The 57671-nt window shown below is 54.3% G+C and carries 51 protein-coding genes and 1 tRNA gene (1 of these 52 cut by a window edge); 16 read left to right on the top strand and 36 right to left on the bottom strand.

Annotation, left to right across the window (positions count from 1 at the left end):
- A partial coding sequence (locus B2952_RS07400) for a Glu/Leu/Phe/Val dehydrogenase dimerization domain-containing protein (protein ID WP_290781553.1) occupies positions 1–381 on the bottom strand: 381 nt, incomplete at its 3' end.
- A 398-nt stretch (positions 382–779) separates the two neighbouring features.
- Here B2952_RS07400 and B2952_RS07405 point away from each other — a divergent pair.
- Positions 780–2324, top strand: coding sequence for an acyl-CoA carboxylase subunit beta (locus B2952_RS07405; protein WP_072810937.1), 1545 nt, complete (start codon positions 780–782; stop codon positions 2322–2324).
- Positions 2325–2350: 26 nt separating this feature from the next.
- On the opposite strand, the gene B2952_RS07410 is transcribed toward B2952_RS07405, so the two are convergent.
- Both B2952_RS07410 and B2952_RS07415 read right to left on the bottom strand, forming a co-directional pair.
- Positions 2351–3136: an inositol monophosphatase family protein gene (locus tag B2952_RS07410; protein WP_173366958.1), complete on the bottom strand. Its 786-nt coding sequence runs from the start codon at positions 3134–3136 to the stop codon at positions 2351–2353.
- Between the two features lie 17 nt (positions 3137–3153).
- Positions 3154–5490, bottom strand: a complete 2337-nt coding sequence (locus B2952_RS07415; protein ID WP_290734574.1) for a hypothetical protein — start codon at positions 5488–5490, stop codon at positions 3154–3156.
- Between the two features lie 139 nt (positions 5491–5629).
- On the opposite strand from B2952_RS07415, the gene B2952_RS07420 reads away from it, so the two are divergent.
- On the top strand, positions 5630–5860 hold the full coding sequence (locus tag B2952_RS07420; RefSeq protein ID WP_290734572.1) for a hypothetical protein: 231 nt from the start codon (positions 5630–5632) through the stop codon (positions 5858–5860).
- 21 nt (positions 5861–5881) lie between these two features.
- On the opposite strand, the gene B2952_RS07425 is transcribed toward B2952_RS07420, so the two are convergent.
- The 12 genes from B2952_RS07425 to B2952_RS07480 all read right to left on the bottom strand — a co-directional run bounded on the left by B2952_RS07425 (position 5882) and on the right by B2952_RS07480 (position 19734).
- Entirely contained in the window at positions 5882–6526 is a 645-nt protein-coding gene (locus B2952_RS07425; RefSeq protein WP_290734570.1) for a hypothetical protein, read from the bottom strand.
- Positions 6527–6545: 19 nt separating this feature from the next.
- Positions 6546–7214 (bottom strand): hypothetical protein, encoded by a 669-nt coding sequence (locus B2952_RS07430; RefSeq protein ID WP_290730229.1) that lies wholly within the window; start codon positions 7212–7214, stop codon positions 6546–6548.
- Between the two features lie 109 nt (positions 7215–7323).
- Positions 7324–8781 (bottom strand): IMP dehydrogenase, encoded by a 1458-nt coding sequence (guaB, locus tag B2952_RS07435; RefSeq protein ID WP_290734568.1) that lies wholly within the window; start codon positions 8779–8781, stop codon positions 7324–7326.
- A 36-nt stretch (positions 8782–8817) separates the two neighbouring features.
- The gene (gene pth, locus B2952_RS07440) at positions 8818–9372 is read right to left on the bottom strand and encodes an aminoacyl-tRNA hydrolase (RefSeq protein WP_290734566.1); all 555 of its coding nucleotides are present in this window, start codon (positions 9370–9372) and stop codon (positions 8818–8820) included.
- 37 nt (positions 9373–9409) lie between these two features.
- On the bottom strand, positions 9410–10981 hold the full coding sequence (locus B2952_RS07445) for a fibro-slime domain-containing protein (RefSeq protein WP_290734564.1): 1572 nt from the start codon (positions 10979–10981) through the stop codon (positions 9410–9412).
- Positions 10982–10993: 12 nt separating this feature from the next.
- A complete protein-coding gene (locus B2952_RS07450) occupies positions 10994–11650 on the bottom strand; it encodes a fibrobacter succinogenes major paralogous domain-containing protein (RefSeq protein ID WP_290734562.1) in 657 nt (218 codons plus the stop codon).
- A 2-nt stretch (positions 11651–11652) separates the two neighbouring features.
- On the bottom strand, positions 11653–13473 hold the full coding sequence (locus B2952_RS07455) for a fibrobacter succinogenes major paralogous domain-containing protein (RefSeq protein WP_290734560.1): 1821 nt from the start codon (positions 13471–13473) through the stop codon (positions 11653–11655).
- Positions 13473–15020, bottom strand: a complete 1548-nt coding sequence (locus B2952_RS07460; RefSeq protein ID WP_290781555.1) for a PEGA domain-containing protein — start codon at positions 15018–15020, stop codon at positions 13473–13475. The genes B2952_RS07455 and B2952_RS07460 overlap by 1 nt, the downstream gene beginning before the upstream one ends.
- A 145-nt stretch (positions 15021–15165) precedes the next feature.
- Positions 15166–15801 (bottom strand): 50S ribosomal protein L25, encoded by a 636-nt coding sequence (locus tag B2952_RS07465; protein ID WP_290730212.1) that lies wholly within the window; start codon positions 15799–15801, stop codon positions 15166–15168.
- Positions 15802–15837: 36 nt separating this feature from the next.
- Positions 15838–15909 (bottom strand) — tRNA-Gln (locus tag B2952_RS07470).
- Positions 15910–15992: 83 nt separating this feature from the next.
- Entirely contained in the window at positions 15993–16877 is an 885-nt protein-coding gene (ispE, locus tag B2952_RS07475) for a 4-(cytidine 5'-diphospho)-2-C-methyl-D-erythritol kinase (RefSeq protein ID WP_290734556.1), read from the bottom strand.
- A 34-nt stretch (positions 16878–16911) separates the two neighbouring features.
- Positions 16912–19734: a DNA translocase FtsK gene (locus B2952_RS07480; protein ID WP_290734554.1), complete on the bottom strand. Its 2823-nt coding sequence runs from the start codon at positions 19732–19734 to the stop codon at positions 16912–16914.
- Positions 19735–19940: 206 nt separating this feature from the next.
- Between B2952_RS07480 and B2952_RS07485 the strand changes: the two genes are divergently transcribed.
- Complete coding sequence (locus tag B2952_RS07485) at positions 19941–23000, top strand: CHASE2 domain-containing protein (RefSeq protein ID WP_290734552.1); 3060 nt, start codon at positions 19941–19943, stop codon at positions 22998–23000.
- A gap of 71 nt (positions 23001–23071) precedes the next feature.
- Here B2952_RS07485 and panC read toward each other — a convergent pair whose 3' ends face one another.
- From panC to folK, 3 genes are read right to left on the bottom strand one after another with little or no spacing between them, the layout of a single operon-like run.
- Complete coding sequence (gene panC, locus B2952_RS07490; RefSeq protein ID WP_173382000.1) at positions 23072–23923, bottom strand: pantoate--beta-alanine ligase; 852 nt, start codon at positions 23921–23923, stop codon at positions 23072–23074.
- 9 nt (positions 23924–23932) lie between these two features.
- Positions 23933–24583 carry a deoxynucleoside kinase gene (locus B2952_RS07495; RefSeq protein ID WP_173364894.1) on the bottom strand — a complete coding sequence of 217 codons (651 nt, stop codon included), beginning with the start codon at positions 24581–24583 and terminating at the stop codon, positions 23933–23935.
- Positions 24583–25092, bottom strand: a complete 510-nt coding sequence (folK, locus tag B2952_RS07500; RefSeq protein WP_173382001.1) for a 2-amino-4-hydroxy-6-hydroxymethyldihydropteridine diphosphokinase — start codon at positions 25090–25092, stop codon at positions 24583–24585. Before folK ends, B2952_RS07495 begins: the two co-directional genes overlap by 1 nt.
- A gap of 224 nt (positions 25093–25316) precedes the next feature.
- Between folK and rho the strand changes: the two genes are divergently transcribed.
- The 3 genes from rho to B2952_RS07515 are packed head-to-tail and all read left to right on the top strand — an operon-like array spanning position 25317 to position 29383.
- Complete coding sequence (gene rho, locus B2952_RS07505) at positions 25317–27173, top strand: transcription termination factor Rho (protein ID WP_349679828.1); 1857 nt, start codon at positions 25317–25319, stop codon at positions 27171–27173.
- A gap of 47 nt (positions 27174–27220) precedes the next feature.
- Positions 27221–28027, top strand: a complete 807-nt coding sequence (proC, locus tag B2952_RS07510) for a pyrroline-5-carboxylate reductase (RefSeq protein WP_173382002.1) — start codon at positions 27221–27223, stop codon at positions 28025–28027.
- An 18-nt stretch (positions 28028–28045) separates the two neighbouring features.
- Entirely contained in the window at positions 28046–29383 is a 1338-nt protein-coding gene (locus B2952_RS07515; RefSeq protein ID WP_290734550.1) for a sigma-54 interaction domain-containing protein, read from the top strand.
- Here B2952_RS07515 and B2952_RS07520 read toward each other — a convergent pair.
- The 14 genes from B2952_RS07520 to B2952_RS07585 form a co-directional block, all read right to left on the bottom strand.
- Positions 29349–30557, bottom strand: a complete 1209-nt coding sequence (locus B2952_RS07520; RefSeq protein ID WP_290734548.1) for a bifunctional diaminohydroxyphosphoribosylaminopyrimidine deaminase/5-amino-6-(5-phosphoribosylamino)uracil reductase — start codon at positions 30555–30557, stop codon at positions 29349–29351. The genes B2952_RS07515 and B2952_RS07520 overlap by 35 nt on opposite strands.
- Positions 30558–30587: 30 nt before the next feature.
- The gene (locus B2952_RS07525; protein ID WP_290727379.1) at positions 30588–31037 is read right to left on the bottom strand and encodes a rhodanese-like domain-containing protein; all 450 of its coding nucleotides are present in this window, start codon (positions 31035–31037) and stop codon (positions 30588–30590) included.
- A gap of 20 nt (positions 31038–31057) precedes the next feature.
- Positions 31058–32341, bottom strand: a complete 1284-nt coding sequence (locus tag B2952_RS07530) for a hypothetical protein (protein WP_290730190.1) — start codon at positions 32339–32341, stop codon at positions 31058–31060.
- Between the two features lie 45 nt (positions 32342–32386).
- Entirely contained in the window at positions 32387–33133 is a 747-nt protein-coding gene (locus B2952_RS07535; protein WP_290734546.1) for a hypothetical protein, read from the bottom strand.
- Entirely contained in the window at positions 33117–34517 is a 1401-nt protein-coding gene (locus tag B2952_RS07540; RefSeq protein WP_290781557.1) for a lamin tail domain-containing protein, read from the bottom strand. The genes B2952_RS07535 and B2952_RS07540 overlap by 17 nt, the downstream gene beginning before the upstream one ends.
- A gap of 73 nt (positions 34518–34590) precedes the next feature.
- Entirely contained in the window at positions 34591–35511 is a 921-nt protein-coding gene (locus B2952_RS07545) for a M23 family metallopeptidase (RefSeq protein WP_173364886.1), read from the bottom strand.
- 107 nt (positions 35512–35618) lie between these two features.
- On the bottom strand, positions 35619–37235 hold the full coding sequence (locus tag B2952_RS07550) for an ABC transporter ATP-binding protein (protein WP_290734540.1): 1617 nt from the start codon (positions 37233–37235) through the stop codon (positions 35619–35621).
- Positions 37232–37501, bottom strand: a complete 270-nt coding sequence (locus B2952_RS07555) for a PqqD family protein (protein WP_290734538.1) — start codon at positions 37499–37501, stop codon at positions 37232–37234. The genes B2952_RS07550 and B2952_RS07555 overlap by 4 nt, the downstream gene beginning before the upstream one ends.
- A gap of 12 nt (positions 37502–37513) precedes the next feature.
- Complete coding sequence (locus B2952_RS07560; RefSeq protein WP_290734536.1) at positions 37514–37972, bottom strand: S24/S26 family peptidase; 459 nt, start codon at positions 37970–37972, stop codon at positions 37514–37516.
- Entirely contained in the window at positions 37969–38886 is a 918-nt protein-coding gene (locus B2952_RS07565) for a hypothetical protein (protein ID WP_290734534.1), read from the bottom strand. The genes B2952_RS07560 and B2952_RS07565 overlap by 4 nt, the downstream gene beginning before the upstream one ends.
- Entirely contained in the window at positions 38886–40031 is a 1146-nt protein-coding gene (locus B2952_RS07570; protein WP_349679827.1) for a nucleotidyltransferase family protein, read from the bottom strand. The genes B2952_RS07565 and B2952_RS07570 overlap by 1 nt, the downstream gene beginning before the upstream one ends.
- A gap of 4 nt (positions 40032–40035) precedes the next feature.
- Positions 40036–40176, bottom strand: coding sequence for a hypothetical protein (locus B2952_RS07575; RefSeq protein WP_290734532.1), 141 nt, complete (start codon positions 40174–40176; stop codon positions 40036–40038).
- Between the two features lie 138 nt (positions 40177–40314).
- Entirely contained in the window at positions 40315–44103 is a 3789-nt protein-coding gene (locus B2952_RS07580; RefSeq protein WP_290781559.1) for an InlB B-repeat-containing protein, read from the bottom strand.
- Positions 44104–44315: 212 nt separating this feature from the next.
- On the bottom strand, positions 44316–45077 hold the full coding sequence (locus B2952_RS07585) for a Nif3-like dinuclear metal center hexameric protein (RefSeq protein WP_290730159.1): 762 nt from the start codon (positions 45075–45077) through the stop codon (positions 44316–44318).
- A gap of 183 nt (positions 45078–45260) precedes the next feature.
- Between B2952_RS07585 and metK the strand changes: the two genes are divergently transcribed.
- The gene (metK, locus tag B2952_RS07590) at positions 45261–46451 is read left to right on the top strand and encodes a methionine adenosyltransferase (protein WP_290734528.1); all 1191 of its coding nucleotides are present in this window, start codon (positions 45261–45263) and stop codon (positions 46449–46451) included.
- An 87-nt stretch (positions 46452–46538) separates the two neighbouring features.
- Here metK and B2952_RS07595 read toward each other — a convergent pair whose 3' ends face one another.
- Positions 46539–47951: a glycine--tRNA ligase gene (locus B2952_RS07595; protein WP_072978530.1), complete on the bottom strand. Its 1413-nt coding sequence runs from the start codon at positions 47949–47951 to the stop codon at positions 46539–46541.
- A 198-nt stretch (positions 47952–48149) separates the two neighbouring features.
- On the opposite strand from B2952_RS07595, the gene dnaA reads away from it, so the two are divergent.
- Both dnaA and B2952_RS07605 read left to right on the top strand, forming a co-directional pair.
- Positions 48150–49478 (top strand): chromosomal replication initiator protein DnaA, encoded by a 1329-nt coding sequence (gene dnaA, locus B2952_RS07600; protein WP_290734525.1) that lies wholly within the window; start codon positions 48150–48152, stop codon positions 49476–49478.
- Between the two features lie 10 nt (positions 49479–49488).
- A complete protein-coding gene (locus B2952_RS07605; protein ID WP_290730147.1) occupies positions 49489–50556 on the top strand; it encodes a CapA family protein in 1068 nt (355 codons plus the stop codon).
- Positions 50557–50739: 183 nt separating this feature from the next.
- Here B2952_RS07605 and B2952_RS07610 read toward each other — a convergent pair whose 3' ends face one another.
- Both B2952_RS07610 and B2952_RS07615 read right to left on the bottom strand, forming a co-directional pair.
- Complete coding sequence (locus B2952_RS07610; RefSeq protein WP_088658211.1) at positions 50740–51723, bottom strand: diaminopimelate dehydrogenase; 984 nt, start codon at positions 51721–51723, stop codon at positions 50740–50742.
- A gap of 311 nt (positions 51724–52034) precedes the next feature.
- Positions 52035–52541, bottom strand: coding sequence for a hypothetical protein (locus B2952_RS07615; RefSeq protein WP_290734829.1), 507 nt, complete (start codon positions 52539–52541; stop codon positions 52035–52037).
- Between B2952_RS07615 and B2952_RS07620 the strand changes: the two genes are divergently transcribed.
- From B2952_RS07620 to B2952_RS07640, 5 genes are all read left to right on the top strand, one after another.
- Positions 52480–53187 carry an FISUMP domain-containing protein gene (locus tag B2952_RS07620; protein WP_290781564.1) on the top strand — a complete coding sequence of 236 codons (708 nt, stop codon included), beginning with the start codon at positions 52480–52482 and terminating at the stop codon, positions 53185–53187. The two genes, B2952_RS07615 and B2952_RS07620, sit on opposite strands and share 62 nt — an antisense overlap.
- Before the next feature lie 116 nt (positions 53188–53303).
- Positions 53304–54446, top strand: coding sequence for an LEPR-XLL domain-containing protein (locus tag B2952_RS07625; protein WP_290734521.1), 1143 nt, complete (start codon positions 53304–53306; stop codon positions 54444–54446).
- 132 nt (positions 54447–54578) lie between these two features.
- Complete coding sequence (locus B2952_RS07630; protein ID WP_173555229.1) at positions 54579–54839, top strand: DUF4160 domain-containing protein; 261 nt, start codon at positions 54579–54581, stop codon at positions 54837–54839.
- A 3-nt stretch (positions 54840–54842) separates the two neighbouring features.
- Positions 54843–55079 (top strand): DUF2442 domain-containing protein, encoded by a 237-nt coding sequence (locus B2952_RS07635; RefSeq protein WP_290730136.1) that lies wholly within the window; start codon positions 54843–54845, stop codon positions 55077–55079.
- Positions 55080–55178: 99 nt separating this feature from the next.
- Positions 55179–56525 (top strand): ATP-binding protein, encoded by a 1347-nt coding sequence (locus B2952_RS07640; protein ID WP_290734519.1) that lies wholly within the window; start codon positions 55179–55181, stop codon positions 56523–56525.
- On the opposite strand, the gene B2952_RS07645 is transcribed toward B2952_RS07640, so the two are convergent.
- Positions 56522–56959, bottom strand: coding sequence for a dUTP diphosphatase (locus B2952_RS07645; protein WP_290730130.1), 438 nt, complete (start codon positions 56957–56959; stop codon positions 56522–56524). The genes B2952_RS07640 and B2952_RS07645 overlap by 4 nt on opposite strands.
- 236 nt (positions 56960–57195) lie before the next feature.
- On the opposite strand from B2952_RS07645, the gene B2952_RS07650 reads away from it, so the two are divergent.
- Positions 57196–57537, top strand: coding sequence for a P-II family nitrogen regulator (locus B2952_RS07650; RefSeq protein WP_073113603.1), 342 nt, complete (start codon positions 57196–57198; stop codon positions 57535–57537).
- 57 nt (positions 57538–57594) lie between these two features.
- Positions 57595–57671, top strand: partial view of an ammonium transporter gene (locus tag B2952_RS07655; RefSeq protein ID WP_290734517.1) — the 5' end (the start) only. Its footprint extends 1189 nt past the window's final position; only the first 77 of its 1266 coding nucleotides appear in the window; its start codon is at positions 57595–57597; its stop codon lies beyond the right edge, outside the window.

Consider the following 57671-nt stretch of genomic DNA (forward strand, 5'->3'; position numbering starts at 1 on the left):
GCCGCCCATGGGGAGCGTGGTGAGGCTATTCTTGAAGATCTGTTCGAAGCCGAGGAACTTCAGCATGGAAAGCGTCACTTCGTTACGGAGACGGATACCGCCCTTGTACGGGCCGATGGCGGAGTTGAACTGCACGCGGTAGCCACGGTTCACCTGAACGTTACCCTTGTCATCGAGCCAAGGCACGCGGAAGGTAATCACGCGTTCCGGTTCGACGAGACGGTCGATCACGCCGTTGGTTTCCCAGGACTTGTCCTGTTCGAGGACGGGGTCGAGAGATTCGAGGAATTCACGGACAGCCTGATGGAAGAGGGCCTGGTCCGGATCACGGGCGACGACCTTGTCATAGACTTTCTGAAGGTAAGCATTCTTGATTGCCATTTTATATATCTCCGTTGAGAGTTTTGATTGTTAATGTTTTTAACGTCTGTAAAGATAGCAAAGGGGCTTGACAAATAGTGAAAAACGGGCAAAAATCTCCAAAAACTTACATTTTTGTAAGTTAGTTTTTTGTCAGTTTTAAAAAGTTTGATTTTTCATAAAATTTAGCGGCACAGGCAGACAAAAAACTACATTTTTGTAAGTTTAATATATAACGCACGCAAACAAAAACAAAATTTTACAATCAAGATACAAAAAAAGCATCCCCAGATGACGCAAAATGCCGTTTTTTTTGCTTCTTATCGGGTATTTTTAAAAAATATTCCTGTAAGCGAGACATTTTTCTACATTTACCCGCGAAACAAAAAAACGTAAAAATCCTTTTTACAGGAGCTATTATGTGGGATAAGTCTTATCTCGAGAAACTCAACGAATACAAGGAAAAATCCATTGCGGGCGGCGGAGCCGCACGTGTCGAAAAGCAGCACTCGCAGGGCAAGCTTACCGCCCGCGAACGCCTCGAAATTCTCTTTGACAAGGGCACGTTCCGCGAAATCGGCGCCCTCCGCGTTTCTACGAGCCTCGATTTGCCCGAATCCAAGCGCATTTTTGGCGACGGCGTCGTGACCGGCTACGGCAAGGTGAACGGCAGGACCGTCTACGTGGCATCGCAGGACTTTACCGTTAGCGGCGGCTCCCTCGGGTCTGCCCACGCGAAGAAGATTTGCCAGGCGATGGACCTCGCTCTCGAATCCATGTCCCCGTTCGTGTGCATCAACGACGGCGGTGGCGCCCGCATCGAAGAAGGCGTGAATTCCCTCGACGGCTACAGCGGCATCTTTACCCGCAACACGCTCGCCTCGGGCATCATCCCGCAGATTTCCGTAATCCTCGGACCCTGTGCCGGTGGCGCCTGCTACTCCCCCGCCATTACCGACTTTATCTTCATGACCGAAAAGACGAGCCAGATGTTCATCACAGGCCCGGGCGTCGTGAAGGCTGTGACCGCAGAGACGGTCTCCCCCGAAGGCCTCGGCGGTGCAGGCGTGCACTCCACCAAGTCCGGTGTTTCGCACTTTGTATGTAAGGACGACAAGGAAACCCTCGAAGCCGTGCGCAACCTGCTCAGCTACCTGCCGCAGTCGAACCTCGAGAAGCCTCCCGTCGCCGAGAAGTCCAAGGCCGTCGACAAGTCGAAGGAAATCGAGGAAATCGTCCCCGACAACTTCAAGAAGGGCTACGATGTTCGCGAAGTCATCGCGACTTTCGCCGACAAGGAAAGCTTCCTTGAAATCCAGAAGGACTTCGCCCGCAACGTGGTCATCGGTTTCGCCCGTATGGACGGTAACGTCGTGGGCATCGTCGCGAACCAGCCGAACTTCATCGCGGGTTCGCTCGACGTGGATGCTAGCGACAAGGCAAGCCGTTTCGTGCGCTTCTGCGACTGCTTCAACATTCCTATCCTCACGCTGGAAGACGTTCCGGGCTACATGCCGGGCACCAAGCAGGAACACAACGGCATCATCCGTCACGGCGCAAAGCTCCTGTACGCCTACGCCGAAGCGACCGTGCCGAAGGTGACGCTTATCCTCCGCAAGGCATACGGTGGCGCCTATATCGCCATGAACAGCAAGAACCTGGGTGCCGACTACGTGTTCGCACTCCCGATTGCACAGCTCGCCGTGATGGGCGCTGAAGGTGCCGTCGACATCCTTCATAGGAAGGAAATCGCCGCCTCCGCCACCCCGCAGGAAACGCGCAAGCAGCTCATTGCCGAATACGAGGCGAAGTACCTCAACCCGTATATCGCCGCAAAGAACGGCTACATCGACGAAGTGATTTCGCCCGCGAACGTGCGCGACCGCCTGGCCACCGCCTTCGACTACCTCAAGAACAAGAAGAAGGCAAGGCTCTGGAGGAAGCACGGGAACATCCCGCTCTAAACAAAACTATTCTATTCTAATAATTATTATAATATATCAACCAGATTCTGGTGGAGCAGGCCGTTTGTAAAGACGGCCTGTTCTGCATCCACGAATTCGAGCGGTTGCCCGTCGATGCGGGTCGACATTCCGCCGGCTTCCTCGACCATCAGCGCGATGGCTGCGATATCCCACGGGTAGCTCATGGTCATCACAAAGCAATCGATGCGACCGCAGGCTGTAAAGCAACCCTCCACAACCGCAGAGCCAAGGCACTTGACACGTTCGAAGGCTTCCGCCTCGCGTGCGAAGTTGCGGGAATTCTGCTCGTTAATCTTCGAGACATCGCCCACGTTGAAATCGCCATTGCTTACGATGGCATGGACAGAATCCGCCTCGCGGCTCACATGGATCGGGCGTCCATTCATAAAGGCTCCCCCGCCCTTCGATGCAGTATAGAGTTCACCGAGTTTCGGGAGGTTGATTGCCGCCACGAGCGGCTTGCCCTCGAAATGGAGCGCGATGGAGATGCCCCAGAGCGGGATGCCGCGACTGAAATTGACCGTGCCATCGACCGGGTCGATAATCCACAGGTAGCGCGGGTCCTCGCCTTCGATAACGCCAGCCTCTTCGGTACGGATGCAATGCGTCGGGAACACACTTCGAATTCCCTCGACAATCAGCTTTTCGCTTGCGATATCGGCACGCGTCACCACGTCCTTCTTGGACTTGTAATGCACATCGCCCAGGTTTTGTTGGATTTCAAGACAGAGTTCACCGGCGCGCTTCGCAAGCGATTCGGCGACAGACAAAAACTTTTCTATTTCGGACATTTTAAAGAATTAAAAATTTATTCTGGATAAGCGCAGCAGCGGAATCCAATCGTCGTGGACTTGTAGAAAGACGCCGCCAGGCGGAAAGGAACCTTCTCGCCCGTCAAGAACACCACCTTGATTTCTGACGGAACATATTTGAGTCCGTTCGCAAGCGTGTCGAGCCAGGCATCGCCGCCCTTCCTGTATTCGGAATAGAGCGCATAGTCGGTACCGATGGAATTGCCGTTCGAATCCTGGACATCGAAGAACTGCAAAGTATCCTTGAAGTCCTTCATTGTCAGATAGGGTTTCTTCTCGTAAGGCGTCCGAGACGTATCGGCCTGGAACAAGGTATCAACCTTGGTCCCTTCTCGGTACAGGAAAATCGTATCGGTCGAATAGGCCGGGCGCGTAAAGTACGGGAAAGAACGGTTGGTGCAATAGGCGAGCGACTCACGGTCGAGTCCGTTGTAAATCTTGAAGCTAGAGCCCTTCACCACGGCCGATGTATCTTCGGACTTGCCGATGACCCATTCCTGGTATTGCCCGGGCAGGTCGCGGATGCCGTCGGGGTTTACGCAGCGCGGATTGCGCTTGGAAATGTCTGCCGCGGAGATGGAATCGTTCGTCCCGACATTGCAGTAGCCGAAAAGGAAGGAACTCGCATCGACAGAAAGTTCGTTCAATACACCATACGAAAGCGAACCACCCGAGAGGCAGACAAGCTCCCAGTCGCGTTCGTTGCAAAGACTCACCTTGAATCCGCTCGCCGAAACAGCCTCGCAGGCGGCAACCGCCTCGGAGTGCCGCACGTTGACAACGAATTCGCCGGAATCGTTCCGGTGTTCGAACTTTTCCATGCAGAACTTCGACGAATCAGAAACGGAAACAGGAACAAACCCTTCCGGACATTCCAGTTCAGACGCGAGCGCGCCCGGAGAGACATAAACGGTATCGACCAACGCGGCGGAATAATAACCGGACTTGTCCTTGGAACGGATGCGGAAAACAATCGTATCCCCCGGGGAAACCCAGCGGATGGTATCAGTCACAAAAATTCCCGTCGCGGAAGCCACCATGGTATCCCCATCTAGCGCATAGCGCTTGGAGAACCGCCCTGCGGCAAGCGTCGTGTCGTCATAAATCTTCCAGTTCTTGTCCAGGGCGCTATAACGTTCGATGATATAAGTCTGAACCGTATCATAGCACAGCGTAAAAAGACACGTATCCGGAATGAGGACGATGGAATCCGACTTGATTGGGTGCTTGACCTCGTAAGGATCGACGCTCATGCTCCAGAATATGCGGAGCCGGTTGTTGCTGTCGAGGCGCGCCTTTCCGGGGAAAAGGGAATCTTCAAGAATAAAGATGCGAGTCGGCATCACCGGAGCAACAGAATCCGTCGTGATAAAGAGCTGGTTAGTTTCAACCGTAGAAAGTCCTTCCGTCCCGGAGGAATTGCCTGCGGCATCCCAGGCGGACAGGCCAATCGTGTATTCGGACTTGGACTGCAGGCCCCTGATGACCATGCGGAAACGGTTGAGAGAATCGACATCGGCATCAAAGCCCTTGCCGTCGATTATCGAGAGGCGCAGATAATTCTTGTCCTTGTCCGTGTGCGACACGGAATCGAACCAGACAGAATCCGTATTCGCGCGGATTCGCGAATGGCGCCTATAGAACTTGGAACCCGTAGAATCCACTCCGTCAGCCGTGGTGAGAATCACCTTAAGGTTACGCAAGTCCTCGTTCTTGTCGGCCGAATAGATAACCACATTGTAGCCGACAATTTCGCCGGACAGCTCGGCCGGCTTGTAGAAATCCACCTGGTCCGTTGGACGGAACCATTCGAAAAGAGCCCCGTTCGTCCAGACAGAATCAAATATCGTCACGCGAGAGGGCGGCAGGTCATCGCCAAAATGAAGGAAAACGCGCTGGACAGAGCCAGGATCCTTATCATCGGAATACTTGCAGAAAAGAGCCACCTGCAGGCTGTCGTATTTCCCGATGTATTCCTGCACAAGGTCGGTCAAGTCGAGCGTGTCGTAGTAACTCGACGTTCCCTTGGGATATTCGATAAATTGCGTCGCCTTGTCGATCTGTTTGGAGGAAACCGCTTTCGAGGTGTCGTCGACGACAAACGTATCGAGCCAGACGACAAGGCCCGAATAATGTTCACGTTCGATAGGATAATGGTAGCGGATACGGTAGCAGGCCGAAGAGTCCCCTTCGTCGGCACAGCTACGAAGGACGCTCATTTCCATGATTTCGCGGTCAAAAAGGAATTCTGTCCCTTCCTCTTCGTCGGAACAGGCGACCAAGGCAAAAAACAGGGCCGCAAACGCAAAAAATGTCGAGAACAGCAATCTCATTGGCAGAAAAATAGCAATTTAACGCATGCCGAGCCCATTAAACATTGCCAAAATACTTCAAAAGCGGCTTTTTTTTCGGGTTAATCGAACTTTTTCTGCAAATAAATTATAAATTAGTGATCAGTTAAAGAGGAAGACTATGAAGAAGAAAATTTTAATTCCCGTACTCGCCATGACTGCTCTCGCCCTTACCGCCTGTGGCGACAGCGGTTCCACCAAGCCTTGCCAGAAGCCGGTATATTGCTATAGAACAACACTGGACGACAACAGAGAATGCAATCCAGATAAAGCCTATATTGACGCCAAGGTACAAAAGGCAAAAGAAGAAGGCATTTTCAAGGAAGAATTCGAGGACTGCTGGGAAATGTAGCGCCCCAGCGCCGTTTGCTCGCTACTGGACAAACAGCGGGGCTTCCTTAGCGAAATCCTCAACCATGTACCGGAGTGACGTTTCCCAGTCGCTCCGTGTAACGGCGAACATATAGCTGTTCCTCCCCCGTGCATAGCCATAGCCTAAATTCTTTTTCGTTCTTGCATCGTAGAAGGCATAAGTGCATTTCATTGTAAAATAGGAATAGGTCGTGGCCATCATCATTCCATTTGCAGTAGTGACATAACGGACCTCTTGTTCTCGACCAATCCAGGTATTTGTCACAACGAGATAGACGTCGGCATCCGCCTGAATATGATCGAAAGAAGGAACCATGAAATCCTTGTCCGCCAACTCACGCCTCTTGTAGCTTACCTCGTTAGGCTGGATCAGTTTCATGGAATACTGGGTTCCGTTTTGCGACCTCGTTATCAAATTTTGCTTCAACTCCGGGCCAAACCACTTCGCAAAATTAGACGTATACTCCGGCAAGTCGTCACTCAAATCGTCCGGCACAACCACCTTGGGCATCGTGAAGACGACCTTGACACTCTTGGGTTGAGGTTTACCTCTCCAGTCTTCATCTATGAAATAACGGGGGGCGCCACAGGCAGAAAGCATAATGCCTGCAATTAACGAGAAAAGAACAAGTTTGATTGAATTCATATAACTCCTAATATAAAAACTAGAAACGCGTGACAGGGGTCTTGCCCAGGATTTTCAGCATCAGCTGACGCACGTTTTCGTACCAGCCCTGCTCCATCGCAATTTCCTCGTGGAAAACACTTTCCTCGAGGTGTCCGTACGCAAGCCGCTTGCCGCTTTTCACGTCGTAAACGACATAGTCGGCATCAATCTCGGTAGATTCACCCTTGATCGTGATTCCCGCGGAGGCAACGGAGGCCATTGCGGCGCCACCCGCAGGAACAACCATGACCGCTCCCACGGGAGAGCCACCAACGGTCCTCGAGCTCTCCGAAAAGACCATCTGGACGTTGTCCAGTATCATGTAGATATCGAAACTGTCCGACATCGCTTCGACCTTCGGAATCTGGACTTCGACACCGCTCATGTTCAGCGGTTCATGCGAAATTTTCTTCTTGGAAATTTTTTCCACCACGCACGGAACGTTCGAGTTGAACTGCATGGCATGATCGACCTTCTCCCTGAACCAGTCCGAAATCGGGTCCATCACGTCGGGTAAAGTTTCTTCATCCGAAACAGTGGGTTTCGTAACTAGGATTTTCATCTTCGCGGGTTTCTGGGTCCAGCCAGCATCCAGGAACTGGCGTTCCGACGAGCAACCGACACAAAGCAAGAACAACAGGAAAACCACAAACAACTTTGTTTTCATAAAAAATCACCTTTCTAAATGCGAAATATAAAAAACCCTGTCGTAGTTTGTCTACAACAGGGTCGTTTATTTACAAAGCCATAAACTGAGTATACAACTCAGTCCTAACTTAGTCGCCAGTATGGTAGTTCGGGGCTTCCTTCGTGATGGTCACATCGTGCGGGTGCGATTCGCGGAGGCCTGCGCCCGTAATGCGCACGAACGTCGCCTTCTTGTAGAGTTCGTCGAGGTTTGCAGCACCTGCGTAGCCCATCGCGGAATGGATACCGCCAATCAGCTGGTAAACGGTGTCGCGGAGCGGGCCCTTGTAGGGCACGCGGCCTTCGATGCCTTCCGGAACGAACTTGCGCGGTTCCTGCACGCCACCCTGGAAGTAGCGGTCGGCAGAACCGGCCTTCATCGCACCGAGGGAACCCATGCCGCGGTAGCTCTTGTAGCTACGACCATCGGCGAGGATGACTTCGCCCGGAGCTTCTTCGGTACCAGCAAACAGCGAGCCCACCATCACGGCGTGACCACCGGCAGCGAGAGCCTTCACGATGTCGCCCGAGAACTTGAGACCACCGTCGGCAATGATCTTCACGCCGACCTTGCGGGCCATCTTGCCGCATTCAACGACAGCAGAGAACTGCGGGTAACCGACACCGGCAACAATACGCGTGGTGCAGATGGAACCCGGTCCGATACCGACCTTCACGATGTTCGCGCCGCACTTGGCAAGTTCCGCAACCGCTTCCGGAGTGCAGACGTTGCCTGCGCAAATCGTGAGCTTCGGGTATTTTTTGCGGACGGTCTTCACCATGTTGCGCACACCGATGTGGTGGCCGTGAGCCGTATCGATAATAAGCAGGTCGACGCCGGCGTCCACGAGGGCGGCGACGCGTTCAAGAGTGTTGGCAGAAGTACTGACAGCGGCACCCACGAGCAACTGGCCGTTCTTGTCGAGGCTAGCGTTCGGGTTGTTTTCGCGCTTCAAGATGTCAGTCATCGTGATGAGGCCCTTCAGTGCACCGGAGGCATCCACCAGCGGAAGCTTCTCGATGCGCTTTTCGGCGAGGATTTCCTTCGCCTTCGCAAGGCTCACCTTCGGGCTAGCCGTCACCGGGTTCTTCGTCATCACGGAACTGATCTTCACGTTCATGTCGCTCACGGTACGGAGGTCGCGGCTCGTGAGCATGCCCACAAGCTTGCCCTTCGAAAGAATCGGGAAGCCGCTCACCTTGTTGCGGGCGCGGAGTTCAAAAGCAGCGGAGACCGGCTGGTCGGCATCGAGCGTCACCGGGTTCACAACGATACCGGACTGCCACCGCTTGACCTTGCGGACTTCTTCGGCCTGTTCTTCGATAGACATGTTCTTGTGGATGATGCCAAGACCACCCTGCAGGGCGAGCGAAATAGCCAAGGGAGCCGTCGTCACGGTATCCATGGCGGCACTGATGATAGGAATGTTCAGCTTGATATTCGGAGCGAGCTGTGTGCTCACGTCGGTCTGGGCCGGCAAGACAGAAGATTCAGCGGGAACAAGGAGGACGTCGTCAAACGTCAAAGCTTCTGGCAAAAGTTTCATAATATACCTCTTTTGCGTAGTAAATATAGTAAAAAATCACTTGCCGTTATAGCGTTCCATGCACTTTTCGATGCCGAACTTGAAGTAGCATTCCACGAGAGCCGGAACTTTCGCGATAGCCTCTTCAAAGACCGGGCGGTCCTCAGGCGAGAACTTCGCCAAGACCCAGTTGCTGAGGTCGAATTTCGAGGGGCACTTGCCCACCCCAAAGCGGATACGCGGGAACTTGTCGCCCACATGCTCGATGATGTTCCTAAGCCCGTTCTGACCACCGTGACTACCGTCCTTGCGGCAACGGATGCGGCCTACGTCCAAATTAATGTCGTCACTAAAGACCAGCAGATGGTCAACCTTCACCTTGTACCAGGTCATCAGGGCCTGGACAGCCTCGCCCGAGAGGTTCATGTAGGTCTGCGGCTTTGCGAGCAGGCATTCCTCGCCCGCTATGGTCACCTTCATGGTGAGCGCCTTGTGTTCGCTCTTCCAGTCCTTGTTCGGGTCGGCAAGCTTTTCGATTGCCATAAAGCCCGCGTTGTGATGCGTATTAGAGTACTGAGTACCAGGATTTCCGAGACCGACGATAATGTACATGATTCAGATCCGATAAGGTTAAACCTAGAGAAAAACGTTACGGGGCGTAGCGGCTAGACGCGACCTCGCCCAGGTTCGTCCGGATAAGGAAATTGGATTCGCCCGTCTGGCGCTTGGCATGGAAGAAGTGGAGATGGTGCCAGGTGTCATCGGCCCAGCCGGTCGCATCGGTCACACCATCACAGTTCGAATAATCAGCCAAGGGTTCACCCGCATGGCAACCGTGTCCGTTCCGCGCAAGGACAAACATGTCGATGTTGCCGGGCGTCGGGGAATGCGTTCCGCCGAGGTCGATGGCCAGCACGCCGTCCACAAAAACCCAGATGTCGTCATCGCCTGCAATTTCGAAAACTTCGGGACTGGGAACCTGGTTTGCCGAGCGGTACTTGAACTTCACGTAGCCCATTTCCGTAAATCCGAAATTACGGAGGTGATGCAAGCCAACATTATAAGGAGCAGCCCCGGCCGCTGCCATAGCCGCATCCGGAGACCTAGGACCGCCATTCAGGAGCCATGCCGCACAGAGTTGATCGGTACTGGCGTTCATCGCATCCTTCTGGTCGGGCGCATACTGGTAATCGTACGGCGGGCAGGTAATGGAAAGCGACTGCGGCCCCCACTGTTCACACTGGTCCGTCGTGCATCCGCCATTCTCCTTCGTTGCCACCGACTTGAAACTGAGAGAGACCGGATCGACAACATCCAGAGGGAAATAGCCGCCGTTGCTGTAGTTGTAATCGATAGAATAGGCATTGGACGCATCGGACGGAATCACGAGAGCCGTATTGGTGCGCTTGACAAAGGAATTATTGTCGTCATACCATTCGTCGAAGAACTGGTTATCGCAGAGGTCGTTTGCCTTCTGGATTTTCACGCCGTCGAGCATGTCGATTTCGCCCGTCTCGGGATCCGGGGTGAACACAAGGTAGGGCTGCACCATGCCGGGAGTGTAGTAGACGGGATTAGACCACAAGATATCGGTACACTTGGAGCCACGAACCGCCGCGTCAGCCACCTTCACATAGCCATGACGAGTGCGTCCAGACTCTTCTTTGTCGGCACATTCGCCATACTTGAGCGTATCTGTCGCCGTCGTCCTTTGCAGGTAAGTCGGCAAGAATACATTCGGCACATTCGGCAGTCCATCCTGGCCAATCCAGGCTCCCGTCTTGGAGTTAACGTTGCCACAGGTCATATGATAAGCTTCAAGTGCATACCAGGAAGCATCGTACCCCGGCAAACCGGCATTGAGAATCAGTTCGCCACAAAGCCCTGACGTAGCACCCTTGAGTTCGCAATAATTATAGTCTCCCCTGCTCGCATATTCGCTGGAGAAATTCTCGAAGTCCGGATGCGTCACCTGGAAATCGCGGATGACCAGGTCGAACGTGATACCGCCAGCCTCGGCCGTATTTACGACGGTCTCGGAACTGCTGGAAGGCGTGCCGCCGTTCTGGGGATTGCTCCCATGATTCTCGTTTTCGTCGGGGCCATTGGGGCCGCCGTAATTGCCGTGCGGCCTCTGCGGGTTATCGTTGCATGCCACAAGCAGGGCCGACATGGCAAGGGGAACGAAAGCAGAAAGAACAAAATTGCGAGGTTTTTTCATGGTACTAATACTTTAATCCTTGACACAGCGGACAGAAAAAGCCTGTTCCATGTTAATGGGTTCAATGACAACAGATGCAACGGACAACGAACCGGAAATCATTAATGCATATGCATTGGCACCATCTTGTGTCGCGCTCCAAAAATAAGCATAAGAACCCATATCGGTATAATTATCGGCAAATCGTTTTTGTCCTGCAGGATAAGCATTGAAACCGGATGAATTATTTCCGTCCCAGTCACTCGCCGATTTTAAAGATTCGGCATTAACATCACCACCCGTATTCTTAATCAATATTTCAAACTCTTCAGCAGAAGGCAAATGCCAGCCATCGGGGCAGGCGGCCACAAAGGCATCTTTAAATTCGTACAATCTTCCTGCTATATCGCAGTTCCTGTCATCGTTATCGTAGCAATAGCTCTTTCCTGTATCAAAATTGAGATTTTCCGCCATCCATACCTGACCTGCTATATTAACGGTACTATACCAACGGCCATCACGTTCGTCCGTCATATATCCGTACGAGGGCAGAGGATTATCTTCCGTAGTCGCCGACGAACCGCTTGCATCATCCGGTTCAAATTCGTCCTTGATTTGCTGAGCATAGTCGGTGCAGGCGCAGAAGCACATCAACGAGAAAAGGACAAGGATGTCAATCAACTTCGTCATAATCAGTCTCTAATGCAACGGATAGATTTTGATTCTTTCGTGTCATTGAGGAACATAGAAGCGGTATCATCGGAATACGAAAAACTCAGTGTATATACTCGATCCACATTTACAGAGGATGTCCAAAATAAGGTCACAGCGGTCTTAGAGATGAAAGCTTCGTTAGTGTTAATGTATCCAGCCGGCAGCACCGTAAATCCAAAATCATCAGTTCCGCCTTCTCCTTTCCCGGTATCCCACCAGCCAGTAGTAGATTTAAGCGTCTTCCCCGCTATCTCATAGCCGCCGGCAACCGTAATTAAAGTTTCGAATTCATCCTTCGACGGCAAATGCCATCCATAAGGGCAAGCGAGCTGCGCATCCTGCCATTTGTAAAGACGGCCATACGTATCGCAACTGGACTCATCGTCATTATAGCAGAGGCTGTTTTCCGTCACAAAATTAAGATTCTGCGCCATCCACGTCTGCGATTCGATCGTCACTGTTCTATATGTTTGTCCGTCGCGATCGTCAAAGAGGTCGTCATCCGGGTAAAAAACAATAGACGATGACGAGGATCCCGCACTACTGGACGAGCTAAAGCCCTCGCCATTCATAATGCAACGGACACTGTTTCCATCGGCAGAATCATATTCGCCATGGATTGAAGCATCTCCAAAGCGGTCTATTATCAGATTATATCCAGAAGTACCATTTGAAGCCTTGGCGTTGCTCCAGAAAAACGCCATTGAACCTTCGTCGGAGTAGTTTCCAGAATTCCCCCTAAATCCGCCGGGAAGTGCAGAAAAGCCAAAGGAATTTTTTCCCTCACTGTCTATCCAGCTATTCGTCGCCATCAGTTTCTCGGCCGCATTATTCCCCACCGTCGCAAGCAGAGTATCAAACTCTTCTGGCGAAGGCAGGTGCCAGCCATCCGGACAAGCGTCCTGTGCTGCAGTCCAAACATAGAGGCGACCGTATTTCTCACAGTAGCTCATATCATCATCATAACAATAACCGTCATCCATTTCAAATCTGAGATTTTCGGCCATCCATGTCTGCGAGCCGATTTCTATAGTCTTATAGGTCCGGCTATCGCGATCGTCAAAGAATTCCCCATACAGGTGTTGACTGGATGAAGACTTGGGCCCCAAGCTGCTTGAAGACAGGTCGCTTTCTCCATAAAGGCAGCGTATGGAATAACCGTAATTCTTGCTCCCTTGATTCAGACGAACCTCATCATAATCACTGCGCATGATCAGGTAGTCGGCAAGGGTATCGTTATCCCCCTCGGTCGAGCTCCAGAACCCAGCAGTAAGGCCGATTCCATCAAAATATCCTTCATAGCCCAACAAGCCACCAGGTAATGCTCCAAAGCCAAAGGAATCCGTACCATTACCCCTATCATCCCATAGTTTGGTATACTTGAGCACTGTCGCAGCCGTAGACCTGTCACCCACATTCTTTATCAGTATATCTATTTCCTCTTTTGTGGGCAAGTGCCAACCGGCAGGACAGGCATACAAAGCGGCATCCCATTTGTAAAGACGGCCATACGTATCACAATTCTGATAATTGTCATCATAGCAATAGGTGTCCACGATATAGTAATTCAGGTTTTGCGCCATCCATTCCTGGCCTGCAATCTTAACTGTCCGATATTCCTGGCCATCACGATCGTCCGTCATGTATCCGTACGAAATTTCCTTAATCTCATTAGCAGCCATGCTAGCGTCATCCGGATCGAATTCGTCCTTGATTTTCTGGGCATAGTCGGTACAGGCGCACAACAGAAGCGCAATCAATACAAACAAGAACACTATGTAGAATCTCAAATTTTTCATCAGAAATCAATAATCATGAAAGTTGTAGCCAAAACGAAGCCGAACCCACCGACCCCTGTCATTATCCACCCGACATTTCGAATGGTCTGCGAAGACTTCGCCGCATCCATTTTTTCTTTATAGTTTTGCGAATTGGCATACTTGTATTGCTCTGCCGCATCAAGTTCGAAAACTATGCCCAGTGCAAGGCCTACACCCGCAATAACCGCCGACACAGGCAGGAGCCATGTCGCATGATCCATGAGGGTCCACGACGAGGAGCTCGTACTCACGTTCGAGGGAATGCTCGTCCCGGGTTCCGGTTTCGTTTCCGTATTGTCCTGGGCGACGCCACGACGTTTCCTCAGGGGCGCTCCGCCCGAAACGCTACCGCGGCCGCTGGATTCCTGCACGACGTATTCGTAGTCGACGGTCTCCCCGGGAAGCAGCGTAAGGTTGAGGGCAGTCCTGGAGGATCCCTCGCCTATCTCAATCTTCGAGCACAGGGGGACACTTCCTAGGTACGGAGTCTCGCCAACCGAGTTGTCGTTGACGAACACCGGGAGCTTGAGGGGTTCGCCCGAGGACTTGCTGGCCGAAAGCGAGATACCGCTCGCTATCGGCACAAGTGCTTCCCTGAAAGATTCTTCCTTGCCCTTGTAGATTCCGACCTTGAAAGAAGCGGGATTGTAGCAGCGGTGAGAAAGTTCCACGGAATGAACGCCCGGATCAAGTTCGATTTTTCCAGCCTTCACCTTGTTCCCGTCGAGGGTCATTTCCAGTTCATCGAGTGTGCCACCGCCATTGAGCTGCGGTTCGACAACGAGCGTTCCGAAGCGTGGCACGAGGTCGAGAGAAACTTGCTGGCCGTTCCCGGTTATATCGAAAGATCCTTCCGCATCCTCGTAATGATCAAGGACCGCCAGAAAACGATGCCTTCCCGACTCGACAAGGGCCTGGCACGGGGTCGAATTGCACTTCGGCACAGGACGCCCGTCGATACTCAAGGCTGCACCGGGAGGATTAGTCGAAACGTGTATCGCGAAAGACTGGTTGCCGGCCCCGTCAAAGCCAGTGCGGATAATCCCCTTCGCACCGCCGCGAACCTTCCTGAAGAACTCGGGAGCCTTCGCCATAATCACTTCGATCAAGGCCTCGACATCGGCACCCAGTCCGTTGAAGCTGGCGACCAGCTTGTTTGTGGACGTCTCATAGATTTCGGTGCTGATGGAGAACTTGGAGCCCACCTTACCGACACGCGCCTGGCAGATGTAATCGGCGGAAATATTCTTACCCGTTTCCACAAGGCAGCTGCCCTCGCAGTCCTCAATGGCCTTGCCCGGCGGAAGCATTTCCTGGATGTTCTCGCGGGTCATGATGGTGTATTCCAACTCGGCAGGGAGTTCCTTGACCGCCTCTTCACGAAGTGTATTCGTGAGATATATACGTTCCGAAGGAGACAAGAGGTCCTTGGTATCGGAGACTGTCTCCAAAACCGCAACATGCTTAGCAAAAGAGGCTCCCGTAAAGAAAGCCAAAACGAGAAAAATATGGATAAGACGGTTCATACCGCATAAATAATTTTTTTTTTGCAATAAAGCAATACCCAGCGGGCCCCAATGTGAACTTTTTGACACATTTTTCAAAGTTTCCTCCGTGCATGCGAAAAGGGCCCGCCACAAATGGCAGGCCCCTTTGCAAAACCAGGCAAAATTACTTGGCTTCGGCGGCAGCCGGAGCAGCAGCGGCAGCGGCCGGAGCAGCTTCCGTAGCGGCAGCGTCGTCCTTCTTCTTGGACTTCGAGGTAATCGAGAAGATCACCGTGCGCGGGAGGCTGGCGAGCTCGCAACCTTCCGGGAGCTTGAAGGACTTGGCGTAGAACGTCACGTTCGTCTCGAAATCGGAAATATCCATTTCGAGGACGGTCGGGATGCAAGCCGGCTTGGCGGCGAGGTACAGGTAGCGCGTTTCCTGAGAGAAGAGGCCGCCCTGGGTCTTGACACCGACCGGAAGACCGGAAAGTTTCACCGGCACGCGGACCTTGACCTTGGAGTCGTCGCTGATCTTGATGAAGTCGATGTGGGTGATCGCCTGCGTGATGGCATCCTTCTGGTAGTTGTAAATGACAGCGGGATTGCCGGCCTTGCCGTCGATCTCGAGGTCGAGAAGGGTGTAACGCTTGCCCGGGGCGAGAACCTTGCGAACATCGATAGCGCTGACGCTGATATTCACAGACTCCTGACCCTTACCATAATAGACGGCCGGGATCTTGCCTTCCTTGCGGAGACGGGCGCAGTCGCGGCTCTTGCCTAGCACTCTCGAGGTTGCTGCGAGTTTTGTGAGTTCCATTGTAGACTCCAATTTGGTTTATTGTTAAAAGATTCATTGGGGTAGCTGGATTCGAACCAACGAATAACGGAATCAAAATCCGTTGTCTTACCACTTGACGATACCCCAATGGTGGGCGCAAATATAAAAAAAGAATCCCCTTTTTCAAAGGGGAAATGCGCTTTTCATGCCTAAAAAGGGCATTTTTGACGCTAACCGTGCCAAAATTTGGTGAGGGCGATGTAGCGGGAGTATGCCCTGAGGGTTTCGGCGGCGGCTTCAGCCTGCTGCCTGTCGGCAAATATTCCGAAGACAGATGCGCCGGAGCCGCTCATGAGGGCGACCCTCGCCCCGAGGTCCAAGAACTTGTCCTTCATCGCGGCAACGAGCGGGTGCTTCGGGAAAACGGAAATCTCGAAAGCGTTGAAGAATGCGCCCGAATCGAGCAGCGGCCCGCCAAAGGAACGTTCCGCATCGGAGGCAGTTTCCCATGCGAGCTTGTAGCCTTCCCAGCGGTCAGGCCCGGACTTGGGTACTCCCGCATAGGCATCCTTGGTGGGGACAGCGTCGTGCGGGGTCGCGATGAGCAGGACCTCGCCCGCAGGCAGGTCGAGCGGGGAGATAAATGATAAACGATCGCCGATGCCCTCGGCGAAAGCCGTGCCGCCTCTGACCAGGAAGGGAACGTCGGCCCCGAGCTTTGCCCCGATGCGTTCCAGTTCCGCAGGCGGCAACCGCAACTCCCAGAGGCGGTTCAGCGCGCGGAGCGCCGCTGCTGCATCGGCGGAACCACCGCCAAGGCCTGCACCGAGCGGCATTATCTTGTCCAAAAAGATATCCGCACCCAGGTCGTTGTTGCCCACATGCGAACGCAATGCGACCGCAGCCTTGTACACGAGGTCCGATTCCACGGGGTATTCCTGCGGGTTGCTGTACTCCAGGTGGATTTCTCCGTCGTCGCGGGCGCTGAATTCAAGCGTATCGCCGACATCTACCGTCTGGAAAACCGTTCCCAGGTCGTGATAGCCGTCCTCACGCTTGCGGATGACATCGAGAAAAAGATTGATTTTAGCGGGAGCAAATTCTTTCATAGTCATTTCAAACTTCTCACTTCACACTACACACTTCACATTATCTAAAAGCGCCGGAGCGTTCGAGTTGCATGAGTTCGTCCATGCCGATGAGCATCGCGCGGGGCTTGGAGTTGCCTGTACTGCGGGCGCACAGGCCCATACCGTAAAGCTGGTCCACAATCTTGCCCGCACGGCTGTAACCCACACTAAAATGGCGCTGCACGGCAGAGGTAGAAAGACCGTTCCCGCATTCGATGGCCCACTTGGCGACCTCGAACAGGAGTTTGTCCTTCTTCTCGTTCATCGCGGCATTGCCATCGTCGTCATCGCCTTCCCCGCCCGCTTCCTCGACCTCGAAGGTCTCGAGCTGCGGGTAACAGACGTTCTGGTTGCTACAGGCGTCGGCAAGTTTTTCCGCTTCCTCGTCACTCAGGAATGCGCCGTGTACGCGCACCGGGTCGGGTGCATTCACCGCCTTGAACAGCATGTCACCGCGGCCAAGCAACTTCTCGGCACCGGCGTGGTCCATCACGGTACGCGCGTCCACCTGGGAGGCCACCTTGAAACTGATACGCGTCGGCAGGTTCGCCTTGATGTTACCGGTTATCACCTTCACCGACGGGCGCTGGGTTGCAAGCACCAAGTGGATACCCACGGCGCGCGCCTTTGCGGCAAGGCGGCTCACGTTCTTCTCGATTTCCTTCCCGGCGACCATCATGAGGTCTGCCATTTCGTCGATAATCACGACGATAAACGCCATGCGGTGGCCGCGGTCCGTATCGGGCACGTCTTCGGGGAGCAGGCCTGCATCGAATTTCTCGTTAAAGCCGTTGAGGTTACGCACCTTCGCCTTCGCAAGCACTTCGGTACGGCGGTCCATCTCGTAACAGAGCCACTGGAGCGCCTGGATGGCGACTTCGGGCTTGGTAATCACGGGAGCGAGCAGGTGCGGAATGTTCTCGTACATCTTGAGTTCCACCGCCTTCGGGTCCACGAGAATCATACGCAACTCGTCGGGAGTCTTGCTCAAAAGCATGCTCGCCATGAGGGCGTTAATGCACACGGATTTACCGGAACCGGTCTGGCCCGCAATCATCAGGTGCGGGGCCTTCGCCAAATCCATCGCAAACGGCTCGCCGGAAATATCCTTACCGAGGGCCATGATAATCTTGTCCGGCGAGGGCTTGAACGCATCGCTCTCGAAGATGTCGCGCCCGAAGATGGTCTGCATCTTGCGGTTCGGGATTTCAATGCCCACGGCGCCCTTTCCAGGAATCGGCGCGAGGATGCGGATAGAGACCGCCTTCAGGGCCATCGCGAGGTCATCTTGCAGCGCGCTGAACTGGCTTACCTTCACGCCCGGGCCCGGTTCCACCTCGAAGCGCGTAATCACGGGGCCAGTCTCGCAACCGACCACCTTCCCCTTCACCTTGAAGTTCTCGAGCTTTTCCTCGAGCATGCGGCCAATCGCATTGAGTTCCTCTTCGGTGTAGTCCGCAGGCTGCGGATCGTGCTTGTCCAGAATTTCATCCACCGTCGGAATGCGGTACGGGTCGTAATGCACCGTCGGGTCGGGCTGTGGTATCCCGTTAGCGGCACCACCCGTAAACGAGGTGCCCGAAGAAGATGTTCCAATCTGGTTCGGAGCCTCGTATGTCGGATCCTGTTCCATTGTCGGGTCGCGTTCCGCCTCGTCGCTCGTGACAATCTCGGGCATAAAGGTCTCTTCTTCAGAAGAAACGTCGCCACCCGCAGCCAGCGTCGGCTCATCATCTTTTTCTGTTCCGGGGAATGCGGCGATCCTCGGAGCCACATCCGGTTGTTTCTGTCCAGCGACCACGGTCCTTTCAGATTCATTTTCTGCGACCACGGTGGCATCATCGCGCGTTTCGGCCGGCAAAGCATCGGGCTGAGTCCCACGAACAGCACCTTTCACCACAATCTTGTTCTGGTGGGCGCGTTCCCAGTTGAGCATTTCGCGGGCACGGCGGATTTCGGCAATCTTGTCCCTGATTTCCTTGATTTCGAGCGCACTCATGTTGCGGTAGTTGTCACGCAGTTGCTGTTCCAGGCGCAAGATTTCAGGATCTTCGCCCGTAAAATCGGGTTCAATCGCCTGGTCCGCAGCCACCGGAGCGGCGGGCATCGTCGGCGCAATCGTCGGAGCGACAGTCGACTCGTCCAGTTCTTCGCCGTTTCCGCGGGCCAACACTGGAGTTTCCATCCAGTTCTTGCGAGCACTAAAGGGTTTGAGCTTACCTTTATGCTTGAGCTTGAAACCGTCCGGTTCCTTGAAAATCGTGTCGTCGTCGAGGAACGTGATGCCCTTGCGCTTCGAAAGCCCGATATTCTCGCTCACCACGCCACTTTCGGTATCATCTTCCTCGGCGGTTTCGTCATCTTTTCCGCGCTTCATGAAGAGCCCTACAAGCCAACGGAATCCGCTTACGACAAAAGCAAAATGCCTCGGTCGCAACCCGAACGAGATGACAAGAATCAGAACCAGCCCCGCAAGAAGCAACAGGAACGGAGCCAGTGCAGACACATTGCCGAAAACGGGTTCCGCAATGTTCTTGCAGAAAAACTGGCCCACGATGCCGCCGTTCATCATCAACACGTCGCGGCCCAGCTGCGATTCTCCATAATTCTTGAGCGCAAGGAGACAAGCAAGATCAATCGTAAGAAGGCTCATGCCGACAGCAAGCCCTATCCCCCGCATCCGTACCGGACGGAGCGCAAGGCAAAGGCCCCAAAGCACAAGAGCAAACGTAAATGCAACAACAGGAAGTTTGCCGAAGATAAAGCAGAACGTTTCGGGAATCAGCTTGCCGAAATAAGGGCCAAGCCAGTTGCCTTCGGTGCCGCTATAGACAGAACTCACACAACCTAACAAAAGCACCAGGCCTACACCGACCAGAATCCATCCGCACAAAATAACTCCGAATGGCAAATCCCCAGGTTCGGTTCCCTTCACAGCCGACTTTGTTTTTGTTTTTTTACTAGAAGTCTTTTTCCGTTCAGCCAAAATACGCTCCTTCGAGTTTACTTACGAAATATAGTTTATATTCTTTTATTATTATTGACAGCATGAACAAGAAATTATTGAAAAAACTGAAGAAAATCGGCGTCGGTTCCGTTATTACTGCAGTCATCATTTTCCTCATTCTTTTCCTTGGTAACGCGCAGGATCCGTATGTCGAGGTGATGCGCTCTACCGCCGAAGACCTCGAGAATTTCTTCTACGACCAGTTCTTCAAGATGAAGACCGGCAAGACATTCGAAAAGCTTGAAAAGGACGGCAAGGTCGCCGTGAGCAAGAGCTTCGACCCGAACATCATGATCGTGGATATAGACGAGCCTTCCCTTACCAAGCTCGGCAACTACAACGAGTGGGACCGTTCCATCCATGCAAACGTCATCAAGAACCTGAGTGACGGCGGCGCATCGGCGATCGGCTTCGATATTCTGTTCAAGGACGCGGACTTCGGCGAGAAAAAGGCGAACCAGGCCATCAGCATCCTCAATACGGTGGACTCCACCAAGCCCTGGGATACGCTTTTCACGAGCATCCGCTCGCACTACAACTTCGACTCGCTCATGGTGAAAAACATCAAGGAGAGCGGGAATGCCATCGTCTGCTTCATGATGGACGAAACGACCTCGTTCAAGCACAAGACCATGTGGGAAAAACTGGCGAAATACGAACGCGCCGAAGAACTCGGGTTCGGTTCCACGTTCGCAGAATCGCAGGTCGATTCCGTAGAATATGTCGAGACGAAGACCCTGCTCGACAACATCTACCCCGAACTCGCACACGCAGGCGCGCAGATGGGTTCCGTGAACGCCTACCCCGACGATGACGGCGTCGTGCGCCACGTTTCGATGCTCTACCGATTCCCGAACCCCTACGTCTACCCCGACGTCCCCAGCCGCATCTATTCCACGATGTCGCTCATGACGACGCTGCACCTTTTCCACCAGAAGCCCGAGAACGTGGTCATCAAGATGGGCAAATACATCGACCTCGGCAAGCCATTCGGCGTCTACAAGGACTCCACAGACAAGTTCCACGTCACCTACCCGCAGTTCAGCTACCCCATGTTCCTCCAGCTGCGCAATTTCCTCAAGAGCCCGGATGCCATCAAACGCGCGACAAACGAACTCGTCGACATCACGACGAAGGTCGCCGTGCGCAAGAGCGAAAACGGGAAACCCCTGTTCATGCTCTTCGAAGGCCAATCCCTTGACGAAGACCTCTCTAGCACGCTTCTCAAAATCGCCGATACGATTGACGGGGACGAAATGAACGCAATCGGAGCCGACGAAGAAAAAGAAATTTTCGAAGGCGTCGTGATGAAGCGCGATACCGAGGAGGACGCCCCCGACCACTTCCTCGTGGAAGATTCCAACAATGACGACGAATTCATTATCACCCCCTACATCCTGAACACGATTCGCTATTTCAAGGATTCTCTCGAAAAGATTCCCGAGAACCGCACTATCCACCTTTCCATCGATGTTGACCTCCGCTACGATGCAGAAGCCAAAACATGGAAATCGAATCTCGACATCCTGAGCGACAAGGTGCTCCAGGATATCGCCCGAACACCCAACAACAAGGTCGACAGCCTAAAGCCCGGTGAAGAATTCCGCTTCGGCAACCGCAAACGCGTCCCCATCGACAACTACGGCCGATTCCTCGTCAACTACATCGGCCGCTACAACACCGACCCCGAAATGCGTCCGTTCCAGCATGTCGCCTACTACGATGTCACCAACAACCGCCAGGACCCCGGTCTCTACATGGGCAAGGTCTTTATCCTCGGGTCCGCCGCCCCGGCACTGTTCGACTTTGTGCCAGGTCCGCACGAAGAAAACAACCCCGCCGTGCTTATCCACGCAACCATTATCCAGAACATCCTGAACGACAACTACATCGTAAACCTCGCGGAGCACTACCAGCAGATTATCGTCATCCTGCTCGCCATCGTGTGCATGCTGCTCGGCCTGTTCGTCCGCAGCTACATTTCCATCGGCATATCGCTTTTGATGATGGGAGCCTACGCGTTCATCGCGTTCCGCTATTTCCAGGGCGGCATCTACCTGGGCGTCTCTAAGCAGCTCCTCGCCATGCTGCTCACGAACGTCGCTGCACAGGTTGTCCAGTTCTATTTCGAAAACAAAGAAAAGAAGTTCCTGAACGACGCGTTCAAGCAGTATATCTCCCCCGAACTGATTGACGAGATGGTGAACAACGAAGTTATGCCCAAGCTCGGCGGTGAAAAGCTCAATATCACGGCCTACTTTACCGATATCGCAAGTTTCTCCACCTTCTCCGAAAAAATTGGTGACCCGAGTAAGCTTGTCGACCTGCTGAACGAATACCTGACCAAGATGACCGACACGTTGCTCCACAACAAGGGCACGCTGGATAAATACGAAGGCGACGCCATCATCGCGTTCTTCGGAGCGCCGATGCCCCTGCCCAACCATGCGCAGAACGCCTGCGACACGGCTGTCGGCATGCAGAGCGAACTCATGAAACTCCGCAAGAAGTGGGCCGTGGAAACCGATGAGCACAAGAACCAGAAATGGCCCAAGGTGGTCCACGACATGCACATGAGAATCGGCATCAACTCCGGCGACATCGTTACCGGAAACATGGGATCCGAAACCCGCAAGAACTACACCATGATGGGCGATGCCGTGAACCTCGCAGCTCGTCTCGAAAGTGCCGCGAAGCAATACGGGGCCTACATCCAAATTAGCGAGGACACCCAAAAGCACCTCGACGAAGGCCGTTTCATCTACCGTTCTCTCGACACCATCCGCGTGGTGGGCAAGAGCCAGCCGGTCCGTACCTTCGAACTTCTCGAGCGCACCGGATGCGAGAACGAAGCGAACCTCCTCAAGCTCGTCGAAATCTGGGAACAGGCCCGCGCAGCCTACCTCGCCATGGAGTGGGACAAGGCCATCGAACTGTTCACGCAGTGCCTCGACTACGAGCCCCACCATCCCGACCGCGACCCCGGCAGCAAGACGACACCTTCGCACATCTACATCAAACGTTGCGAAAGCTACAAGGTCAACCCGCCTGTCGCTGCCGGCGAAACCTGGGACGGAGTGTTCACGGCCACCGAAAAATAATCGGTTCAAGGCCCCGAATACAAGAAGCGCCGGCAAATTGCCGGCGCTCTTTTCATATCCGATGGAACACGCTAGTTGAGCTCGATGTTGTCGATGAGGCGCGTCTTGCCGAAGAACGCGGCAACGAGAATGACCGCCTTGTCCGACGCCTTGAGGACACCCGAGAACTTCTGGAGGTCTTTCTGGTTCACGACCTCGACGAACTGGACCTGGCCGCGGTTCAAGAGAATCGACTTCACCACGATATCGCGGAGTTTAGCGACACCCTTCTCGCCCGCGACAAACGCGGCCTTCGCATCAGCGAGACCCTTCGAGATTCCGAGCGCCTGGGTGCGTTCTTCTTCGGAAAGGTACTCGTTGCGGCTCGAAAGCGCAAGGCCCGACTTTTCACGGACAATGGGGACGCGCTTGATTTCGATGTCAAAGTTCAAGTCCTTCACCATGCGTTCGATGAGGAACACCTGCTGGTAGTCCTTTTCGCCAAAGTAGGCGCGGTTCGCCTTCGTGATGAGGAACAGCTTCGAGACGACCGTCAGCACGCCACGGAAATGGCCCGGACGGTAGGCTCCGCAGTAGAGGCTCTCGAGAGTCTCGTCGCGCACCATCGTCAGCGGATCGCCGGCCGGATACATCTCAGAGACGCTGGGAGCAAAAACAAAGTCGGCACCCAGTGATTCAGCCAATTTCGCATCCGCTTCGAGACGCTTGGGATACTTGTCCAAATCCTCGTTCTTGCCAAACTGAATCGGATTCAAGAAAACACTGACAACCGTTATATCGCAATCCTTTACCGACGCCTTGATAAGCGCCCCATGGCCTTCATGGAGAGCCCCCATCGTCGGAACAAGACCGATGGTCTTGCCGGATGCCGCGAACGGCTTGAGGGTGTTGCGAAGTGTTTCGATTGAATCAATGATTTGCATATAACCTTCTTAATTACTTTCTGGAACAAAATAAGTCGTTTGCTTGGGACATGCAGCAATGGCGTCGAGCACCAGTTGCAGGTGGTTTTCGTTGTGCACGAAATCGATATGGTCCGTGTTGATAATCAGGACGGGCGCATGCGAGTAGTGCCAAAAATGGTGGTCGTAGCGGCTCTGGAGGTCCTTCAGGTAGTTTCCCTCGATGGCTCTTTCCATGGGGCGGCCCCTACTCTTGATGCGGTTCAAAAGCGTGGGGATGCTCGCCTGCAGGTAGACGACCATGTCCGGTCGGGGAATCTCGTGTTCGATAGCCTTCGATACCTGCTCGTACATGGCGAATTCGCTGTCGGAGAGGTTCTGGGCCGCAAATATGGCATCCTTGTCGTAGGTGTAGTCGCTTACGAGCAGGTCGTGGAAAAGGTCGCTCTGGAGCGCCGAATGCTGAAGTTGCTTGTGGCGTTCGAGCAAGAAGAACAGCTGCGTCTGGAAGGCGTAGGGTTCCGGATTCTCGTAGAACTTTTCCAGGAAGGGGTTTTCCTCGTAATTTTCCTCGATACAGAGGGCGTTCCAGCGCTCGGCGATAATTCGCGCAAGCGTGGTCTTCCCCACGCCGATAACGCCTTCGATGGCGAGAAAGTGAACACCTTTTTCGGTCAGCATTACGGTTCCTCCGCTGTAATAGTACGGAACGGAATCTTGCCTTCGCTTTCGACGAGGATTGCAAGCATTTCCTTCACGGTACAATTGTTCAACGGGTCCACCCAGTCCGGCGCGATGTCATTCAGGGGGACAAGCACGAACTGGCGGTTGGGAATTTCGGCATGCGGAATCGTCGGCCGGCCGGCCATGACCTTGTTGCCGAAATAGAGCAGGTCGAGATCAATTTCACGGGAATTCCAGTGACCGCGGGGCTTGCGTCCAAGTACGACCTCGGATCCCTTGAGGTAATGGAGCAGGCGTTTCGGATCCCCATCGTACCAGAAACTCACGACCTGGTTGAAATAGGGACCTTGCCCTTCCGGACCTACCGGAGGAGTCTCGTAAATCGGGCTTTCAAGCCACCCGCCCGAAGATATGCGCGAAAGCATGTCCCGTCCTTCGGCAAGCCTACGGGAGCGGGGACTTAAATTGCTTCCTAGCGCAACAAAAACGCGGTCTAGTGATTCCACGTGCGTTAATATAGCTATTGCAGAAAAATTTTGAGTCCCGTTTATTCCTTTTTTTTGCCGGATAATCATCTTTTTTTCTTTTTTCCATCGAAAAAAGCATTTTTTATGACAAACATCATTTTTTTTTGTATTTTATACGTGAATTCCGAGGGAACCTCCGAGCGGGGCCCTATCTTCTGGAAAATTTATTCTACCCAACATCATACAAGCCAAAGGAACGAATAGTGCCTAGACAAAAGAAGGTTCAAGACGAACCGCAACTGCTTTCCGACACCATTGATTTAAACTCCCCCATCGACTACGAGAAACTCGGCGACCTAGCGCAGCCGATTCCGAGCGCCGAAGGTGCGGAACCCCAGCCCAAGCGTCGCGGCAGGCCCTCCAAAAAAACAGCCGAAGCCCCGGAACCCAAAGAATCTTCCAAGACAAAACAGCCGGCCTCCGAACAGGCCCCCGAACCGGCACCCGCGGCTGTCGAATCCGCACCTTCGGAACCGAAGGCAGAAAAAGCGGAAGCACCTGCCGATACAACAAAGCCCGAAGCCGACCCGAACAAGGGTGCACAGGCAAACGGTCAGAACAACCCGCAAAACAACGGGCAGAACGGCGGCAAGTTCAACAACAGTAACAACAACGGAAAGTTCAACAATAACAACGGGAACAACGGCAAGTTCAATAAGTTCAACAAGTTCAAGAACCGCCACAACCGTAACCTCCCGCAAGACGACTTTATCGACGAGAGCATCCAGCTTCCCCCGCCGCCTCCCGAAGTAGTGGCGGCTGCAAAGGCAAAGTGGCGCGAACTCCGCGGGCTTCCGATGTTCGAACTGCAGCAGCGCGCCGAAGAACTCGGCATCGAAGACTACAAGCGCATGCGCAAGCAGGCCCTCGTCTACAGCATCCTTTCTTCTACCGGTGGCGAAGAGACTCCCATATACACCGAAGGCGTGCTCGAGATTATTCCGGAAGGCGGCCACGGGTTCCTCCGCAACCCCGACCACAACTACCTCGCCGGCCCCGACGACATCTACATCAGCAGGAACATCATCCGCCGTTACGACCTCAAGATGGGCGACACCATCACGGGCCAGGTGCGCCAGCCGCGCGAAGGCGAGAAATATTTCGCCCTGATGCGCATCGACACGGTGAACTTCGAAGCTCCCGAAAAGACGAAGCGCCGTGTGGCATTCGAATACCTCACCCCCATCCACCCGATCGAAAAACTCAATCTGGAATGGAAGAAGGACGAATACAGCACACGCATCATGAACCTCTTCACCCCCATCGGCAAAGGCCAGCGCAGCATTATCCTCGCGCCCCCACGTACCGGTAAGACGGTGCTCCTCCAGAACGTGACGCAGGCGCTCACCGTGAACCATCCCGAAGTGAAGCTCATGGTGCTCCTCATCGACGAACGCCCCGAAGAAGTGACCGAAATGAGGAAGCTCATCGACCGCCTCAAGGACGATGCCACCAGGGCCGGCAAGAACATCCAGGCCGAAGTGCTCGCCTCCACGTTCGACGAACCGCCCGAGCGCCACATCAAGGTGGCCGACATGGTCCTCGAGAAGGCGAAACGCCTCGTGGAACACGGCAACGACGTGGTGATTTTGCTCGACTCCATTACGCGTTTTGCCCGTGCGAACAACGTTGTCATCCCGCATTCCGGCAAGATCCTCTCCGGCGGTGTGGACGCGAACGCCATGCAGCGCCCCAAGCGCTTCTTCGGTGCAGCCCGCAAAATCGAGAACGGCGGCTCCCTCACCATCATCGGTACGGCACTCATCGAGACCGGCAGCCGCATGGACGAAGTGATTTTCGAAGAATTCAAGGGTACGGGCAACATGGAACTCGTGCTCGACCGCCGCATCGCCGAAAAGCGCATCTGGCCGGCCATCGATATCTTCAAGTCCGGCACCCGCAAGGAAGAACTGCTGCTTTCCGACGAGGAACTGCGCCGCGTCTGGGTGCTGCGCCGCTACCTGCAGGATATGACCACCGTCGAAATCATGGAATTCATGCGTGACAAGCTCAAGCTGTTCGAGACGAACCGCGACTTCCTCACTTCCATGAATGGATGATAATTAATTGATAATTGATGATTGATATTTATTAAAGGATTATTGATATGAATCAGAAAATTTTCTTCGCGGGCACGGGCAACATGGGCGGAGCCATCCTGCGCGGGCTCCTGAACGCAAAGGTTGACCCCAAGTCCATCTTCTTCTTTGACCCGAGCGATGCTGCCGCGGCTGCGGTAAGCGCACTCGGCTGCGTCCGCGTGAAGAACTTCGCGGAAGGCGTCAAGAAGGCCGACATCACCTTCCTCTGCGTGAAGCCTCAGATTTTCAAGCTCGTCGCCACCGAATGGAAGAACGCCGTCAAGGCCATCAAGGGCACAAAGACCTTCGTGAGCATCATGGCGGGAGTCGCCCGCAAGAACCTCACCGAAGTTCTCGGCGCAAAGAACCAGGTGCTCCGCGTGATGCCGAACCTGCCGCTCACTGTCGGCAAGGGCACCGTCGCGCTCGCGACGGACGGCGTCAACGAGGCTACCCTGAAGGCTGCCGAAGAAATCTTCGGCAACATCGGCGTCACCTGCCGTGTCGCCGAAAGCCTCATGGACGCCGTCACCGGACTTTCCGGTAGTGCCCCCGCCTATGTGTTCGAGTTTATCGAAGGCCTTACCCGCGGCGGCGTAAAAGCCGGTTTAACCCGCGATGTGGCCCTCAAGCTCGCCCTCGGGACCATCGAAGGCAGCGTCGAGCTCGTGAAGCAGTCGGGCAAGAGCCCGAGCGACCTCTGCGCAATGGTCTGTTCGCCCGCCGGCACGACAATTGCAGGCGTGGACGCCCTCGAAGAGGGTGCATTCCGCTCGAGCCTCATCAAGGCCGTAGTCGCCGGTACCGAACGCTCTAAGGAACTGGGCAAGTAGTCCCGGAACAAAAAAGCGATGTCCGCAATCGATCTGTTCACCAAGGAAACGGACACGTCCTCGTTCATACAGGACGTGCTTTCCTCGGTAAACTATTCGGTAGCCCTGCACGACACCGCAAACGCCTCAGAAGCAACGGCACCCATCGTCATCTGGGACCTTGATTCCTTCGCGGCCGACAACGAACGCGAACTTCCGAGAATCCACAGGGAGCATCCCGAAACGATGGTGCTCGCCTACGCCCACAGCCCGGACGCCTACAGTTTTGCGGGGAACTCCTACGACATCATCCTTTCGGTAGAAGCCGTACGTCTCCACCTCATGAGCAAGATAAGCCGCCTCAAGGAAATCCAGAAGGCACGGCTCATCTTCAAGGAACGCATGAGCCACCTCGTGGGCAAGAGCAGGGCCATGCAGGATCTCCGCAAGAAGGTGGAACGCGCCATCCTGCATACGGGACCAGTCCTTATCCAGGGAGAATCGGGAGTCGGCAAGGACCTCGTCGCACGCGCGATTGCCTGCATGTACGACAAGTTCGTGGTCGTGAACTGCAGCGCCATCCCGGACACCCTATTCGAAAGCGAGCTCTTCGGACACACGCGCGGTGCTTTTACCGGAGCGCAGAACGAACGCATCGGGCTCTTCGAAGATGCTAACGGCGGAGCCATTTTCCTCGACGAAATCGGGGACATGCCGCTGCATGCACAAGTAAAGCTCCTGCGCGTCATCCAGAACAAGGAAATCCGCCCCATCGGCGCGAACAAGACACGCCATATCGACGTGCGCATCATCGCCGCCACCAACCGCGACCTCCGCGACGAAATTCGCGAAAAGCGCTTCCGCGAAGACCTCTTCTACCGCCTGAACGTGATTCCCGTGCAGCTTTCACCGTTGCGCGAACGCAAGGAAGACATCGAGGACCTCGCAAACTACTTCATAAGGCAATACGCGCCCGCGGGCGAACCCTACACGCTGTCGGAAGATGCCCTCGAGAAGCTCCGCAACCACAGCTGGCCGGGCAACATCCGCGAGCTCGAAAACGTCATCCAGCGTGCGCTGTGCTTTACTGCGCCCGGGACTCTCACGGCAGACGACCTGCAGATAGAACCCGCAGCCAGTCTCCAGAGCCAAGCACAGGGCAACATTTCTGCTTCGAGCTTCGAAAGCTACAACGATTTTCAAGATTGGCAGCACCAGGAAGAACGCAGGTTCCTGATTGCAAAAATCCGCGAAAACGGGGGATCCGTGAGCCTTGCCGCCGAAAAGCTTGGCCTATTGCGCACGACCCTCTACAACAGGCTTTCGCGCCTGGGCATAAACGTCAAGGATTTTCGCCTGGGCGATAAAATACAGTAAGAACGTCGTGCCCCGCCATGTAGGATTCGCGGGCGACCAATTCTTCGGGCATATCAGGACACAAAAGGCCTTCTAGACCGGATTCTTCAAGCCGTTCTTCGACACTGCAGTCGGTGGAACGCCAAAGGTCGAGCCGGTCCCAGAGCCCGCATTCGAAAATCATGGAGGCCAGCTTGGCACCCGGTTCGACCATGAGCCTGTGCATGCCGCGTTTGCCCAGATTCTGGACCATGAATTTCCACCGAGACGCAAAGTCTTCGCCGAGCAGGCGAACGACCTCGGCTTTCGATTCGAGCGCAGGCTGTTCCACACAGGAATAGACCAGGGTCCGGGAATCGCCAAAAGCCTTCAGGGAATCAACCTCGCAAGCCGTAAATTCGCGGTGCGGCGCCCAGACGATTTTAACGGGGCTGTTTCCATGGACTAACCGAACATCAAGTCCCGGGTTGTCCGACAGGAGCGTCCCCGACCCCACGAGAACGGCATCGCTCATGGCGCGCAGTTCATGGTTCCAGCAGTTGGCGGCCTCCCCCGTGATGGAAACCGGCAAATGAGCCCCGCCACGGCCAACGGCGCCCATGAATCCGTCCTGCGATATGGCCATTTTCACCTCGACAAAGGGAGTCGCGTTACGGACAAAATGGTCATAGCCTTCGAAATAGCGTTCGACATCGCGATAGACTTCGCGGCCCTCCAAAAGGGACTCGTCCGCCACTCCATGCGACGGCGATTGCCCGGAGGAAATCACCATGCAGCCCTCGGGACAGGATTCGTCGTCCCAATTTTCGGCCACATGCGCACGCGCACAGGCATCCTCGCCCTCGTAGACTTTTATTCCCGCATTTTCGAGAATGCCGCGGCTCTTGCCACGGACAACGGGATTCGGGTCCGCATGCGCGAAATAGACCTCGGAAATGCCGGCCGTGATAATGGCGGATGTGCAGGGGGGCGTGCGGCCCTGGTGACAGCACGGTTCGAGCGTCACGAACAGGGCCGCCCCGCGGGCGAGTTCGCCCGCGTCACGCAGCGCCATGACCTCGGCATGGGCCGAGCCGGGGCGCTGTGTCCGCCCCTTCCCCACGACAATGCCGTCCTTCACGACGACAGCACCGACAGCAGGGTTCGGTCGGCTCACCCCCACGGCAAAGAACGCCTCATCCAAGGCGAGCCGCATATAGTTCGTAACGTTACTCAATTTTACGCGTTAGTTTTTCGGAAACGCCATGAACCCGCCGACCACGTTGAACACGCGCTCGTAGCCATTCTGGATCAGGATGTTCGAGACAGCCATGCTGCGCTTGCCGCTACGGCAGAAAATCAGCAGGTCCTTGTCCTTCGGGAACTCGGCAAGCCTCTGTTCGGCTTCCTGCAGCGGGATGTTCACGGAGCCTTCGGCGGTCCCTTCCGCCACCTCGCCCGGAGTGCGCACGTCAATCAGCATCGCACCCGCCTTTTGCATTTCGAGCGCCTTCGCCCAGTCGATATTCGTAATCTGGGCCTTCGGGGCCTCGGGCGCCGGGGCCGGGGCTTCCTTCTCGGCCGGAGCAGGCTGGGCCGGGGCGGCTTCCGCCTTTGCGGCAGGCTTGGCCTGGGGGTCGTTGCAGCCGGCCATCATGAACATTGAACATGCAAGCATTGCGAATAGCTTTTTCATATCATACCTCACTTAAAAAATTAACGGTGGTCCTCGAAATCGTACTGGTTAAAGAGGATGGACACACCAAGGACAAAGACCGTTTCACCGTTGGCCCCCTTGATGGGGACCATGTTATACATGATGCCCTTGCCAATATTTCCAAAAAAGCCCTTCCACGAGACGCTCCTGCCCGTATCGAAAACTTCCGTCAGTGCACGCATCATCATCGGGAGCGCCTGCTGGTTAACCACGGCATCAAGGCACTTGCCTATCGCATCGTTCGGGCTCATTATCTGGAAATCGGTCACGAAGGCCTGGTTACAGCCGCGCACGATATAGTTCGGGTCCACCCAGAAAACGCGGATATCCGGGAACATGAACATGGCAGAGAACATCGAATCACGGTAATCCCCCGCATTGAGGACCGCATTTTCGAGAATCATGTCCATGCGCCGAGCCGATCCCTGGAACACAAGGTTGTTCCGTTCGTCCGTCGTGAGGCTTCCTCGGAAGCTGTACCACACGAGAGTCTTCTCCGGGCCATACAGTCGCAGCTTGATCGATTCAAACGGGTCGCCCCTCGAACCGAATGTATGGAAATCCTTGACCCTCCTGTTCAGCATGGCGTTCAAGAGTTCCCAATCCGGTTCGGGCATCATCTCGTGGACATTCACGTAGCCCGTAGATTGAGGGATTACGCGGTGTTCCTCGTCGAGAAGCGGAGTCAGGAGCCTGAACTTGCGGTCCTCGACTTCGAAATTCCAGAGGAAGTCGCCCGTATTCTGCAGAAGGTTGTCGAGCCTGGACTGCAAGCGTTCGCGTTCCTTCCTGTTCTCGTTCTCTTTCGTGATGTTCCTGATAAAGCAGACGTAGTCCGTCTCCTGGACAGAAATATGTTCTACCACGGCCCTCATCTCGTACCACTGGATTCCGCTACTTTCCTGGTTCGAATCCAGTTTGGGCAAGTTGATGGAGAAAATGAACGACACATTCTGGTGTTTCTCGACATCGTCGAAGAATAGGGTCATCCTGGCCCAGTCCTTCGGATCCTGAAGGTCCTGGAACGAGCTTCCCGAGCTCAGGCGCTTAAAAAGGGGGTCCGACATATACATCGGAAGCCCGTAGAGGAACTCCATCTTTTGCGAAAATACGACGATGAATTCGTTAAGGTTGCCCGAAAAGCGCTCGTAGAGGTGCTGCCTGCGCATGCTGTCCTTCAAGAGGAAAACGCTAATACCGCAGACGACAAGCAGGATGATCGTCACCAGGAGGAGCACGATAATCCAGTTCATGCCAAATTCACTCGTCACCAATGCATTCATACAACACAAGATAGACAAATTTGGGACCCGTCAGCACGGCCAAAATCACTTGTTGATTCTTTTGACGGCCCAGACACCGTTCCAGTCGCCAATTTCATCGCGAATTCCGTGCTCCGCACCGAGCAGAAGCCCGCCCCATGCGACGGAAATCCCGAAATCGAGCCCAAAACCCGGAAAGGCATAAGAAGCCTCAATCGAAAAGACGCCAATCCGCACCGAAGTCCCAAAGGAGACGGACTCAAAGTCGCTCACCGCAAAGGCGGAAAAATTCCCAGTCGACTCCCAAAAGACTCCGACCCACGGAAGCGAAATCTTTTCGTCGACAAAGCCGCACCACCAAGAAGACAGCGCGAACCGCCCAAGCCGACCGAGCAGGCCGAACTTCACGCGGTACCGGAGCCACGCCGCATCGCCCGGGACCCATTCGGCAACGGGACCCCAGGCAGCCCCCGCCTTCAGCTTCCAGAATGAAAGCGAAGCCTCAAGCATGGCGTAGGATTGCCGGAACGTCGAATCGAGACTGTAGTAATCGTAGACGAAGGCCCCGCCCAGAACTCCCATTTTCCAGCTTGCGGACAAGGAGGCGGCGCGCTCGGAGGGGCCGGAGCCTCGCCACCAGGTCGAGGCCGCGAGGGCACCCCCGTGTGCCCCCGCAGGGTTGGAGTTCCAACCCGCCGGCCCCCCGGGAACTGCAGAAGCAAAACCGGCAAAAGAAACCGGCGATTCGAACGCGCATGCCAAATCCAGAAGCACGAGCACCGATGCCAACGCAATTCTACGGACGCAAGACAATTCCCACCACCTTCTCGTAATTTCCGGATTTCACACGGACATAGTTCACACCCACGTTCCCGAACTTCTGCAGCGGAATCTCCCGCCATACCGATGAATTCGAATCCGCATTCCCACTCCAGACCTTGCGACCGGCCGAGTCGAGCAAGCCCAGTTCTACGGCCATTTCGCTCACCACGCGCACCCGCGGAGGCGGCCCCCCCATGCGGAAAATGCGACCCGAAACCGTAAACTCGACCGCACCGGCATTCCCTCCGCGCACCTTCCCCACAAACCCCGGCGAATTGTCGCCCCGGGAGGTCAGCGGGCTGAATCCCGAAGGACATTCGACCGTAGACTTGTCCCACGAGACGCTATCGATGGCGCTCGAATCAAAACAAAGCGACAGCGAACCGCCCGCGTTGTTGAGGACGCCCATCTTTACCTGCGATATTTTCACGTCGGCAATGCCAAGAAAAGCCCTCAGTTCCAAGGAATCCTTCGTCACGAGAAGAAGCCCGCCCGGGCCGATGGAATCGGCGATACCGCCCAACGCACCACCCCTGCCACAGAACCCGAACCGCGAAAGCGGAAGCGGATGCTGCGACACGTTGTAGATTTCGACCCATTCGGGTTCCGGTTCCTGGGGGCAGTGATGCACCTCGGACACCACAAGGGGGGATTGCCCCGGAATAAACGCGAGGGAATCCCACGAATCGTTCGCCGGGTAATCGTCTTCGGGAAGCCGCACCCGAATCCAGGCCGCCCCGTCCGCAGCCACCTCGCTCTCGAAACTTGTAGTCGACGGAAGCATTTCCGTTCGGCTACTCCCCCTTCCGAAAAGCCCCGTCCATTCGAGCGAGACGTCCGTCTCCCCACACCCCGTCAGCCTGCCCGACACGAAGAAGCCGTCCCCTCCCGGAGCGGCAGAGACCGAAACCGAAGCCACGCCGCAATCCTTTACGCCCGTCTCGAAGGCAGGGTTCGCAATTCCAAAAGTCGGGGCCGCAAAGTCCCAGTCGTCCGTCGAGCCGCGCCTCTGCATCGACTTGCCCGGCTTGGGAATATCGAGTTCCACCGAATCGGAACAGGCCCCGGCATGCAAAGTCCAAACCGAGCCGCGAGAATTGGGAAGCGACGGCCGCAAGGGGGCGCATGCGACAGCGCTCCGTGCCGGACACGACGCGCTGTCGTGGACCAGGACGAGCCTGGTCCCCGCCGGGTAGGCGTATGCGCCCCGCGTCCCGTCCATCGAAATATATAGAGAATCGGCAGCAAAAGCGGAATCCAGCAGGATTTCTACGAATTCACCCTCGCTGTCCGGAACATCGGTCGGGTCCGGAAAGAACTCGACAAACATCGGGCATGCCGCAGCAGTCGCCGCCGCGAAAAGCATGTATTTCAAGATATCCCCCGAAGGGGTTTACCCCGCCCGCCGCCCCGAAGGGACGCCACCTATACTGGAACAGGCAAAGGTATCAGTCGACCGAATAGTCGCCTGGAAGAATATAGGCAACCGGATTCACCGGATGATCCCCGACCCAGACCTCGTAGTGAAGGTGAGGGCCCGTGGAGCGCCCTGTGGAACCCATATAACCAATTGTCTGGTAGCGCCGGATAAACTGCCCGGGCTTGACAATGAACATCTGCATGTGGCCATAGCGGGTCTTGAGACCGTTGCCATGGTTTATCGCCACGTAGTTTCCGAAAGAGGAACTGAACTGCGCAAGCTCGACGATGCCGTCCGCCGTCGCATAGATCGGGGTCCAGCGGTCGTTGGAAAGGTCTACCCCCTGATGCATCTTGCCCACCTCGCCCGTCACCGGATGGATGCGGGGGCCGAAACCGGAACCCACGTGACCGCGCGTCGGGGCAATAGAGGGAATGTAGCGCCAGCGGGACTGCTGCTGGCCCACATATTCGGAAAGTGCAAGGAAAGACTTGTTGTTGAGTTCAATCTTGTTCTGGAGGCGTTCAGCATTTTCGCGGAGCAGCGCCATCCTCTCAAAAACAGGAGAAGAACCGCGCAAAAGGAGTGAATCGGGGCCGATATAGCCGCCGGTGCCGAGCTCGCGTTCGGCCTCGTTCGGAGGTGTCAACGCGAACTTGGAATGAATCCTCTGCTCGTCCTTGAAAAACACGGAAGACGTCTGGTTCAGGTAATCAATAGAGTTCTCGATTTGGGCCATCTGCTTGTTGAGGTCCATGCGGCCCTTGATGACATGCTTCATCACCAGGTCGTAGCCGATGGTCGCACCGAGCTGGACAACCAGCAGCACCAGTCCGACGACGACGAAGGCACGGATAAAACCGTAACCACGGAACAAGAATTCGGGCAGATGCAAAGTCAGCGACTTCGATGAATTCTGGTAGTGGATGTTTGCCTTCACGAATTTCACGGGAACGAAGATAGAAAAAACGCCCTAAAAAGAAAAGTCCAGGACCGCCGCAATCACCCCAAAAGGGCGAAATCGGGCATCTAGTAATGATTTTTTAACAGAAAGGCCTAAAAAGTAAGAATTTCGTCACAAAGACCGGCGACAGTCCCGCGATGAGTCACGAAAAGCATCGTCTTTCCTGGATAGGCATCGAAGAGCCTGCGGAAGAGTTCGCGTTCGGTCTCCTCGTCGAGGGCGGAACCCACCTCGTCGAAAAGCCACACGTTCCCCGGCCGCAAGAGCCCGCGCGCGACGGCTATCCTCTGAGCCTGGCCCTCGCTCAAGCCCAGCCCGCGTTCGCCAAGTTCCGTGTCGAGCCCCTGGGGCATGTCGAGCACAAAATCGGCACAGGCGTCGTGCAGCGCCTTCCGCATTTCGTCCTCCCCCGCCTCCGGGTTCGCGAGCTGGAGGTTGAAGCGCACCGTCCCGCTCAGGAGCGTATTCCCCTGCGGCACGTAGACGAAATTAGAACGGGTCTCTTCCGAAATTCCGACCTCGGACGTGCCGGAATAGAGCGAGAGATGACCGTTCCCTGCATGAGCGAGCCCCAGGAGAAGCCGGAAAAAGGTCGTCTTGCCCGCTCCCGTCGTCCCCATGATGGCCGTCTTGGAACCCGGCCGAAAATCGTGGCTGAAACCGTCAAGGACACCAGCACCATCGTGACCGTAGCCGAAACGGAGGCCTTCCGCACGGATTCCCGGGATACCGTCGAGCGTCACGCCCTCGCCGCGAACCACCGGAGCACCACGCAGTTCCTGCAGTCGGTCGATGCTCGCCGTGGAATGCACCACCTGGGGTACCATGTTGAGAATCGAAAGAATCGGGCCCTGGATCTGCCCCACCAGCTGCAGAAAGGAGGTCAGCATGCCGACCGTGACGGCTCCGTCGCGAAGCCCGAGAGCGCCCCACACGAAGGCGAAAAGGTAGCCGAGCCCGAAAGCGGAGCCCAGCGCGAACCGCGAAATTGTCGTGAACCGCGTCCTCTTCAGCACCTTCGATTCGAGTTCGCCCTGCATCTTGCCGAGGCGACCCGCCACCCAGCCTTCGCTTTCGAGCGACCGGAGCACCGCATTGAATTCCACGCCCTCCTGCACCTGCATCTGGATACGGCTCTCGCGGTCGCGGATTTCGAGGGTCATGTTGCGCAACTTGCGCGAGACGAGCTTGCCGAGCACGATCGCCACGGGGGTGAACAGGAGCAGCGCCCAGGCGAGGCGGGCGTCGAACCAGCGCATCAGCAGGAACGCCCCCACCAGCTGGAGCCCCGTCACAAGCATCTGCGGCAAGGTATCCATGGCCGTCGTCGAAACGGATTCTATGTCTTTCGAGAGCCTGGAGGCCACGTCGCCCGAATGGAGCCTGCCGCCGCCGTAGAGGCTACGCGAGAAAAGCCCCTCGAACACCTCCAGGCGAAGGGCATTCGACTTGCGGACCACCGCCGCCGTCGTCATGTAGTAGAACACGAGCCGCAGCACGATACCGCCGACAACCGTGAGGACAAGGAACACGACCATCCGGACGATGTCGGAATCGCTCCCCGTGCGGATAGTCTCGTCAACAAAGAGCTTGCTGAGCCAGACCATCAGAAGCCCGAGCGATACGCGGCCGAGGCCCGCAACGATGCGGAAGGCAATGTTCAGGCGGAACCCGCCCGTACTATCCCACAGCCACGAGAGGTATCTCATTCGAGCACGTTCACCTTCTGCCATTCGCCGACGATTGCCGTCACATCGGCATGGGCGCGTTCCGCGTCCACGTCGTATTCGGCGCACAGAGCATCCGCAAGGGCATCGACCGTAAAGTCGCCCGCCTCGCACGCCTTGTCCCAGAGCCAGGCCGCCGTCTCGTTCAGGCACAGGAGCTTGCCGAAGTCAAGCGCGCCGAGCCCCTCGCCCATGATAACCTTTTCGCCGCACACGTCGCGCAGCACGAAACCTTTCTTAATACGCATAGAAAACTCCGTCTAGTTGCCAATCCGGTGGCAAACCCTATACAATTTAAGCAAAATCCTGCGAAACGGCAAAAGCGTCACCCACAATTTGGCGGCCACGCGCATCCACGCTGTTCCGATCGGAATCCGTTTACCGCCGGGGCGCACCACGTGAGTCACCTTCGCAAGCACGCCGTCCATGCCACAGGTCTCGCGGCCGCAGAGGTTGCCGTCGCCCATGAGCGTCACGCGCCCGCCATCACGAGACACAATCCTGTGGACCACGAAGCGTCCGGTGTCCGTGCGGGCAAGCACCACGTCGAGCCTCTTCACCTCGCCGGGCTTCACGAGCACCACGCTGTCGCGGCCGCCCTCGATGAAGGGACGCATGCTACGGCCGTTCACGGGGAAAGTGACCTCGACACCCTCGTTCACGAGGCGGACCGCCTCCGAAAGGATAACGCCGTCGTCTATGCAGGTGCTCTCGCTCACTTGGCGACCGCCTCCACGCAAACCTTCGCCGCCTCCTCGTCGGGGAGGCACTGCAGGAACCACACCGGGACATTCATCGCAAGCCCGTTCTCCGTCGCATGGAGGCCGTCCGCGACGCCACGGTCCCAGCGCGCCCCCGAAATGCTCGACACCAGCGCCGCGTACGCCTCGACGCCGCGCAACCGCCTGATCTTGTTGAAGGGGGCCTGTTCCAAAAGCACGATGCCACCCAATTCCGCTTCCTCGTTCTTGTAGCAGGGAGTCTTCCCGCTCCACGGCGAACCGTAGACACGGACATTCCTGGCCCCGTCCGGCGTTTCAAGGATACGCACCACGGGATTGTCGTCGTTCAACAGGACGGAACCCTCGTTATGCTTGAGCCAGAGGCGCGCGTGCGTACTCTTTCCCGTGCCGCTCTTGCCGAGGAACATGTAGCCACGGCCGCCGTAAGTGACGACCGCAGAATGGAAAAGCGCCGTCCCGAGGCTCGCCGTGGCAAGCGCGTAGAGTACCATCAGGGAATTGTTCAACGCAAAGCGCGAGAGGTGCAGCACCGTCGGCTCGTCACCGCAAGCGCACAAGTAAAGCGTCGCCTTCCCGTAGCCGGGAGCGCACACAAGCACGCCCGCCCTTTTCCCGAACAGGCTGAAGTCGAACACGGACTCGCCCGCCGCCGTCCGGCCGCAGACGATGATATCGCCTTCCTCTTCCTGGCGCGTATCCTCGGCATACTCCGGAATAGACATTCCAGAGGCCATCGACAATGTGAATATAAGAGAACATCCGTCATTCGGACTGCCGGCCGTGGTCTCCGCCACCTCGAACGGGGAGTAGTTCTGCATCAGCGCAAAGAGGGACTCCCCTGCCTCTACACGGAACAAGTGGCCCGCAACGCGGAAGAACTTCGAGACCATCAGAAAAACTCCTTAATCGAGAGCTTGCGCAACTTTATACGCAGCGGAACCGTACGAAGGAAAAGCTTCCAGTAGCCGACCTCGGACCAGAAGGTCTCCGCCGCATCGAAGGGGAACATCCGGAGCGAATTCTTGCGGTTCACGAGCCAGCGCATGACGGTACCCCTGCTGCGCTTGCCCGCATAGCGCCCGAAGTTGCCGCCCTTCATGACAACGTCCAGCATCCAGGCTCCGCGCCAGGGATCTGGCCTGCAGAGCATCTTCGAGCGGTCTAGCCCGAACGCTTGCCCCAAAAGCCACATCAACGCACCGGCCGTCCGGTAAAGCCCGAACTTGCGGAGTTTCACGGAAATTTCAGCACGGTCCGCCTCGGTCGCCTGCGACAGCAACACATAGTAGTCCATGATCTGCCGCATCCCGATGCCGCCCGCGATAAAATGCCGCTGGATATGCGAAAGCTGCATCGCGAGCGCGAACTTCATCGACGGAACGTTGAACCCCTCGGGAACCGGTTCCGGATGGGCAATCTCATCATCCAAAAAGCGCATGAGGCGCGCCGTGCTGAACGGATTCCGGTTGCCCGACGAAGGCCTGTAGTGGACCTCGACCGATATGCCGTCCGCAGTCCGCGGCAGGTGCAGGTGGTGGCTCGATGCAAAATTATTGACACGCGTGGCGACATCGTCGTCCTCGCCCGATTCGGGCAACAGTCCCATGCGACGGAGCAGGGCATCGACGCTTTCGCGACCCCCCTCGACCCAGATGTCGATATCGCCACACTGGCGCATGAACGGGTCAGGATAGAGACGCGCGTTCGCAGGCCCCTTGAGGATGGCGCACTTGCGGCCCTCCGCCTCGAACAGCCGGGTGAGCCTTTCCGCCTCGCGATTGATGAGCTTGTTCTGCCCCCTGACGGTCTCCGCCTCGCTCGCCCACTGGAATACGACGTCGAACGGCGGTTGTCTGTCCTTCGGCAACTTGCAGACACCACGATACACAACTCCCAACAGGGACTGCTGTGTAGCCATGCGATAGAGGAGCGGCCACTCTTCGACAGACCCCACCTCAAAACAAGAAAAGCCCTCCCCGCTTACACCGAGTGCAAGTCGAAGAAGGGCAAAGAAATGCTCGTGGAGAGTATCCACTAAATTAAGCTAACGGATCCTGTTTGAACGGGGCAAAGCCCATTTCACCAGGATTTTCGGGATCAGGGCTACCACAAAGAATGAGATTGCCCTTGTTTTTCAGATCAACAGTTTCCATTTCCGGAGCGATGTATTCTTTTTTCATGAGTTCCTCTTTTTTAAGGTCTAGGAACAATGATGACTTCAAACGTTTCAGGATCGCTATCACTCAGGAGCCTTGCCCGATGGGCAACAGCGACAACCTTCATTCGAGGCGCAACATATTTCCTTTTTTTATTCATCATTACCTTACGATTACTCGTTTACCGTTATAATAGTAAATTCCCTTGGTGGTTGGCTTGGCGTTGAGCTTGCGGCCCTTCATATCGAACCAGCTGTCGATAAACTTGATTTCACCGGTTCTCGTGTCGAGGGTGCCGATGGCAGTCGTTTCACCCGTCTCGCGTTCGACAATCACGACATCCAGAGTGCCCGGGACAGAATCCTCGTCGATGGAAGCCCTGTCGAGTGACGTGCTGGATTTCTTCAGCGGGAAAGCAAGCCTGTTACCCTGCTGGGCGTTCATCTTGAGCAAGTAGGCGCGGAAAGGACGGATAAATGCGCCCGCCGCACTCTTTGCAAACTGACCCGCGGCAAGGTTGTTTATCGCATTGGCGGTATAGCCATAAACTGAGCCTAGTTCCTCGTCCCCCTCGTTCCACTTCTTGTATTCGTACATCCCCTTGAACATCCACTTGGTGGCGGTCCCGCTTACCGGATTGTTCGTCTCGGTCGTATTCAGCAGAACCTTTTCGCCGTTCAGGTTGAACGAGATGTTTTGGGAGGTCGCACGGACAATGTAGGGCGTATTCGCGATAAGCTGGGTGTGGTTCTCGTCAGCAGCCGGGCAGAAGGACACCTGGTGCTTTTCGAGGTTGACATCCACGAATTCATAGAAAACAGCCCCAGAGATCATATTCCAGTCAACTGTAAAGGGCAGGACAATCGTCGAGAACTTCATATCCGATTCGGTCTCGTTCACCGGGAAAGTCCTGCTGAAGCTGATGGCATCTACACGAACATTTTGTTCGGCCGTGATAGCGTCAACCGAGCCCGAGGAAGCACCGTCAAGCACCGCCGTCAGCTTCCCGTTTTCGTCTTCGTAGACCTTGATGGCGCCGAAGTCGTTCACGAGGAACGGATAGACTTTGTTCCACTTTGCGTAGAAGGTCGTATCGCCGGTAGAAGCAGCTTCAATCGATATAACCTTCTCTCCGGTATATTCAGCGTTGCCATACCAGCCATCAAATTCATAGCCATCCTTGGTCGGCTCAGGAAGGGCCACAACAGCTTCAGCAGTATATGTATTCGGAGTCAATTCAACAGGTTCGCCATCTATATTGTATGTAATCGTGTACGGAACCGGTTCCCATTTAGCGTAGAAGGTCGTATCGCCCGTAGAGCCCTTGACAATACCTGTCACGACATCGCCTTCGAAGTTTGCGTTAGTAAACCAGCCGCCGAAGGTGTAACCAGCACTGTCTGCAGGATTCCTTAATGTAATAGCATCATCAACAGTATACAAAGTATCACAACGAGGTTTATCCGTTCCTACATAAGTGATCTTGTATATCTTGTTCAACTTGGCATACAATGTCGTATCACCAAAGGAACCTTTTTTGATTTGTTCAACTTTGGTTTTATAGTCCGTAGCAGAGAACCACCCCACCATCTTGTAACCATCAGGAGGCGTAAGATTTTTAAATTTCACGCTAAAGGTTGACGTTTCAATAGTATATTCAGACTTATTTGCCGGATCATTAATGCATCCATCACACACATAGGTAATCGAGTAAACGATTGGGTCACTCCACGTCGGGAAAAGTTCCAAATCATGGTTTTCTGTGTATGACTCTCCTGATTCATAAACTTTTTCTCCACCATCAGTCGTAGTCCAACCTGTCTGGGTATAACCATTGCGACTAAAGCCTGCATTAATAAGTTTAAGATCGATTGCTTCGCCATGTTCTTTTTTGCTCGGCAGAACGGTTCCCTGTCCAACAGAACCTGCACGATACGTTATGGTATAGATATTAGGAATCCATTTCGCATAAAGAGTTTTTGGACCGCTGGTAGTTCCCTGCGTAATCTGTGTTGCAGGGCTAGAGAAATTTTCATCATAGTACCATTTTTCAAAGGTATAACCTTCCCTCGTCGGGGCTGCAAACTCAAATGTGGGGGTTTCTATATTGTACGTCTCAGGATTCTCTGAATCATTTGTACCATCTTCCAACATATATGTGATGGTATAATCTACAGGAGTCCAATGAGCATACAGAATAATGCTTTTCGTAATAGGCGTAGTTTCAAACTCAAATAAAATGCTATCTTCTGTGAACCAGCCACCAAATTGATAGCCTATATCAGCCGAAGGATCTACAGTCTTTGTAATGGTCTCCCCCGCACCAACACGAACAAAATTTACCTTGGTTTTTCCATGCCCACCAGCGTTAAAGGTTACAGTATAGGTTTCCACACTGGTCCACACAGCATAAAGCGTTGTGTCTTTGGAAGCAAAAACGTCCAAATTATTCAAATCGACAATTTCACTTTCTGTAGAGGGATTCGATTTGAAAGACCAACCAGTAAAAAACATCGTAACATCGCAACCGAAGGTGGAAGAAACCTTGCAGTAGGATTCCGGCAAATTTCCAATTCCCTCGACCGTAATCACATCGCCCTTTGCAACCTTTTTTTCTTTTTTCAGGGAACCATCATCGGGGAAACTTCCTCCATTAGCATCAAACGTAATTGTATATATAGGATTCCAGACTGCATAAACACGTGTCGGTTTCGTTGCAACACCAAGATCAGGAGCGGGTTCCGAAGCCCCTTTTGACAAAGACCAGCCTGCAAACGCAGCACCATCCTTCGTAGGCAAAGCAATTTCGTCTGCAGTTATAGTATTGCCATTAGACAACATCTTGTAAGTCTTCGAATTTTCAGGGAAAGTACCACCATCGGCGTCAAAAGTCACCTTAAATCCATCAGAACCATTCCACGATATATTCTGTCCGCCAACCGACCATGGTTCCTGCTTATCACATTCACCATTTGCATCAAGCGTTCCTTTGTTCAACATACAGATAACTTCTTCGTTATTGAGGTCGGGGACGGGAGATGCCTCTCCAGTGGTTTTACCGCCCTGTCCCTTAGGACCTACAACGCCTACTGGCTCCTCACCAAAAAGATCAACATCATAATAGACTTCATTCATATTCGCATTGGCATTACTTTTGTATACTCGTCCCGCAACAGCACCTACGGCACCGCCATTGCCATTGCTTTCCAAAACATTGCCTGCATAGACACAAGAATCTATTTTAACCTCATTGTTTTTCACGAGGCCAACAATTCCACCAACAAAGGCACTATCGCCATCGGCAGTGATATTTACCATGCTGACGCTATTCGATATCCTGCTGCTATGGGCATTTCCAATCAATCCACCCACACCCTGGCCTTTTCCGCTAGTATAAATTTCTCCGGAAACAACGACTTTTTCAATAACACTCCCTCCCGGTGTTTTCCAACCGACAAGGCCACCAACGGATATTTCATTGCCACAACCATTAATATGACTATTCGTTGCATATATATCGACATTTTTCAAGTTAAAATCTTTGATTGTTCCACCACCATTTATTCCAAAGAAACCAAGATTTTGAGCCAAACAATTGTCGTTGTAAGCACTAAGCAGTTCATCACTCTTTATATAAACGTTGCTAATAGAATGTCCCTGGCCAAGAAATTCACCCTTAAAGCCATTTCCGCCATGCCCTGCACCAATGGGGAGCCATAACTTGCCCTTCAAATTCAAATCCGCATTCAGCTTAATTTTATAAGTGGACTCTTTGTTCATTGTATTTAAAGCAATCCAGGCCAATTCTTGTTCATTGTTGATGATGTAATAGCCACCATCCTGACCTGGCTGAACCGCCACATCCGTCCATTTTTCGACAGCAAACCCCTGCCCCACAAGCATCAGGCAGGCCGTACAAACTAAAATTTTAAATTTATTTACAAAAGGCATAAAAACCTCCATTTTTGCTCAAATTTAGCAAATATTTGTAAAGATATAATAATTTTAAGAAAAATAACAACATCAAAAAGAAGGCGTGTGAGAATCATCACGCGCAAAAGCCTTTTTACGGTCCAATCCCTTGCCAGACATGTGATTTAGGTCAAATTCCCTACCTGCCCGGTCGGAATTCACATTCCCTCTTTTTTTGGGGGGCGGACCCGCTAGATTTCGTTGTCGATGTCGACAAACATGGCGGGAATCTTGAGCTCGTTTTCGATTTTCGCAGCCAGCGCCCGGACGCCGAAAATCTCGGTGCGGTGGTGGCCCGCCGAAATCAGGTTGAAACCGAGTTCCTCGACGGCGATGGGCACGGCTTCCTTGATGTCGCCCGTGACAAAGGCGTCACAGCCGAGCGAGATAGCCTCCTCGATGCCGCTAGCGCCCGAACCGCTGCAGATGGCTACCTTCCGGACCATCTCGCTGCCGTAAAGGAGGCTGTGCTGAACCCCGTGCTCGAACACTCCGCACGCAAGGTCCACAAAGCCCTCGCGGGAAACAGGCTCGGCAAACTCCCCCACGACGCCCACGGTACGTTCGCCCTCGCGCATAAACCCTTCGAGCTTCTCGAGGCCGAGCGCACGGGCTATAAGCACGTTGTTCCCGATTTCCATGTGGCCGTCGAGCGGCAGGTGGTAGCCGTAAAGCGAGATGCCGTTCTGCATCAGGCGGCGCATGCGCTCGCCGAACTTGCCCACGAGCACGCGGTTCTCGCCCTGCCAGAACCCGTTCGGGTGGTGGACAATAATGCAGTCCGCATGTTCCTCGATTGCCGCATCGATAAGCCTGTCACGGAAGGATACTCCCGTCACGATTTTGGTCACCTTGTCGGACGCCTCCACGCAGAGGCCATCCACACAGTAGTCCTTGAACGCGTGCGGTTCAAGAAGGTCGTTCAGCCAGCCGGAAAAATCAGATATGTTCATACCCAGAAAATAGCAAAAAAGAGAAAAATGACCGAACCGAACCTCACCCGCCCGTCCGGAGTTGTCAAACCTTATGCGTTTTTGTACATTTATGCATAGAAAACCAAAAAACGTTTTTTCAGCGCTTGGGGAAGCTCAAAAATGCGACTTTCTTTTCGGTGCTGTTAACAAAGGAGCCCAGCAATGGCACACTATCTATTTACCTCTGAATCCGTGTCCAAGGGACACCCGGACAAGGTTGCCGACCAGATTTCCGATTCCATCCTCGACGCCTGCCTCGCACAGGACCCGAAGAGCCGCGTGGCCTGCGAAACGCTCGTGAACACGGGCCTCGTCGTGATTTCCGGCGAAATCACCACCAAGGCGAACGTCGATTTCCAGGAAGTCGCCCGCAACACCATCAAGAATATCGGCTACGTGAACCCCGACCTGCAGTTCGACTACAAGGGCTGCGCCGTGCTCGTCGCGATGGACAAGCAGTCCCCCGACATCGCGCAGGGCGTGGATGCCAAGGCCGCCGACGGCAAGAAGGATGACAAGCAGGGCGCCGGTGACCAGGGCATGATGTTCGGTTACGCCGTGAACGAGACGCCGGAACTGATGCCCCTCCCGATCAGCCTCGCCCACAAGCTCATGGAAAAGATCCAGGAACTCCGCGAACAGGGCAAGATCAAGTGGCTGCGCCCGGACGCCAAGTCGCAGGTGACTGTGGAATACGACGAGAACGACAAGCCCGTACGCGTGGACACCGTCGTGATTTCTACCCAGCACGATGAATTCGTGAACGGCAAGGAACTCAAGCACGCCGTGATCGAAAAGGAAATCATCGAGAAGCTCATCAAGAAGGTCATCCCGGCCAAGCTCCTCGACAAGAAGACCCGCTACCTCGTGAACCCGACCGGCAAGTTCGTCGTGGGCGGCCCGCACGGCGACTGCGGCCTCACCGGACGCAAGATTATCGTGGACACCTACGGCGGCATGGGCCGCCATGGCGGTGGCGCATTCAGCGGCAAGGACCCCTCCAAGGTGGACCGCAGTGCAGCATACGCTGCCCGCTACGTAGCGAAGAACATTGTGGCTGCAGGCCTCGCCTACCGTTGCGAAGTCCAGCTCGCCTACGCCATCGGTTACAGCAAGCCCGTGTCCGTGCTCGTGAACACCTTCGGTACCGGTAAGATTGGCGATCGCAAGATCGAAGAAATCGTCGCGAAGAACTTCGACCTTTCCCCGGCAGGCATCGAGAAGATGCTCGACCTGAGGAAGCCCGGCTACGTGGAGACCGCCGCGCTCGGCCATTTTGGCCGCACCGGCAAGCGCTTCACGTGGGAAAAGACGGACAAGGCCGCAGCACTCAAGAAGGCCGCGAAGATCTAATCCTGCGAAGCCGCAGAAAACGACATACGAAAGAGCGCTCCCGAACCGGGAGCGCTCTTTTCATTTATCCGTTACGGACAAACGCTATTAACAACCGAGCTTGGCGGACAGGTAAGCTTCGAGTTCGTCAATCTTTACCAGTTCCTGCTTCATGGAGTCGCGTTCGCGGACGGTCACGTAGCCGAGCTTTGCCGGGTCGGATTCACCCTCGCCCACCGTATCGAAGTCGACGGTCACGCAGAACGGCGTGCCGAGTTCGTCCTGACGGCGGTAACGCTTACCGATGGACTGCGTTTCGTCGTATTCCACGTTCCAACGGTTGAGGAGCTTCTGGTAGAGTTCTTCGGCCTTGGCCTTCACCTGGCCCTTCTTCACGAGCGGGAGCACGGCGACCTTCACCGGAGCAATCTTCGGGTCGAAGTGGAGCACGGTACGTTCGTCGTTTTCGAGCTTTTCGACTTCGTAAGCGTCGCAGAGAAGCACGAGGAGCAAACGTTCCACACCGAGAGACGGTTCCACCACGTACGGAATATAACGCTTGTTCTGCACCGGGTCGATGTATTCCTGCTTGACCTTGGATTCGTTCTGGTGCTGCGTCAAGTCGTAGTTCGTACGGCTTGCGATACCCCAAAGTTCGCCCCAACCGAACGGGAATTCGTATTCCACGTCGGTGGTGCCGTTGGAATAGTGAGAAAGTTCTTCCTTGGCATGTTCGCGGAGGCGGAGCTTTTCCTTGTTCACGCCCAGGTCGTTCACGAGCCAGTCGAAGCAGTACTTGCGCCAGAAGTTGTACCATTCCAGTTCGGTGCCCGGTTCGCAGAAGAATTCCAGTTCCATCTGTTCGAATTCGCGGGTACGGAAGATGAAGTTACCCGGAGTGATTTCGTTACGGAAGCTCTTACCGATCTGGCCCACACCGAACGGGATGCGCGGGCGGACATTATCGACAATGTTCTTGAAGTCCACGAAGATACCCTGGGCGGTTTCCGGACGGAGGTAAACCTTGTTGCCTTCACCTTCGATCACGCCGATTTCGGTCTGGAACATCAGGTTGAATGCGCGGGGCTTGGTCCAGTCGGTCTTGCCGCAGGTCGGGCATTCAATCTTGTTGTCCATCATCATCTGGTGGACTTCGTCAAAGTTCTTGCCGGCGCAGCAGCCTTCGCCGAGCTTGTCTTCCAAAAGTTGGTCAGCACGGAAACGTTCGTGGCAAGCGAGGCAGTCCACCAGCGGGTCAGAGAAGTTGCCCACGTGGCCGGAGGCCTTCCAAACGCGGGGGTTCAAGAGAATAGAACTGTCGAGACCGAGCACATCCTGGCGGCTCGTGACGAACTTCTTCCACCAGAGGTTCTTGATGTTGCGCTTCAGTTCCACGCCATACGGACCGTAGTCCCAAGTGTTGGCGAGGCCGTCGTAAATTTCGGAGCCGGGGAAAATGAAACCGCGGCGCTTGCAGAGGGAAATGATGTCCTTGAGGGCATCCTGAACTTTCTTTGCCATTATGTAATCCTTTATCAGCTAAATCAAGCCGGACTAGGAACCTACCTGGATGATAGGCCCTGACGGGGGTCAAATATAGTTTTTTTGAGGACTTTTCCTCTACCTTATCAACATTTTACTCTTTTTTACTAGATTTATAGGCCTACTTGTTGATAGATTTATGATGTCCGCCCCTCACGGACAAGGAATAGAATATTTATGCAGATCGACTGGGAAAGATGCCTGAACTACTTGCGCGGAATGCTCTCCGATTCCGTCTTCAAGACTTATTTCGCACAGACAAAGCTGGTGAACCAGACTGCCGGACACACAGTGATTTCCGTGCCGCCCGGACTGGACACCAAGGTCTACTCTGCCTACAAAGAACTCATCAAGCTCGGATGGAAGGACGCGACGCACCTGGACACGCCCATGGAGTTCGAGTTCCAGCCGCAAGAAATCGCACTGCAGCCCGCACAAGCCCCTAGTGACAACAGTTTCAAGGACTTCCTCAAGCCGAGCGTCCCGCTTTCGGGGAGCTTCCGCTTCGAGAACTTCGTGCCCGGCGACAAGGCGCAGCTCGCATTCAACGCGGCCATCGCCGTCGCGAAAAACCCCGACGGCACGCAGTACAATCCGCTGTTCATCTACGGATCATCGGGACTCGGCAAGACGCACCTCCTGCAGGCCATCGGCAACTACATCCTCGAAGAAGACCCGACCAAACGCGTCTGCTACCTCACCAGCGAGGACTTCTCGCAGCAGTACATGAAGTGCCTGCGCGAAGGCCGCGTCACCGAGATGAGCGACTTCTACCGCAACGAGGTCGACATCCTCCTCATCGACGACATCCAGAACTGGACGGGCAAGTACGAGACGCAGAACGAGTTCTTCCTGATTTTCAACGCGCTGCACCAGGCGGGCAAACAGATCGTACTTACCTCCGACGCGCCGGCGGGCGAAGTGAAGAACCTCTCCGACCGCCTCGTCAGCCGCTTCGCCTGGGGCCTCACCGTGGACATCCAGCCGCCCGACGTCGAAACACGCGAAGCCATCCTCCACAAGAAGGCCGAAGAACGCCACCTCGAAATCAGCGACGACGTGCTGCATTTCCTCGCCGAGAAGATTGCGAGCAACGTCCGCTGCCTCGAAAGCGCCATCATCAAGCTCACGCTGCAGTCGAGCCTCATGAACCACGATATCGACATGAGCATTGCGCAGAAAGTGGCCGCCGAAATCGCGCCCACGCTCCGCCGCCGAGTAAGCCTCGACGCCGTGCTCCACGCCGTCTCGCAGCATTACGAGGTGCCCGAATCCAAGCTCACCGAGCCCGGGCGCGGCACCAAGGAAATCTCGAAGGCGCGCCAGGTCGCGATGTACCTCATGCGCGAATGTTCCTCCATCAGCCTCCAGAGCATCGGTTCGCGCTTCGGCGGCAAGGACCACTCCACCGTCGTCCACGCCATCAAGAGCGTGAAGAAGGAGATGGAGACGGACGCCGCTTTCGCACGCCTCATCGAAGGCCTCAAGAATTTCATCCACGACTAACGGAATCAAGATGAATTTATTCAAAGCCACCGGAATCTGCCTTGCGATGAGCGCAATGGCAGCTTTTGCCGAACCCGAAACGCTTACCGTCATCGGCGTCGGCGACATCATGATGGGCCTCAACTTCCCCGAAGAAAAAACCGTACTCCCCAAGCAGGACGGCGAGCTCGTGTTCTCCGAAGTGAAGGACATCCTGAGGGATGCCGACCTCACCACGGGAAACCTCGAAGGCGTGCTCATGAACAAGGGCGGGCTCCCGAAGCCCTGCTGCCGCTCCACCAAGAAGTCCGGCAACTGCTACTGCTTCCGCTCCCCCGAGAACTACACGCGCCACCTGCTCGACGCGGGATTCGACTACGTCAGCGTCTCGAACAACCATTCCGGCGACTTCGGCAGCGAAGGCAGAATCTGCACGCAGCGCGCCCTCGACGAAGCGAAGCTCGCCTATGCAGGATTCGAGAAGAGCTGCGAATACAAGATCCTTGAACTGAACGGCGTGCGCTACGGCTTCGCCTCGTTCTCCGTGAGCAGCGGCACCCTCACCGTATTCGATACAGAAAAGGCGAAGAAGACCATCGCCCTCCTGCGCGACTCCTCCGACATCGTCATCGCCACGATGCATATCGGAGCCGAAGGTTCCAAGTACACGCATATTACCCGCGAATCGGAAACATTCCTGGGCGACAACCGCGGCAACCCCTACCAGTTCGCGCGCCTCGCCATCGATGCCGGAGCAGACATCGTATTCGGCCACGGCCCGCACGTGCCTCGCGCCATCGACCTCTACAAGGGCAAGTTCATCGCCTACAGCCTCGGGAACTTCGCGACCTCCACCAGCGTAAACATCCAGGGCGTCACGGGATACGCCCCCATCGTGAAGATTACCATCGACAAGAAGACCGGCGACTTCAAGGAAGGACAAATCTACTCGTTCATCCAGAAGGGCAACAACGGAGATCGCAAGCCCAACCGCGACGACAAGGGCGCCTGCATCAAGCTCATGAAGGAACTCACCGAACAGGACATTCCCGAATCCCCCATCCAGATTGCCGACGACGGAAAGATAACGCTCAAGTAGCCGCGGTTAGCAATAGCAAAGCGCGACACGCCTATACAAAAAGCCCCGGACCAAAGTCCGAGGCAATTTTTTACGATTGTCATCACCGATTTTCACGGTTGTCATCCCCGCGCAGGCAGGCGGACAGCACTTAGCACTTTAGTGCTTAGTGCGCATGGCCACCAAGGTGGGGATCTAAATCGATTACAGGCAGTGTGCGCGCAAATCTTCGTCGCTGAGCGTGCTGAGGTATGCAGGCGGAACGTCGAGAACGGTCTTGCAACCGGTCACTCCGTTAGCCTTCATGCGGAGAGCGGCACGGGCGTAAGCCACGAGAACGCTCGTCGTGAATTCCGGGTTGGAATCGAGCTTCAGGCTGTATTCAATCACGTGGGTGTGTTCCAAGTTCATGCCGGTTTTGCCGGTACGAATCACAAAACCGCCGTGAGCGAGCCCGCTGTGGTTCTTGTTGAATTCTTCTTCGCTGATGAAGTTGACCGTGGTGTCGTATTCGTCGAAGTAGTTCGGCATCGTCTTGATGGCGTTTTCGATATAGGCCTTGTCGGCACCTTCTTCGGCCACCACGTAAACGAGGCGCGTGTGCTTCTGGCGGGTGGTGAGTTCCGGCATGGAACCGCTACGCACAGCTTCGAGAGCGGCTTCCACCGGGCAGGTGTACTGCTTCGCGTTCTTCACGCCCTTGATGCGGCGGACAGCGTCGCTGTGGCCCTGGGAAACGCCCTTGCCCCAGAACGTGTAGTCCTTGCCTTCCGGAAGGATGGACTGGGCATACACGCGGTTCAGGCTGAACATGCCCGGGTCCCAGCCCACAGAAATCATCGCGATGTTGCCGGCGGCCTTGGCGGCAGCGTCGACGGCAGCGAAGTGCTGCGGAATCTTGGCGTGCGTGTCGAAGGAGTCGATCACGTTGAACATAGCGGCGTACTTCGGGGTGAGCACCGGCAGGTCCGTAGCGGAGCCGCCACAGATGATGAGCAGGTCCACCTTGCCTTTCCAGGCTTCCATTTCAGAGACGTTCAGCACCGGAACGCCCGCCGTCTGGATCTTGACCGTAGCGGGGTCACGACGCGTGAAAACGGCGACCAGTTCCATATCCGGAGCCTGCTTCACGGCGCATTCTACACCGCGACCCAGGTTACCGTAACCGAGAATAGCAATCTTTGCCATAACAATATCCTTGTTAAAAATTTTTGCGTAGAAAATATAGCATTAGACGAAAGACGATAGACGAAAGACGAAAGAAATTCATGTAAAAATTATAGGGAGTAAAGGGGGACGCCTCCCCCTGGCTGCAGCCTCGCCCTTCTGTCACCCTGGAGCACAGCGATAGGGTCCAAGGCGAGTCTTCCGTCACCCCCTCGTGCGGGCGCGGCAACCCCCGGAATGCGTAGACACGGAGGAATTTGTTCAAAATTTTTACTATTTTTTGGGATAGAAGGAACGAAGAGTATGTCTATCGATAGAAAAGCACCATTTGGTCATGTGGTAACCGCATTTCTGCAGTCATCCTCGTGCAGGCGAGGATCTGTGCGTCTTGTGTTTGCTCTTGCATTGACGCTTGCGCTTGCCGCCTGTGATGACGACGAGAGCAGTTTCGTGCGGCCCGGGGAAGATTCCTCGTCGAGCGTCTGCGAGGACTGCGACGATGCAAGCAGCAGCTCGGTAAAGTCAAACTCTTCGTCCAGCGCGAAGTCCTCTTCGAGTGTCAATGCGAAGTCGTCTTCTTCCAGCGTTGCACCGAAGTCGAGCAGCTCTGCAAAATCGAGTTCAAGTGCGAAGTCGAGTAGCAGCTCGGTGAAATCAAGTAGCAGCATTGCTTCGAGTAGTTCAGCGAAATCGAGCAGCAGTTCTGCAAAATCGAGCAGCAGCGTGCGCTCGTCATCCTCGGCTCCGGTCGAGGATCTGTCGAGCAGCAGCGAGTATGTGCCGTTTGACCACTCCCAAACATTGGCTGGTGCTTGGCGTATAGGTGAGGATAGATACAAAACTTTTACGGATCCGCGTAATGGCCGTAGTTATTACTATATAACAATAACGGGTACAGATACTGTGCGTGAGGTTGCTTCGGTGACTGTGATGGCTGAAAACTTGAATATCGGTGAAATGGTGCCTGGCGAAAACGACCAGAACAATGATTCCAAGATTGAACGCTACTGCTACAATAATGATACCACCAAGTGCGACGAGTTCGGTGGCCTTTACCAGTGGGCCGAGATGATGCAGTTGCCGAGCCGCTGCAATACCGAAAGCTGTGCCGACCTTATTCAGGAAAATCACCAAGGAATCTGCCCTGATGGCTGGAGGCTGTTTAATTTTAACGACTATGTCATTGTCATAAATGCTGAAGGGAATGATGATGGTGTCAAGGGAATGCGCTCCACATATGGTTTCAGTGGAACGAACAGCAGCGGTTTCTCGCTGACCGGCGCCGGCAAGAGAACCAAAAAGGGGGGGGTTGAACGGTTAAAACAGACTATTTATTGGTTTTATCCACAAGAACACGAGTATGATGAAAATTTGTATGTGCGTAATGGGTATATATCTTCGACAACGGATCATGCTCCGCAAGCAAGTGATGGAGATGAAAAAGTTTTTGGATTCTCTGTCCGCTGTACTAAGCTAGAAGAATAATCAAAATTTTTGAAAATGATAACAACGCACCCCGAGGTGCGCTGTAGTTGTTTTACCTTAAACGGAATTTTTCACGAATTCCACACGAAAAGTTTTAACTAAAAAAGGCCAAAATCATGTCCAAGAACGTTAAGTCCAACAACAAGAACACCAAGAAATCTGCTTCCAAGGCAAAAAAGTTCACCCGCAACAATTACAAGATCGAATCCCTCGAACCGCGCCTGATGATGGATGCCGATTCTGGATTTGACGCAGAGCACTTGAATGACTATGCGGAGCAGATTGAATCTATTTCCGGTAACATTGGGGAGCAGGTCTCTGCCGCGGTGGATTCCATCGATGGCTTCGACGCTTCGAAGCTTGGCCTCGGCGAATACGCCGGCTCCTTTACCACGCTGTTTGGCGAAAGCGTCGATACCCTGAAAACGACTATTGCGGATAAAGTAAACGATGTGCTTGCTCAATCATTGGATATGGCCCACACGGCCATCGAGCAGGCGAATGCCAACCTTGCAGAAGGTGTTGACCCTATTAGCAAACTGAGCCTTTCGGAACTGGTGGACACCTACGTGAAGAATTTCCTGGAAAGCGAGCAGGGCGAAGAGTACAAGGGACTCACGTTCTCTGCGGAAGGCTCCAAGCTTACGGTCGGCATCGACCTTTCCGAGACCAAGTCGCTTGAAAACCTCGGCGTCGATCTCGGTTCCTGGGGCAAGGTGTCTGTGGACGGTGCTGCCAATCTTTCTGCTACTGCCCAGGCTTCTGTTTCTGTCGAACTGGACAAGGACGGGAGCGGTTCTCTTCTCGATAGCGCAGACGATGCCGAAATCTCTGCACCGCAGGTGGACAAGCTTGAAGTCTCCGTCGATATTCCCGGTGCCAGCGCCAAGTTCATGAACCTTTCTGTTTCTGAGATCGAATCTGCCGACGAACCTAGTCCGGACTTGAGCCTCAGTTACACGCCCGACGAAGGTGTGACCAAGAATGTGGACCTGGAATTCAAGGTGGACGAAATCGCCAATCTCCCGTTCTATGTGGCCGATGAGGGCGTTTTGAAAGTGTCGACCAACGATGGCGAACTCGATGTCCAGGTCCCGGAATTCAAGCTGAATAAGGATTTTTCTCTGGGTACGGTGCTCAAGGCTGTTGAATCAGTAAAGATAGAAGACTTGGTATCGGCCCTTAATAATAACATAGGTGATCTTCCTTCTGGGGTGTCCGAATTGTCTTTTGTCCAGGAAGGGCACCCGTTTCCTTGACCACCCCGCGCCCAAGCACCCCGAAAAAGTCCATTTTTGTCATAATCTGACATGGCAATTAAAGTATATTTGTTCGCAGACACTAAACCACAAACCTCGCCTTTTTATGCTTGTAGGCGAAAGGAGTAAAAAATGCCAGAATTATGCCGTTTTTTGGGCATCGTCATCCAAATGTACTTCAACGATCATATGCCTCCACACTTCCATGCGATATATAATGACTTGGAAGGTGTCTTCGAATTATCTACATTTGAGATGTTGGAAGGCAATCTTCCGGCAAGGGTCAAAGGTCTTGTTGTCGAATGGGCAACTCTTCATAAGCAGGATTTGCTAGATAATTGGAATTCTTTGACAAACACCGGAGAATACAAGAAAATCGATCCACTGGTCTAGACTATGCTTCACGTGATTGACGCAAAATATATTGGCGATTACAAGATATCCGTCGAATTCAACGACGGATGCCGTTTTGTCACTGATTTCGAAAGCGTCATCAAGTCGGACCACCGACCCATCGTGCAGCAACTAGCAGACATCAATACCTTTAAAGATTTCACGCTGCAAGCGCACACGATTACATGGTCAAACGGCGTCGATTTCGCCCCCGAATTCATCAAGAGCCTTAATTTTTGACAAAAATAGCAAAAAATATATTGTATTTTTGACAAAAGTTATATATTTTTATTGTATTTTTGACGGAACGGCTAAAAAAGGCCAAAAACGAGGTTTTTGATGGACTTGAAGCGCAAGAGCGAGAAACACATTCGAGAATGGCTCAAAAACAGCCAAAAGAAGGCCTTGCTTGTAAAAGGAGCCCGCCAGGTGGGGAAAACTCACGCCATTCGGGACGTACTGACAGCAGAACATGCGGATTTCTTTGAGATAAACCTCATCGAAACCCCTGCCGCGGTAGATGTTCTTGCCGCAACGCAAACTGTCGATGATCTTGTCCTGGGCTTTTCGGCTCTTAGCACGCAGAAACTGGAAAAGGGCAAGACAATCATCTTCATCGACGAAGTCCAGAAATACAAGGAAATGATTACCAAAATCAAGTTCCTTGTAGAAGAAGGGAGTTTCCGATATGTCCTGAGCGGGTCGCTCCTTGGAGTGGAGCTGACGAATCTCGATTCTGCGCCTGTGGGCTACATGACCACGGTAGAAATGTTCCCGCTGGATTTCGAAGAATTCCTGCAAATCACGAACATCGATGACAACATCATTTCTAGTTTGCGCTCGTCCTTCGAAAACCGGACGCCCGTCATGGATGCGGTAAACCAGAAAATGCTGGACCTGTTCACGCGCTACCTTATCGTGGGCGGCATGCCGGAGGCCGTGAGCAACTTTGCGGACAACAGCAACCTGAACGATGTCATGCGGATCCATCGCGACATTCTGAGTCAGTACAAGCTCGACTTTACGCAATACGAAACGGAAGACAAGCGTTTGTTGCTGACAAACGCTTACGAACTGATTCCTGCGGAACTTCTGAAACAGAACCGTCGGTACATCGTGACGGACTTGAAAAAAGGGCTCCATTTTGAGCGTGTACAAAGCACATTCCTCTGGCTGAAAAACGCTGGCGTCGCACTTTCTGTTTTCAACAGCACCGAACCGAGAATTCCATTAAAGCTGAACGAGAAAAGCAGTTTGTTTAAGCTTTACCTTGCGGATGTCGGCATGCTCACTTCGGAATACGGGATGAACACGAAGTCCATGCTGCTGACAAAAAATCAGAACCTGAATGCCGGCGGAATCTACGAAAACGCCATTGCTCAGGAACTCTATTCAAAAGGGTTCCGGCTTTACTATTACAATTCAAATCGCCTGGGCGAACTGGATTTTGTAATTGAATACAACAACCGAGCATTGCCCATCGAAGTGAAAAGCGGCAAGGATTACACCATCCATTCCGCCATGAACAACTGTCTTGCGAATTCCGAATACCAAATGCAAGAAGGCTTCGTCTTTGCAAACTGCAATGTTTCCCGAAAGGGAAAGGTGACGTATCTGCCCATCTACATGGTCATGTTCTTGCAGCAAGATTCAGAACAGATTGTTCTAGACAAGATTGAGTTTTAACAGATTCCCGTGCTGCCGAAGCCGCCGCGGTCGGCGCCTTCAAGTGGGCCTTCCTCGAAGGTAAGCGTGGGCTGCTGCTCCATGATGCGGAACTGCGCGATGCGGCTCCCCTTCTCGATGGTCACGTCGCGAGTGGCGTACACCGGCATTTTCCACCAGTCGTTCGCGCCGCAGTAGCTTGAATCCACCACGCCCACGGAATTCGCCTGCAGAATGCCGAAGTTCTTGAACGTGGAACTGCGCGGGGCGATATGCGCCTCGAAACCCTCGGGCAACTTCATCGCGACCCCCAGGTGAATGAGCCTGAACTCCCCCGCCTTGAGCGTCACGGTCTCCGCCGCCGCGAGGTCAATCCAGTCGGACTTGCCGCCGACGTAAGTGAGTTTCGGAATGGAATCGTCAAGATACTGAATTTTGATCGTCTGTGAGGCCATAAACCAAATATACATTTTTGTCTGCAGTCGAAAGGTTTTACAATTTCAGCCATAATTTCAAATTCCGTAAAACAAATTTCAGAAAATTTCATTCGGCCATCCAAGGAAACCGGTCGTCTTTTTGCGCAAAAACGCCGTAATTTCAAAAAATTTGCCATAAAAATCCAAATTGGCACGCTCTTTGCACAGAGGGGATGAATTCCAAAATTCCTTGGAATCAAACAAGGACAATAACAATGAAACTCGTTACGGCCTACATCCAACCCGAACGACTGAATCTCGTGAAGCAAGCGCTTTACGAAAACAACATTTTCAAGATGTCAGTTACCAACGTGCTCGGCTGCGGCCAGCAGAAGGGCTACAACCAGCGCTTCCGCGGCGTGGTGACCGAGGTGAATTTGCTCAAGAAGATTTGCCTCAAGATTGCGGTAAACGATGAATTCGTGCAGCCCTGCATCGATGCCATCATCAAGGGCGCGCGCTCCGGCGAAATCGGCGACGGCAAGATCTTCGTCACCTCGCTCGAACAGTGCATCCGCATCCGCACCGGAGAAACAGGGCCGGAGGCAATCGGTTAGACGAAAGAACGGCGCTCCGCGCCTACAGACAAAAGATTTATTAAAAGGATTTAAAGAATGAACGAAGTTACACAAGTCGTACCTGTCAGCGACGCAATCTTTATGACAGAAAACATCTGGATCATGATCAGCGC

The organism is Fibrobacter sp. UBA7003 (genome assembly GCA_002449765.1).
Lineage (GTDB): Bacteria > Fibrobacterota > Fibrobacteria > Fibrobacterales > Fibrobacteraceae > Fibrobacter.

Bases quoted from the DNA above. Each gene is read 5' to 3' on its own strand.
- B2952_RS07650 (WP_073113603.1), top strand. From the start codon at position 57,196: ATGAAACTCGTTACGGCCTACATCCAACCCGAACGACTGAATCTCGTG.
- dnaA (WP_290734525.1), top strand. From the start codon at position 48,150: ATGCAGATCGACTGGGAAAGATGCCTGAACTACTTGCGCGGAATGCTC.
- B2952_RS07465 (WP_290730212.1), bottom strand. From the start codon at position 15,801: ATGGAACTCACAAAACTCGCAGCAACCTCGAGAGTGCTAGGCAAGAGC.
- B2952_RS07580 (WP_290781559.1), bottom strand. From the start codon at position 44,103: ATGCCTTTTGTAAATAAATTTAAAATTTTAGTTTGTACGGCCTGCCTG.
- B2952_RS07635 (WP_290730136.1), top strand. From the start codon at position 54,843: ATGCTTCACGTGATTGACGCAAAATATATTGGCGATTACAAGATATCC.
- B2952_RS07555 (WP_290734538.1), bottom strand. From the start codon at position 37,501: ATGCGTATTAAGAAAGGTTTCGTGCTGCGCGACGTGTGCGGCGAAAAG.
- B2952_RS07565 (WP_290734534.1), bottom strand. From the start codon at position 38,886: ATGGTCTCGAAGTTCTTCCGCGTTGCGGGCCACTTGTTCCGTGTAGAG.
- B2952_RS07525 (WP_290727379.1), bottom strand. From the start codon at position 31,037: ATGAAAAAGCTATTCGCAATGCTTGCATGTTCAATGTTCATGATGGCC.
- B2952_RS07575 (WP_290734532.1), bottom strand. From the start codon at position 40,176: ATGAAAAAAGAATACATCGCTCCGGAAATGGAAACTGTTGATCTGAAA.
- B2952_RS07595 (WP_072978530.1), bottom strand. From the start codon at position 47,951: ATGGCAAAGAAAGTTCAGGATGCCCTCAAGGACATCATTTCCCTCTGC.
- B2952_RS07630 (WP_173555229.1), top strand. From the start codon at position 54,579: ATGCCAGAATTATGCCGTTTTTTGGGCATCGTCATCCAAATGTACTTC.
- B2952_RS07485 (WP_290734552.1), top strand. From the start codon at position 19,941: ATGAACAAGAAATTATTGAAAAAACTGAAGAAAATCGGCGTCGGTTCC.
- guaB (WP_290734568.1), bottom strand. From the start codon at position 8,781: ATGAAACTTTTGCCAGAAGCTTTGACGTTTGACGACGTCCTCCTTGTT.
- B2952_RS07625 (WP_290734521.1), top strand. From the start codon at position 53,304: ATGTCCAAGAACGTTAAGTCCAACAACAAGAACACCAAGAAATCTGCT.
- proC (WP_173382002.1), top strand. From the start codon at position 27,221: ATGAATCAGAAAATTTTCTTCGCGGGCACGGGCAACATGGGCGGAGCC.
- B2952_RS07520 (WP_290734548.1), bottom strand. From the start codon at position 30,557: ATGCGGCTCGCCTTGGATGAGGCGTTCTTTGCCGTGGGGGTGAGCCGA.
- B2952_RS07550 (WP_290734540.1), bottom strand. From the start codon at position 37,235: ATGAGATACCTCTCGTGGCTGTGGGATAGTACGGGCGGGTTCCGCCTG.
- B2952_RS07420 (WP_290734572.1), top strand. From the start codon at position 5,630: ATGAAGAAGAAAATTTTAATTCCCGTACTCGCCATGACTGCTCTCGCC.
- B2952_RS07530 (WP_290730190.1), bottom strand. From the start codon at position 32,341: ATGAATGCATTGGTGACGAGTGAATTTGGCATGAACTGGATTATCGTG.
- B2952_RS07425 (WP_290734570.1), bottom strand. From the start codon at position 6,526: ATGAATTCAATCAAACTTGTTCTTTTCTCGTTAATTGCAGGCATTATG.
- B2952_RS07515 (WP_290734550.1), top strand. From the start codon at position 28,046: ATGTCCGCAATCGATCTGTTCACCAAGGAAACGGACACGTCCTCGTTC.
- ispE (WP_290734556.1), bottom strand. From the start codon at position 16,877: ATGACTATGAAAGAATTTGCTCCCGCTAAAATCAATCTTTTTCTCGAT.
- B2952_RS07450 (WP_290734562.1), bottom strand. From the start codon at position 11,650: ATGACGAAGTTGATTGACATCCTTGTCCTTTTCTCGTTGATGTGCTTC.
- B2952_RS07605 (WP_290730147.1), top strand. From the start codon at position 49,489: ATGAATTTATTCAAAGCCACCGGAATCTGCCTTGCGATGAGCGCAATG.
- metK (WP_290734528.1), top strand. From the start codon at position 45,261: ATGGCACACTATCTATTTACCTCTGAATCCGTGTCCAAGGGACACCCG.
- B2952_RS07610 (WP_088658211.1), bottom strand. From the start codon at position 51,723: ATGGCAAAGATTGCTATTCTCGGTTACGGTAACCTGGGTCGCGGTGTA.
- panC (WP_173382000.1), bottom strand. From the start codon at position 23,923: ATGCAAATCATTGATTCAATCGAAACACTTCGCAACACCCTCAAGCCG.
- B2952_RS07455 (WP_290734560.1), bottom strand. From the start codon at position 13,473: ATGAAAAATTTGAGATTCTACATAGTGTTCTTGTTTGTATTGATTGCG.
- B2952_RS07645 (WP_290730130.1), bottom strand. From the start codon at position 56,959: ATGGCCTCACAGACGATCAAAATTCAGTATCTTGACGATTCCATTCCG.
- B2952_RS07640 (WP_290734519.1), top strand. From the start codon at position 55,179: ATGGACTTGAAGCGCAAGAGCGAGAAACACATTCGAGAATGGCTCAAA.
- B2952_RS07405 (WP_072810937.1), top strand. From the start codon at position 780: ATGTGGGATAAGTCTTATCTCGAGAAACTCAACGAATACAAGGAAAAA.
- B2952_RS07410 (WP_173366958.1), bottom strand. From the start codon at position 3,136: ATGTCCGAAATAGAAAAGTTTTTGTCTGTCGCCGAATCGCTTGCGAAG.
- pth (WP_290734566.1), bottom strand. From the start codon at position 9,372: ATGTACATTATCGTCGGTCTCGGAAATCCTGGTACTCAGTACTCTAAT.
- B2952_RS07585 (WP_290730159.1), bottom strand. From the start codon at position 45,077: ATGAACATATCTGATTTTTCCGGCTGGCTGAACGACCTTCTTGAACCG.
- B2952_RS07460 (WP_290781555.1), bottom strand. From the start codon at position 15,020: ATGAACCGTCTTATCCATATTTTTCTCGTTTTGGCTTTCTTTACGGGA.
- B2952_RS07445 (WP_290734564.1), bottom strand. From the start codon at position 10,981: ATGAAAAAACCTCGCAATTTTGTTCTTTCTGCTTTCGTTCCCCTTGCC.
- B2952_RS07495 (WP_173364894.1), bottom strand. From the start codon at position 24,583: ATGCTGACCGAAAAAGGTGTTCACTTTCTCGCCATCGAAGGCGTTATC.
- B2952_RS07415 (WP_290734574.1), bottom strand. From the start codon at position 5,490: ATGAGATTGCTGTTCTCGACATTTTTTGCGTTTGCGGCCCTGTTTTTT.
- B2952_RS07430 (WP_290730229.1), bottom strand. From the start codon at position 7,214: ATGAAAACAAAGTTGTTTGTGGTTTTCCTGTTGTTCTTGCTTTGTGTC.